This window comes from Succinivibrio dextrinosolvens (assembly GCF_900116345.1).
Taxonomy (GTDB): Bacteria; Pseudomonadota; Gammaproteobacteria; order Enterobacterales; family Succinivibrionaceae; genus Succinivibrio; species Succinivibrio dextrinosolvens_B.
The window spans coordinates 1-49,766 of sequence record NZ_FPAH01000018.1 but is presented as its reverse complement, the minus strand read 5'-3'; the positions used below and the strand labels follow the sequence as shown (position 1 = coordinate 49,766).

The window sequence follows — 49,766 nt, the reverse complement described above, 5'->3', positions numbered from 1 at the left end:
TTCTGGATAAACGCTACGGAGAGATTCTTCCTCTAAAAGATCTAATCAGAATTCCAATTGTCATAAGTTCAAAAGATAAAGCCATTGCTTCATGGCGAATTGTTTAGAATTTGTTTGTGCCTTGATATAAGAAAGTGTTAGAAGAAAATTTCTTCTCAGTATTCCTTCTGTTCTGATTGAGAGAAAATGCTAGAGGATCAGTACGCACCTGACTGTGCGGCAGCCTCTCTTTTCCACTTGGCAAAGAGTTTTTCATGATCGGTTTCGTAGTTGTTGCTGAAGGTCAGGTTCTCATACTCTTCACTGAAAATTCCCAGCTTATCCTGCTGACAATGATCGATGAACTCTGAAGCATCATCGATTTTACCTTCATGCTCAAGCTTTTCTATTCTATGGGCCAGTTCAGAAGTGTCATCCTGTCTGCAGTTCCAGTTATTTGGTTCTATCTGCGCTGTTTTATCGTGGCATCCGGTTAGAAAAAAAGTGTTAATAACTATCGCTGAAAGCAGAATACATCCTGAAAATTTCTTCATGAATACTCCCGTTTGTTTTCACCATTACTGAATTTTATTTTACAGGACAAAAATTATTTAACACTTATACTTCAAGAGGTTAAAGATTGGTTAAATGCTCACTCCTTTGGAAAAGAGTATTCTTTCTGAAGAGAAATTTTTACCAATTGAGAATTCTTTTTACTTTGCTCAATTTCATCATTTTGCTTTTGTGTTAAACTCCGGCTAACTGATGTTTAACGATAAAAAGCGATAATAATCCAATACATATGAATATTATTGAAAACAAAGAATTTGAAGGCGAAAGACCTCTTTTTTATCTTAGTGATCTTTCTCTTTCCAAGATTAAGGTTCTAAACGGTGAGTCTGCAATCAAAGAGTGTACCAATGTTACCTGTACTGATTCATCCTTTAGCGGAAAATATCCTTTCTGGCACGCCAATCATGCCCTGATTGAGAAATGTGTGTTTGAAACCGGCGGCAGAGCAGCCATCTGGTACTCTCATGATTTAACCATGAAGGATACTCTGGTAATTGCGCCTAAAATGTTCAGACGCTGCAGCGGTTTAAAGCTTGAGAATGTTGAGTTTACAGATGCTCTGGAAACCTTATGGGACTGTACTGACATCACTGCTTCTCATATCAAGGCGGTTCATGCTGATTACATTTTTATGAACAGCTCCAATATTGAGGTGGAGAATTTTGAGCTGCACGGTAACTATTCCTTCCAGAACTGTTCCAATGTAACAATCAGAAACAGTAATCTTGAGACTAAGGATGCCTTCTGGGAAGCTAAAAACGTAACCGTTGAAAACTGCAGTATTTCAGGTGAGTTTTTAGGCTGGCACTCAGAAAACCTGACTCTTATAAACTGTAAGATCAAGGGGACACAGCCTCTGTGCTACGCAAAGAATCTCAAGCTTATCAACTGCTCCTTTGATGAGGACTGTGATCTGGCCTTTGAGTATTCCTCAATTGATGCACAGATTAAAGGTCATGTTACCAGCATAAAGAATCCTCTCAGCGGAAAAATTATAGTCGAGTCAGTGGGAGAGATTATCAGAGATGCAAATGCCAAAGCTCCTAATGACTGTGTAATCGAGGTCGTGAATGGTTAAGTTTAACTTTGATGAGAAGGTAGACAGACGCGGTACCTTCTCCTACAAGTGGGATACTCTGTCTGATCCCGATCTGCTGCCTTTGTGGGTTGCAGATATGGATTTTAAAGTTGCTCCTCCTATCTATGAGGCTGTAAACCGATGTGCCGCTCATGGTGTATTTGGTTATGCAACCGAGAATGATGACTATTACAATGCCATCATCTCTTTTAACAAAAGACATTACGGAGTTGATCTTGAGCGCGACTGGATTATGCCGGTCCCAGGTATTGTTCCTGCTTTGACAGCCGTACTTCAGGCTTTGACACAGCCTGGGGATGAGGTCATCCTGCAGTCTCCTGCCTACAACTGTTTTTTCAGCTGTATCAGAAATTCCGGTCTGGTAGCCTCAGAGAACAGGCTGTTATATAGGGATGGAAAGTTCTCTATTGATTTTGATGATCTTGAAAAGAGGGCATCCTCAGAGAAGGCCAGAGTTCTTTTAGTCTGCAATCCTCACAATCCATCCGGAAGACTGTGGCATTCAGATGAGCTTAAGAGGCTCTCTGAGATTGCCAGAGCACATAATCTGATTGTTATTTCTGATGAAATTCACTGTGATATCAGACCAAAAGGCAGTATCTTTCATGCCTTCTCAACTGTTAATGAGGGGTACAACGATCATCTGATTACCCTTGGAGCTCCAAGCAAGACCTTTAATATTGCAGGTCTTAAGAGTGCTCATGTTATCTGTAGAAATAAAGATTATCAGTACAGAATCGACCGTCAGATCAATATCAATGAAATCTGTGATGTCAATGTATTCGGTGTTGCTGCAACCATAGCTGCCTATACAGAGTGTGATGACTGGCTTTTAGAGCTTAACGACTATATTCAGGAGAACTATCAGATTTTAAAAGCCTTCTTTACTGAGAATTATCCTGATATCAGAGTTGCCCCTCTTGAGAGTACCTATCTTGCCTGGGTGGACTGTTCCTCACTTGAGCTTAGTGGCGAAGAGATAAAGAACAAACTAATAGATGAAGGCAAACTTTATATAAATGACGGAGAGATGTATCACTCTCCTCAGGATAGCTTTATAAGAATCAATCTTGCCTGTACCAAGGATACTTTAAAAGAAGCTTTAAAGCGCTTTAAAAAGGTATTCTGCCAGAATTAAAGAATGGAGCCATTGAGCTCCATTTTTCTGGAAGGAAAGGCAATAGGTCGGAACCTTTCAGTATTCCTCGGTATAGGCTATATTGGCTTCCTTTTTCCACTTTGCAATCAGTTTTTCTTCAGCTGCCTTGAAATCCTCACTGTTACATAGTTTCTCGTAATCTTCACTGAAGATTCCAAGTTTATCCAGCTGACAACGATCAATAAAATCCGAAGCGTTATCTATTTTTCCTTCCTGTTCAAGTTTTTCAATTCTGTGAGACAGTGCAGAAGTGGTATCAGGACGGCAATTCCAATTGTTTGGAACGATCTTTGCCGTTTTATTGAAACAACCTGTTATAAATAAACAGTTAAAAGCTATAGCTGTGAGAAGTATACATGCAGAAGAAAACTTCATAAAAACTCCTGTAGTTTGGCCCCGCTTCCCATAGGGTATAATTTTTATTATTAAGAATTATTGTTAATTATTTTTTATATAGGCAAAATGTATTTTACACGTTTTTCAGATGGTTAACATTTTTTAATGTTTTTGAATTGAAAAAATTAGGCAAGCATCACGAAATGTGATTTGGTGCAAAAAAAACGGAGATCTAAGACCTCCGTTTTGCATACAATCAAACAAAAAATCTTTATCCGCGAATTGCTTTAACCTTTGCAAGAATATCCTGACAGGATGCGGTTATTCCCTTGTAATCCTCTGCCTTAACCTGCTTAGGATCAGGAACAAAGCTTCCGCCAACCGCAGCAACGTTCTTAAGACTTAGGTACTCTGATAGATTCTCAAGATTTACACCGCCTGTAGGAACAAACTTGATTGAGGCATAAGGACCAGCCAGCGCCTTAAGTGTCTTGGTGCCGCCGTAGGCGCCTGCAGGGAAGAACTTAACTACTTCAAGACCGAAGTCTAAAGCCGGCTCAAGATCAGATGGGGTTACAGTGCCAGGGCAGATTGCAAGATCATGCTTCAAACACCAGTCCACAACCTTTGGATTAAAGCCTGGTGTAATTACAAACTTTCCTCCGTTATCAAGAGTTGCCCAGGCCTGATCGACGTTGTGCACAGTACCGGAACCTACCAGCATATCAGGACACTCTTTAACCATATTTCTGATAGCCTCGGCAGCTGCAGCGGTTCTGAAGGTTACCTCTGCAATTGGAATTCCTCCGTCGCATAAGGCATGAGCTAAAGGTGCTGCCTGTTTAGCATCCTCAAGCACTACCAGAGGAACAATACCGACTGCTTCAATCTCGCTTAATACTTTGAATTTCATTTTTATCTCCTAAAAAACACAGCGCTTGTGTGATGCTATGAATTTCTCTAATTCCTCAGGGGTAGGCAGACCTTCATTATCTCCTCTGAAGGTGCACTGAATTGCGCCAATGGCACAGCCTCTCTCTACCGCCTTCTCAAGAGGAAGTCCTTCCATATGGGCAGAAAGTACTCCGGCTGCAAAACCGTCACCGGCACCGACTGTATCTACCACCTTATCAATGATGAAGCCTGCGACCTTTATATCGCCGTCACGGGTACTGCAGAAGGCTCCTTTCGGACCGCATTTGGTGATTACACAGGAGGCTCCGTTGTTAAGGTAGAACTCATTAATCTTTTTAGGATCACTGCTGCCGCAGAGAATGTCTCCTTCTCCTTCACCTGGCAGAACCATATCCACTTTTGAGGCGATGTCATTTAAGGTTCTGACCATAATCTCCTTTGATTTCCACAGCTGAGGTCTAAGATTAGGATCAAAGGAAATGTAGAGTCCGGCTTTGCGGCCAAGTTCAATGAGCTTGTAAACAGCCTTCAGAGTTGATTCTGAAACTGCAGCCATGATTCCTGTCAGATGCAGATTTGAGAATTTTGAGAAATCTACGCTTTCAACATCGCTCTCTGATAGTGTTGAGGCAGCTGAGCCTGAACGGAAATAGAAGATCTGAGGATCACCGTTGGATACTTTACCTTTTAGCATAAAGCCGGTACGTTCGGTATCTGAATATCTGACCTGAGAGTTATCAATACCGTTCTGTTTGATTGCATTCTCAATCAGCTTGCCGAAAGGATCATTGCCTAGTTTTGTAAGATAGGTGGCCTTATGGCCCAGGCGGGCAATTCCAGTTGCAACATTGAATTCAGCACCTGCAACATCCAGTGAATAATCCTTCACGGTTTCAAGTGCGCCTTCCTGCTTGGCAATCAGAAGGCCCATTGGTTCACCTGTCAGCAGTAAACCTTTTTCCATTATGTATGTTCTCCTGACTATGTTTGTAGTAATTAAAGTATGTTTTATCCTTCAGATTATACGCCCTGCAGAGAAGCGGGCGTATGATCATGATCTTAGGGTAGACAACTTTTACTAAGATTCTATGCTGTCTTATGTTAACTAGAGGGTTACTCCATCCTTCCAGATTAAAAGTTCATGGAAATCTCTCTTCTCTGAGACGGATTTCTGTCCTGAGGCAATGGCGATTATGTAATCCAAAAGCTCCAGCGCCAGCTCGTCAAAATCCTTTCCGTCCACAATTACACCTGCATTGAAATCAATCCAGTTGCCGCCTTTTTTATCATAAAGCGCATTGTTGGTGGAGATCTTGATGGTAGGTACTACGGTACTGAAAGGAGTTCCTCTTCCGGTGGAGAAAAGAATCATATTCACACCGCAGGCTGCCAGAGCTGAGCAGGAAACACCGTCATTACCAGGCGCGTTCAGAAGATTAAGTCCTGTGCCTCTTATGGTTTCAGCATATCTGATGGTGCCTTCAACCTGAGCCTTGCCGCCTTTCTGAACACAGCCTAGAGATTTGTCCTCTAAAGTGGTGATACCACCTGCCTTGTTACCTGGGGATGGGTTCTCTGAAACCGTCTCGCCATGAGCTTTAAAATAACCTTTAAAGTCATTGATAAGGTTTACTGTCTCATCGAAGATCTCCTCATTTTTGGCTCTGTTCATCAGAATCTGTTCAGCACCGAACATTTCTGGAACTTCGGTCATGACTGAGGTTCCGCCTGAACCTACTATGAGATCACTTACTCTTCCGATTAGAGGATTTGCGGTGATTCCGGAAAGACCGTCTGAACCGCCGCATTTAAGTCCGATTCTAAGCTTTGATAATGGTACCGTCTCTCTCTGGGCCTGATTAGCCTTGTTCAGAAGTGTATCAATAATTCCGTAGCCGGCTTCAAGTTCATCCTCAACATCCTGAGTATTTAAAAACATTAGTCTCTCATCAGAAAGATCAAGAAAGTTCTTGAATACTGACAGATTGTTGTTCTCACAGCCAAGCCCCAGAATCAGCACCGCACCGGCATTAGGGTGACGGGTGAGGGATGCTAGAAGCTTCTGAGTTGTTGTCTGATCCTCTCCCATCTGAGAGCAGCCGTAAGGGTGAGTTAAGGCATAGCAGCCGTCTATATGAGAATATGAGGACAGTTTCTCTCTGGCGTAGGCTTCAAGCTCTTTGGCAATATGATTTACACAAAATACGGTAGGGATAATCCAAACCTCATTTCTGATTCCAACCTGACCATCTGCTCTTACATAGCCTTCAAAGGTTCTATCTACCTTTTTCAGGGCTGCCTGAGGAGCCCTGTTATAGGTATAGGATTTTGTTCCTGAGAGATTGGTTTTTACATTTTCAGAATGTACATGCTGGCCTTTAGTGATTCTGCAGGTGGCATGTCCGATTGAATATCCGTACTTGATAATCTGATCGCCTTCGTTGAGATCATAAAGAGCAAACTTATGACCACGTGGAATGTCATCTGTTAAGGACACGTCTCCCAAAGTGGTTTTTACAGTCTGACCCTTTTTCAGATCTTCTAAGGCGACAGCGACAACATCCTCTTTAGGATTGATAACTACGCACTGCATTATCTGTCTCCTAACACTCTGCCATGGTTTCTTTTACGCCCTTGGCAACAACGCTGTGGGTAAGTTTGGCAATCTTTTTTACATCAAGGCTTACGGTAAGATCCTCGCCCCAGAGCTTAGTGTCAGAGAGAATTGTCTTAACGGTTTCAACTGCTGATTCTTCTGAATCCTTATAGAGACTCCAGGCCTGAGCCATAGTCTTTACTGCATACTCATCATCCTGGAACTCACCTGATTTGCCATCAGCCCTTGAAACCTTAACTGGTGAGGTGCCGTCAGAATTTCTGTATAGGGCAAAGAAGGCTGCCAGGGCAAAATAGAGTTTTACCGGATGGGTATTGTCAGCTCTTGCATCCAGAATTGAAGGAATAACACGAGCCTTAACCTTTGACGCGCAGTTCATCAGAATTGATGCTAACTGATGATGAAGGGAAGGATCCATGAATCTGTCCACAACAGCGTCAGCAAATTCTTTCAGCATGCCCTTATCAAGCTTAACAGCAGGGATGATTTCATCGTAGATTACAGAACGTGCAAATGGTCCTGTAACCTTATCGGTCATCATCTGATCAACGGTATCAAGACCTGCAAGGAAGGCTGCAGGTACATTTGAGGTATGAGCGCCGTTCAGAATTCTTACCTTGCGCAGACGGTAAGGAGTGATATCCGGTGCTACAACAACATTTAGGCCTGCCTGCTTTAATGGCAGTTTGCGGCTGATTTCATCAGAGCCTTCAATTGCCAGGAAGCAAAACTCCTCGCCGGTGGACATAAGGGCATCCTCATAGCCAAGCTCCTTTGCATAGCGTTCTGCATCTGCCTTTGGATAGCCTGATACCACACGATCTACAAGGGTATTGTAGAATACGCAGTCTTCACATACATAAGCTTTAAACTCATCGCCTAGGTGCCAGTCATCGGCATGTTTTAGAATTATTTCTTTTAATTTTGTTCCGTTGTTTTCAATAAGCTCACATGGGAGGATATTTAATCCTGCAACTGAACAGGCATTCTCTACGCCTCTGAAGGCTTTAAATCTTTCATAAAGCAGCTGGGTAAGTTTTCCTGGGAATGACAGCACGCACCCTTCTTCTGGTAATTCTTCTTTGGTATAAATCAGACCGGCTTCGGTAGTATTGGAGAAAATAAACTCAAGGGTAGGGAGTTTAAAATCTTCTTTCAGCTTTTCAAAGTCAGCCTTATCGTAAGGATTACGTGCTGCAGCTATGGAGTTTATGATTTCAAAGGTTTCTTTCAGTTTACCGTTGTCTAAACCATGAAGAATTGCGGTGAACAGGCAGTCCTGCTCTTTGAGTACCGGTACAGTTCTTCCCCTTGGTGTTGGCTGAACCGCAATTACTCTTCCGTTGAACAGGTTCTGCTTGTTCATACGATAAATCATCCAGTCGATAAAGCAGCGAATAAAATTACCTTCTCCAAACTGAATTGCTTTAACTGGAAGATCTGAATTGCATTCTGGTTTTAATGCAAGGTTTAGTTTTGTCATTTTCTGATATGTCCGTTTTGATTGAATTTTAAATGTTGTTAATTAGTAAAAGTGTCTGCAGCTGCTACACTGCAGACAGAGTTTCAGGAGTTTTAAGCTGTGAAATCTATTTCCACCTTCAGCATGTCAGCACCGTGGGCTGCAAAGTCTGCAAAGGCCTGAGGTGCATCGTCAAGCTTATAGGTATTGGTGATTGCCTTTTTAAGATCAACCTTTCCAGCCTTAACCAGATCGATTAGATTCAGGAAGTCCTTCTTAAGTGCATTACGAGAACCGTAGACATTAAGCTCTTTTTTCTGCAGCAGAGTGAAGTTGAAATCAAGGTTCTTCTTGCCTACACCGATAAGCACAACGTTGGCGCCAAAGGCTGCAACATCGATAGCATTCTGGAAGGTGGATGGCAGACCAACCGCCTCAATTGCCACATCAAATCCCTTGTTGTCGGTGATCTTCATGCATTTCTCTACGAAGTCATCTCCGTTGTTGATGATGCCGCCATCAAGATTGAAGCTCTTTACCGCGTAGTCAATCTTCTTCTGGGCCACATCGGCAATATAGACGGTTGCACCCTGAGATTTTGCGGCAACTGCAGCAAGGGCACCGATGGTACCTGCACCGATTACAAGAACCTTGTCGCCTTTCTTTACCTGACCACGGGTAACTGCTCCGTGGTAGCTGATGCAGAATGGTTCAATCGCAGCAAGCTCAGCAGGATCAAGTCCCTTACCGTCATAGATACGCTCAAAAGGCATGGTGATGTACTCTGAGAAAGCACCGTCTCTCTGGGCTCCTAAGGTCTCATTGTGCTCACAGCAGTTTAGAAGACCGCGTTCGCAGGAATAGCACTTGGTGCAGTTGAAGTAAGGATTGCAGGTAACAACCATGCCTTCCTTAAGTCCGTACTTTGAGGCATCTCCGTTGAGCTTTTCGATTCTGGCAGAGAACTCATGGCCTGGGATTCTAGGATAGGAGGCATAGGCGAAGGTGCCTCGGTAGGTACCGAGATCACTTCCGCAGATACCGCCGCGCAGTACCTTTAATAAAGCCTCTCCTTCTTTTGGTTCAGGCATAGGAGTTTCAATGATTTTTACCTCACCAGGCTTTGGAATAATAATGGTTTTCATAACAGATAATCCTTAAACATACTTAGTAAATCAGGTTAACCAGGGCGGTACTGAAGCTTGGAACGAAGGTTAAAAGCAGCAGACAGCCTAACAGTAGAATGTAGAATGGTATTGCCTCTTTAATGAAGCGACCCATTGGACACTTGGTAATCGAACAGGTAACAAACATCAGCGTTCCCATTGGAGGGGAGATGGCACCTAGAGCGAAGTTGAAGATAACCACCATTGCAAAGTGGATCTCATCGATACCGAAGTGCTTGGCCAAAGGAGCCAGCAGTGGTACCAGAATAATCATGGCGGCGTTGCCTTCGATGAACATGCCGATGATTAGAAGGAACAGGTTTACACACAGAAGGAAGATTACAGGATTATTAAGATGCTCAATGAAGAGTCCTGTAAAGTACTGTGGAACCTTCTCCTTGGTTAAAGCCCAGGCAAAGGCAGAGGCTGCAGCAATAATCAGCATGATGGCGGAGGAGGTCAGCACGGTCTCCTTCATACCGCGGATAACATCCTTTAAAGTCATTTCACGGTAGATGAAACCTAAAAACAGGGAGTAGACGATAGCTACAGAGCCGGCTTCAGTTGGAGTAAAGGCTCCGATACGGATACCGCCGATAATGATTACAGGCAGACACAGAGGCAGGAAGGCTCCGCGGAAGGTTTTCCAGACTCTTGAAGCTGAAGTGTCAACCTTTATGGTGCTTCTATAGCCGCGCTTGTAGGAGACAAGGGCTACAAGAATCATCAGGGTTATACAGAGAATTACACCAGGACCGATACCTGCGACGAAGAGCTTTCCGATTGAAACGTTGGCAATTGAGCCGTAGATAATCATTGCAATTCCAGGAGGAATCAGCGGAGTGATAATAGCTGAGGTTGCAACCAGAACAGAGCCGAAGGCCTTTGAAAAGCCTCTTTTCTCCATTTCTGGCACCAGCATTTTAGCTTCCATAGCAGCATCTGCAAGGTTTGAACCGGACAGACCTCCCATAAGAGTTGCCACCAGCACGGTAACATGACCGATACCGCCAATGATATTGCCTACAACCGCTTCACAGAAATCCACGATTCTCTTGGTTACACCGGTGTAGTTCATGAACACGCCGGCACATACGAAGAAAGGTATGGCTAAAAGCGGAATTGACTGAGAGCCTGCCAGAACACGCTGAGCCAGAATAACAGAGTTAATCTCAGTGTGAAGTGCAAAATAGGTGGCGGCTGCTCCAAGAATTGAAATAAAAACCGGAACCTTTAAAAACAGAAATACTAAAAGCAGAACTGAGGACAGACCGATAGAAAAATCCATGATTATTTCTCCTCCTCAGAATCGTCTGAGATGTGTTTCTCATCCTTGGAATCTTCCTTTTTCATAAAGAAGGTTGCATAGGTCAGAGATACCATCATCAGCACACAGCATACTGGTATAATACCGTTTATAAAATAGAAAGGTACATGCAGGATAGAGGTTGATTTACCTATCTTCATCATCAGTTTGATGATGTCACAGCCTAGGTATCCTAAATAACCCAGTACCACCATACAGATGACGTAATCCATTTTCTCAATGAACTTCTGGATTTTTTGAGGAAATAGACTGACCACCATTTCAACTGCCACGTGACTTCCGTGTCTGAAGGCAGCACCTGCACCCAGGAAGGTCATCCACAGAAAGCACCACAGCTGAACCTCTTCAGCCCAGATGATAGGCTTGCCTACAAAGTAGCGCATAATCACTCCGCCGAAGGTTACACAGACCAGAACGGTCAGAGCTATGGCTGCTAGGAGCAGATCTATATTAACGATGAAATTTGATTTTTTCATAATTATCTGAAATATAATGAATTTTTGATACAGGCAGGACCGCCTTACGACGGTCCTGCAAAAAGCTACTGCATAGCTTTCTTTACAGTGTCATATAGACCAGGAGTCCAGTCTTTGAAGTCTGGAAGAGAGTAGAACTTCTTTGAGGTATCAATTAAGGACTGCTTGAACTCAGGAGAAGGCTCAACCACAGTTACACCTTCAGCTTTGAATTTAGCAAGAATGTCTGCCTCTGAATCATCAACAATCTTGTTCTGATACATAGCAGCTTCATGGCAGGTTTCAACCAGAAGCTTCTGCTGCTCAGGAGTTAGAGAATTGTAGAAATCAGTACCTACAACGATGTTGGTGATGTTGAAGACGTGACCGTCTAAGAGCAGATATTTAGCAACCTCATGGAATTTGCCGTTGTATAGAACTGCTAGTGGGTTCTCAACACCGTCAATGGTTCCCTGCTGCAGAGAGGTGTAAACTTCACCTAAAGCCATTGGGGTAGGAGTTGCACCTAAAACCTCAAAGCCCTTAACCTGGATGTTGTTTGTTGGAACACGGATCTTCATGCCCTTGAAATCTTCAACCTTGTTAACTGGCTTGGTGGTCAGAGTATGACGTGCACCGTACTTCCAGTCGGTACCGATGATCTTGAGGTGAGCTTTCTCTTCTACAAGCTTTGCCTGATCCTGATACCACTGGCTGCTGTTTAGCTTGAAGGCCTCATCCCAGGTATTGAAAAGGAATGGTCCGAAAACGATACCCAGATCTTTTACACCGCGATCATAGAAGAAGGCGCCGTCGGTCAGAGTACATACAGGTTCGCCTGCAACCATCTGATCCATTACGTCATCCTTTGAGCCTAGCTGTGATGATGGGTAAAGCTCAATCTTGAACTTGCCGCCTGAGCGCTCCTCAATAATCTCTTTCCACTTCTGACAACCTAAATCGAAAGGCTCGCCAGGATTGTTTGCATATCCTACACGCAGTACAACGGTATCATCTGCCTGAGCTGCTGATGCACCGATAGTCATTACAGCAGCAAGACATGCTGCCAGGGTAGCTTTGGTTAGAATGTTTTTCATATCTTTGTTCCTTATGTTCACAAATTGTATTTTTGTTTCAACAAACATTTTGAGGTGTTGTTATGAACGAATACCAATATAGCAACGATTGTGCCAACTGAAGAAAATGCCGTAATGAAGGGAAATACAGTTTTGTATGTTTCAAAATCGAACAGAAATGACTAAACAGATGTTTTATGATGTTTAAAAATAAAACATCTGTTTTTGAAAAAGATCACAAAAGTTAAGATTAACGAGAAAAGTTAAGAAGTCTCATCAAGCTCTTTGATTTTTCTCCACAGCGTTGAACGGGAGATGCCGGCAAGCTTTGCTACCTCGGAGTTGGAATGGCGGGAGATCATGTATTTATAGTACTGTCGTTCAAGCTCCTTAAGAGTTAAATCATCCCTGAAGACAGCATCTTCGGTAGAATGTCTGGTATTTATAGCCATGCTGTTTCTGTAGAGGATCTTCTCAACATTCTGTTTTCTGATGTCACTGCCATAGAAGGATAAGGCCTCAGCCACATTACGAAGCTCTCTTACGTTACCAGGCCAGCTGTAGTTTAGGAGAATGTCACGAACCTCATTATCAACAAAGATGTCATCTACTTTCTTTTTGCAGAAGCCTGCGATAAAGGATTTAAACAGCAGGATAATATCATCGCCTCTCTCACGAAGAGGAGGAATGGATAGACTCAGTACATTCAGCCGATAGTAGAGATCGTATCTGAATTTACCTTCTTCGCATAAGGTCATGATTTCTTTATTTGAGGCGCAGATGATGCGGATATCCAGAGGAATGATCTTGTCATCACCGATACGCATGATTTCACGTTCCTGAATTACACGCAGGAACTGACTCTGAACCTCAAGCGGGATTTCAGTAATCTCATCTAAAAAGATAGTTCCTCCCTGTGCCATTTCAAAGAGTCCTTTTTTACCGTTGCGTCTTGCTCCGGTAAAAGCTCCTTCCACATAACCGAAGAGTTCTGAGGCTACCAGTCCCTGAGGCAGGGAGGCACAGTTTACAGATACAAAAGGCTTTTTGGCACGAGGGGAGTAGTTATGAATACTCTGGGCAAAACCTTCCTTGCCGGCACCGGTTTCACCGAAGATCATGATGGTGGAATCTGAATTGGCAAAGCTCTTGGCCAAAGATACCGTGTCCTCCATGGAAGGGCAGGAGTAGATTATGTCCTTGAAGTTATGACGGGCGTAAAGACCCTTTTCATAGGAGGAGAGTTTGATGGTTTTTACAGTCTCCTCAATGGCGGTACTATCCTGCAGGATCACCACCTTATCTTCAAGTGAATCGTGGGCCAGGGGAATTACTCGGATCAGGACCTTGTTCTGATTTAAAGAGATAACCCTGGCCTGCTCGGAGGTGGACTTAATCTCTGTTTCCAGCACTCTGTACCAGTTATCAAGAGGCTCCGGTCTCATGACTCTGCAGGCATAGCCGTTGTAGAGAATTGGCTTATTCTCGGCATCAAAGATGATTACACCTTCTTCGATGTTGTTTAAAAGCGACTCCAGACGGTCGATGGTCCTTTCCTGATTATCAAGATTTCTCTCAAGCTCCAGTGCCTGCAGAATACCTTTTTTTACTGAATAGAAATCAACTTCTACAGGGGAGATTTCTACTGCATGCTGTCTTGCGGTCTCAATGGCAACCACACAGCCGACAATACCGTCAGCACCGTTTCTGACACAGGTATTTACGGTGTTCATAATCTCTTCGGCATTTGAGCAGGGATGCAGTTCCACCTCTATACCGTTAATCGAGAATTCTGCCGGGGTAGGGCCGATAACATTGTCCTGACTGACCACTGCGATCTTTGTACAGCCTTTGGCTATAAGTTCATTTAGAGATTTCTGAATATCAAAGAAGGATGCGGTAAGATCAACTACGGTAAGTCCCTTGATACCCTTTAAATAATTGGCGGTACCGCCGCGGCTTATGACAATATGGCAGGAAGGGTATTTTCTGAGAGCTTCAATAGCATTGTAATCGTAGGCTTCAATTACAGGAATATTAAGTTTCAACTGTGAAATGGCACTCTGTGCCAGTGCCGTCATATGAGCGTTTGGGGCGATAAATACTATTGAATCTTTCATTAGTGGTTACTTTAATCTATCTTCTGACACAATCTGCACTCGGAGCCGACAAAGACGATGGCATAGCAGTCAAGAGGATGATTACCGACTTTTTCCTTGAGCACAGCACCTTCACGGTATCTTTCGATTTTCTCTCTAGCCTCAGCAAGTTTTGCGTCTACTGCTGCTTCGCTGTCATCCTTTTTATGCAGATATTTAAGTTCAAGCAGGAAATAGTGTCCGTTAGGATAGGTATTCTTAACGAATATATCGGCAAAGCCTTTTCCTGTATAAAACTCAGTGTAGGAAGTAAGTTTTCTATAAATGCTGTTGTTAATGATACTGTCACATATCAGCTGCAGTGACATCTCTGTGAATTTTCCCAAATACTGAGGATTAAGCTTGGTCTCTATCTGTTCTGTTATTATCTTTAAAAGAGGAGTTATATCAGCAGACTCTTCAAACATAGGCGATAAATCTTTGTAGGCATCTGCACTGTAGTCTATAGACATGCGGCAGTAGTCTAAAAACAGATTCTCATAGACTCTATTTGGAATAACAAAGCTGGTTATCCCCTTTTTCTGGGAAGTTTCTGTATCAATTGTCAGATAGCCTAAATGATAAAGCAGAGATATCATCTGAGCTTTATCAAAATAATTGGTACTGTTCAGATTCATCTTGTCAGGGAGTTCGGAGGCAATTGGTTTTTTATTAAACATTGCCTGAACTATTTCCTCTCTAACATTATCCTCACAGAGATTCAGCATTCCTCTCAGCTTGCCTGCATCATCATTTAGGGATATTTTATTCGGATAAGGAAGTTCCCTTTCTGAAATCACACTCTCAAGATAGGCAAGACAGAGATTGGAATTAAACATTTTATCCTTTGCTTTCTTCTCAAAAGCATAACCGTCAAAGTTTTCTTCCATAATCTGCATTATCTGCTCTTTGGTTATATCAGGAAACTTTGTAAAATCCAAAGTATCATTAATAACCTCTGAAAGCTCATCATGAGTAAAACCAATCATTTCATGAAAATCAGGTTTTAAGCTGATGTTAGTTGCGATATTAAAGCCAGAGGTTACTGAATCTAGAGAAACTGATGAAACACCGGTGATAAAGAATCTGTCGATTCCTCCTGTGCGATTGCCACGATAATAGGCTTTAAGCTGGGCATAAAACTGTTTTATAAGTCCTTCATGACCTTCAGCCGTTGAAGTTATATCCTTAAAAGCTTCTTTGTCTCTGGTCAGAATTTCATTGGCAAAGTGATCATATTCATCAATGATGACATAAAGATATTCACCAGCACCGACATTACCTGAAAATTTTGTCAGAAATTTAGTCAGAAGCTCAGTAGCATTTTTATACAGAGAAGGTTCAAGTTCTTCTCTTGCTAGGCTCTGCTCTGGATACTTATCAGTAAAGTTGGAAATGCTGGCAGCAACTGAGAATATGAAACTTCTGTTAACCTGTGCAGGGTCGGAGGAAACATTTGAAAAATCAAAATGAATGACATAGTAGGAACTGGCAAGAGGAGTTCTGTGATCATAAATCCAGGTGCCTTTGAAATTCTTTTCAAACTGATTTTTTTCAGAAATATCATAGTAGCTGTGAAGCATACTTGCAGTAAGGCTTTTGCCAAAGCGTCGAGGTCGCAGGAACACAGGGACCTTTGTTCCTGCGCTGTTCTCTAAATAATCAATAAATCTGGTTTTATCAACATAAATGGAGTTACTTTCTCTAATCTCAGATAAAGTGCTCATGCCCACTATGATCTTTTTCTTTGCCATTGCTGTTCCTTATACATTTCCAATTCAAATTATATAGGAACTTTACAGGATCAATAAACCTGATTATTTTCATTTTGCAAAGACAGGCCTTGAAAAACTAAATTTTACGCGTAGTTGAAAGATTTCTAAATTTACTAAACATTCAACATGCTTGAAAGACTTCATGCAATCTTTTTTCTGAATTTTTTTTATGTGAAGATACTCCCATTTGTTCTTTTTAATACTCTGTTTTTTAAAGGATTGTGTGGTATATGTGTAGGGTAAAAATAAGCTTGAAAAACGTGATATTTATCCCAGCTTTTATTAAAAGAAATGTGTCGCTAAAAGTAGGCGCAACATTTATGAATTTTTGTATTATACTTAAGTCAAAGGTTAAGAAAAGGAATCTGAATTTTACAAAAGCTCTGCTTCATATAAAAGATTTTCATTTAAGAGGTAACGATTATGTCAGTATCAGGAATTACAACTAACGGTATTAACTATATCAAGGGCACCGAGTTAGAAGGCATGTCAGTTCAGATGATGGCTGCTATAGTTATGCTTGAGGTTGGTGAAACCAAGAAGCATGAAGCTGAGATGAAAATTGGAGAGATGAAGGCTCAGAACGACAAGGCCAAAAAGCTTAATAAGCTTATAGATCGTATGAATCAAGAACTAGGTGCAATAACCAAAGATGAAACTAAAGATAAGAATGCGAGAGGTAAAATATTAAATAAATATTACAATGAAGCAAAGAAGCTTGGTGTTGATGTTTCAAACTGGGGTATAACAAGGTACAAGAAAAATGGTAAACCATGGTCGAAATGGCAAGGTAAGACCGCTGAACAGTGTCGTGCTATCACTTCTACAATTCAGCACATGGCAGAAAACTGCAATTCCGACAACCAGACTCAGATGGTTAAGTTGCAGGATTTCATGGGCCAGTATAACAGTTTTGTAAGCGGTGCAAGTGATATGATCAAGACAGCAAATCAGGTTCTTCAGGGACTTGCAAAGAGCTAAAGATTATATCTCTATGACAAAAGTATGTCTGTCAAGTAAGTTTGGCAGGCATAAAGAATATATCAAATAGCTCTTACAGTGAATTATGTTGAGAATTAAATCGAGATACGTTCAATTTTCAATCGGAGAGCCTATTTAGTTTTTTTACAAAAAGCTCTTAATTTGTATTTAACAAAAAAGTATATCTTTCTGATTATATTACCTTTGTTGTTAATTAGTATTTACAAAAAATATCTGTTTTGCATTAAATTAAACTCGGATCTTCTATTGATAATAAACGGATCAGAAATGTAATTCCCTACAAATTACTAAAGAATAACAAAAAACTTCCACGTTCTCGTTAGAAAAATAATCGCCTCTCCTTTCTGGTAAATTTTTTATTCTTTCATTCTTACAACTCTTCTTGAGATTTAAGTTTTACTCTCACGTCAATATCAATTTCATCTGCGGAACTTGTTATATTAGAAACTCCGTCCAAGAGCCCTTCTGGATATTCAGTGGCTGAGAATTGATAATAATGCTCTCGTCCACATTTTGGACAACAATTAACTAATTTATAGGTGACTGTAACAGCATCCCCTTGCTCTCTTTCCTCTCCTTCAACACCATTTTCTTCTAGATTATCTTCAGTAAAGGTTATTTTAGATTTGCAATTAGGGCAAACGATTGTCGGCATTTTAGTAATTTTAAACATTATGTTGTCTCCTGATTACTCGGTAACTATTTGATTATTAAAATTTACTATTGTTCATAGCTAAATATAGTTTAACTTTTTATATAATTCTGGGGGAAAACAAAAATTCTATGACTCGTCTTAAATTTTTATAGATAATCTTCAGATAACTTTCGACATACGTTTAATTCCGATCTGTACCTCATACTTAATTCCCCGATTCTCTTCTGATAAAATATTCCCGCCAGAAAAAATAATAAAATTTAAAATACATAAGGGGACTTCAGCCATGAAGGATTCTATAGTTTTTTTCGCTCCAAATTCGCGAATTGCCGCTCTTGCCTCAAATGCCATTTCCCAGATGAAGCTCTCTATTCCTGTAGAGCAGGCGATTGACTATGAGGCGGTTGAACTTCTGCACAAGTATCCTTCATGTAAGATTGCCATAAGCAGAAGCGGTACAGCTGATCTGCTTCGCGGGGTCAAAGGCATATCTGTAGTTGATATAACCGCTTCCTATTATGAAATCCAGAAAGGTATAAGTACTCTTGTTGATAAGAACTGCAAGAATATCAGTGTGATAAGTCAGCATAATTTTATTGGCTTAACTCAGGCTGAGTTCAATATTGGCGATGTAAAGGTAACACTTAATCCCTGCAAGAATACGGAAGATATAATTTCAACCGTTGAGCGTCGAGCTGCAAGCGGATCTGACGGAGTACTTGGATGTGTTCTGGCAATTGAAACTGCTAAATCTCATAATCTGACAGTTGAACCTTTAGAGTCAGATTTCTTTTCTGTAAAAAAAGTAATCCTGCAGGCACTGGAAATGCTCGAATACCTGAATATCAGTCAGAAGAATTTCGAGTGTATGGAATCGGTGCTGGATAACATTGATGAAGGTGTTATTTTCTTTGATTCTGATAATAAGCCCGCAATCTACAATGAATGTGCCTTTAAGCTGATGCGACCTGAGCCTAGGGAGCAGTGGTTTCACAAACTTGAAGAACATATGGTTAGGGCAAACAGTGTTCCAAGAGTAGTTAACCTCAATCAGAACAAAGTTCTGTTCCGTAATATTCCTCTGTCTGGAAATAAATTCATTTCAGGAAACCGTCCGAGCAGTAATGTTGTAATTATGCAGGACAGTACTGCAATTGAAGAGTCGGCAAAGAATATTAAGATTTCCACCTACGAAAAAGGTCTTTTTGCACGTCGTTCCTTTAAGGATATAAGATTTGAGTCCCTGGTAATGGAAGATGCAGTCGCTCTGGCTAAGCGATTTTCCAATTCAGATTCCACGGTTATGCTCTTTGGTGAGACCGGTGCAGGTAAAGAAGGTTTTGCCCAGAGTATTCATAATAATTCTCCCCGCTCTAAAAAGCCTTTTGTTTCTGTTAACTGTGCATCGCTTCCACAGGGACTGGTTGCCTCCGAACTGTTTGGTTATGCCGAAGGTGCTTTTACTGGTGCCCGCAGTTCAGGCAAGAAAGGTCTGTTTGAGATGGCTCAGGGAGGAACCATATTCCTCGATGAGATAACAGAAATTCCTCTTGAGGTTCAAAGTCAGTTCCTGCGTGTTATTCAGGAGCGAGAGGTTATGCGTATCGGTGATGACAGAATTATTCCTCTGGATATTCGCATTATCTGTGCCTCTAACAAAAAGATCCTGCCTTTGTGTGAAAAAGGTCTGTTCAGATATGATCTTTATTACAGACTTAATGTTCTGCAGCTGACAATTCCGCCTTTAAGGGAGCGCGGTAAAGATGTTCTGGTTCTATTCAGAGCCTTTATGGCAGAATTTCTTCATAAAAATGAAGAGGATATTGAATTTGACAACAGCATAAAATCAATTCTTTTAGGTTATTCATGGCCCGGAAATGTGCGTGAGCTTCGAAATTTTGCTGAGGCTTTATCTTTTTATGGAGAAGAAATAAAAAGTTCTAATGTCTTAAGTATTTTAAATCATGATAAAGAAGTTATTTCTTCCGATTCTGGAAATGAACAGCATTCTCTGAATTTTAAAGATAACATGCCTCTATCTGAGATCGAGAAAGAATATTATCGTTATATGCTCGAACGCCATTCTAATGCTGAAGTTGCAAAACTTGCCGGAATATCAAGGACATCTCTGTGGAGAAAACTTAAAGCATTAGGCTTAAGTGATTAACAATCATGGATGTATGTTACTTTTGTATAATTGTGATATATATCATATCAATAAGTTTCAATCTGAAACGTAATGTAACACATTATATTATTCAAAATGTTTCAGTTTTTAACGCTAAATAAAAATATAACTAAATATCAATTAGATAACTTTTTGGCATAATCGTTGCTTTTATATAGAGATAACAATTATTTATAAAAAATTTTTGAACTTAAACACATGTAAGTGAGTAGAGCAACAATGAATACAACAATCCACACAACATCAGAAGACTTCAAATCAAAAATCCCTCTATTCCTTTTCCGAATAAAGCTCAAACAGGCTAAAAAACTCCTGATGTATATGTATTCATTCTTCAGAATTTGATTTTCTGGATTTCATATACTCAATCACAAAGAATATCCGGCTTTATATTCTAAAAAATCTTTTTAAAGCCAATCTGGATCAGTCAATTAACTGAAATACATAAGACGTCTGTCTTTATGTTTCATTAAAGGGAATAGGAGAAAAAAATGTCTAAAGGGTTGCTGCTTGTGGGAGAGCCAATGGGGCTCCTAATTGCAAAGCAGGAAGGCGCACTGGAAACTGTAAAGGATTATTCAATGGCAGTTGCTGGCGCTGAATTCAATGTCGCAACCGGAATTTCAAGACTTGGACATAAGGTTTCCTACCTGACCAAGCTGGGAGATGATCCATTTGGAAAGCTTATTGAATCAACTCTGAGAAATAACGGCATTGGTTCTGGACTTGTAAGTTATTCATCCCAGTACCGTACCGGTTTCATGTTAAAGGGAAAGGTTTCAAAAGGGGACCCTCAGATTTTCTATTTTCGTGCAGGTTCTGCCGCATCTACTCTCTCAGAGCGCGATGTAGAAAAAATTGATTTTACAGAGTTCTCTCACATACACCTTACAGGTATTGCTCCTGCTCTTTCAGAGTCAACCCTGAAGGCTGTATACAAAATGATTGAACTTGGACGCAAGGCTGGTCTTTATATTTCCTTTGATCCAAATCTAAGACCTCAGCTATGGTCAAGTTCTGAGCAGATGGTTAAAACCTTGAATGATCTGGCCTCAAAAGCTGATCTGGTAATGCCTGGGGATGGTGAAGGAGAGATTTTATGCGGTTCTTCAGAGCCTGAGAAGATAGCATCTTTCTATCAGAATCTTGGAGCTAAAAGCGTAATTGTAAAGTGCGGACCTAAAGGTGCCTATTACGCTACCCCTGATAAGAGAGGTAAGGTTGCAGGTTTTATCATCGATAAGGTTGTGGATACTGTAGGTGCCGGCGATGGTTTTGCTGCCGGAGTTCTGTCAGGACTTATGGAAGGACTTTCCCTTGAAAATGCTGTTGAGCGCGGCTGTGCTATCGGTGCCATCCAGTGTACCTTCAGCGGAGATAATGAAGGTCTGCCAACACCTGAACAGCTTGAGGACTTTATGTCTTCCCACAAACGCAGAGATTTCTAGGAGATTATAGATGAAATTTAAAGTGTTAAGCGAGATTGAGACAGTAGGTATTGTGCCACTGGTGGTACTTGAGGATGCTGCTAAGGCTGCACCTTTAGCTAAGGCTTTATGTGATGGCGGAATTCCGGTTGCCGAGGTTACCTTCCGTACTGCTGCCGCAGCAAAGGCCATCAGAAATATGGCAGATACCTGTCCTGACATGCTGGTTGGTTCCGGTACTGTACACAATGTAGATCAGGCCTGGGCAACCCTGGATAACGGCGGTAAGTTTGTAATTACTCCAGGCTTTAATCCAAAGGTTGTTGACTGGTGCTTAAAGCACAATCTTGCAATCTGTCCTGGCACTGTTTCTCCATCTGATCTGGAGCAGGCTTTAGATTTCGGTCTTGAGGTGGTTAAGTTCTTCCCAGCAGCAGCCTATGGAGGAACCAAGACCTTAAAGGCACTGGCAGGTCCATATGCTGCAATCAAGTTTGTGCCTACCGGCGGAGTTAATTTAGATAACCTCTCAGAGTATCTGGCCCTTAAGAATGTAGCCGCTGTAGGCGGAAGTTTCGTTCCTGATCCTAAGCAGGTTAAGTCCGAAGATTATGCCGGTATCAGTGCAGCCTGCAGAGAGATCCTCAAGAAGGTTAAGGCTATAAGAGCCTAAGGTTTCTGGGAAGAGAATATATTTTCAAATCCCTATTCAAGCAACTTTTTATATTTATAACTTTTACTAAAAACAAACTAATCGTAAGGAGATTATTATGAGTATTAAGAAAATTCTTGGCACCGCTTTAGCTGTTGCTTCTATTTTAGGCTTTGCTGCATCAGCAGAGGCCAAGACCACTGTCCGTATTTCCCACACCCAGATTGAGTCACATCCAGATCATATCGGATTTGTCGCTTTCAAGAACTATGTTGAGAGCAAGGCTGGCGATAAGTACGACGTAAAAATTTTCCCTAACAGTTCACTAGGTGCTAATGAGAAGGTCTTAGAGCTGGTTAAAATGAACTCAGTTCAGTTCCTTTCCGTATCAACAGCAAATATTGAATCTTTCAACAAAAAATATGCAGTATTCTCTGTTCCTTTCCTCTTTACCTCAGAAGATACCTTTGAAAAGTTCGTTACCAACCCTGAAGTTTTGGCTGAATTAGGTTCAGATGCTCAGAAGGATGGTTTCAGACCATTAGGTGCATTTACTGCTGGTACTCGTAATTTCTACTCAAAGACTCCAATCAACACAGTTGCCGATCTGCAGGGCAAGAAGTTCCGCGTTCAGGCTGGTCCTACCAACGTTAAGATGATGGAAGCATTTGGTGCTGCAGCTACCCCAATGAGCTTCGGTGAGGTTTATTCAGCTCTGCAGCAGGGTGTTATTGACGGTGCAGAGAACAATGAGCTGGCTCTAACCGATCAGAAGCACGGTGAGGTATGTAAGTACTTCTCATATGATGGTCACCAGATGTGTCCTGATCTGATTGTTGCCTCAGAGAAGTTCCTTTCAAAGTTAAGTGCAGAGGATCGTCAGCTCTTCGAGGATGCTGCCAAGGAAGCTCAGAAGGTTGAGTTCGAGGCCTGGCACAAGAGAATTGCTGAGGCTAAGGAACAGGCTAAGAAGATGGGCGTAACCTTCATTGATGTTGATGCCAACGAATTCCGTGAGAAGGTTTTACCTCTACACCAGCAGCTTCTAGAAGAAAACCCTGCAATGAAGGCTATGTACGAGAAAGCTTCAGCTTTTAACGCAGAAAACAATAAATAACTCATAAAACGGAGCGATAAATGCAAAGCCTAAGACAAATTCTGGACAAAGTACTGATCTGCATATGCGTTGTTCTTTTTATCGAGATGACCATTGTTGGTACTTACCAGATTGTAACCCGTTACTTCTTTAATTCCCCAAGCACAATCTCTGAGGAAATAGTAACCTACAGTTTCACCTGGCTATCTATTCTGGGTGCAGCTAGTGTCTTCGGCAAGAGAGGTCATCTGAGCATGACTTTCTTCTCTGCCAAATTTACAGGCAGAAAAAAGGCCTATCTGGACATTTTTTCTGAACTTTGTGTAATGCTTACCGCAGTTTCGCTTCTGATCTATGGTGGTTACATCATGTCTACTGAGAACTTCTCCCAGGAAACCGCTTCACTGGGTATCAGTATGGGATTCATGTATGCAGTGCTCCCAATTGCGGGGGTAATTATCTGCCTATATGGCATCCTGAATCTTTCAGACATATTCAAGGCATTATCCTCTCCTGACATTGACAGCTATGGTGTCAGCGCTGAGTCATAATTTGATGATTTAACCACGATTCTTATGAACAGAGGGGAGGAACTCTCCCCTCAATTAAGGAAGACAGATATGACTGTTATTGTAAGTGTTCTTTTGGCTGTCTGCCTCATCGGTCTGCTGATCCTGGGAACTCCAATCTGCATTGCAATTGCAATTTCATCAATTGTTGCTGGTGGTGTAGCCCTCGACTTTGACATGATGCTGCAGACAGGTGCACAGCGTACCTTCACCGGTATTTCTGTATTTACTCTGATTGCTATTCCATTCTTTATTCTGGCTGGCGATATCATGAATCAGGGCGGAATTGCTCTGCGTCTTATGAACTTTGCACGTCTTCTGGTAGGCAGACTACCTGGCTGCTATGCCCATACCAATGCTATGGCCAACATGATGTTCGGTTCTATCTCCGGTTCTGGTGTAGCTGCTGCTTCTGCCATGGGCTCAATTGTTGGTCCTATTGCAGAGAAGGAAGGCTATGAGCGCGATTACATGGCAACTGTAAATATTGCCACAGCTCCTACCGGACTTCTGATTCCTCCTAGCAATGTTTTGATTACCTATGCTCTGGTCTCTGGCGGTACTTCTGTTGCAGCTTTATTTATTGCAGGTTATATCCCAGGAATTCTATGGGGCCTGGTCTGCATGATTCTTGCCGGTTTCCTGGCTCACAGCAGAGGCTACAAGAAGGATTCTCAGAAAATCACTCTTCCAATTGCCATGAAGATTACCTTTGATGCTCTGCCATCACTGTTACTGATTGTTCTTGTAATCGGCGGTATTGTTGCAGGTGCATTCACCGCAACTGAAGGTGCTATTGTTGCAGTTGTTTATTCACTGATTCTGTCCATGTGCTACCGCACCATCACTCTTAAGAAGCTGCTTAATATTTATGCAAATTCAGTACAGATGACAGGTATCATCATTCTTCTGATTGGTGTTTCCTCAATCATGTCATGGGTAATTTCTTTTGTTAGTATCCCTGAAGCTGTAGGCGAGCTTTTAAGAGGAATTTCAGAAAGCAAGATTGTGATTATGCTGATCATCAATATTGTGCTGCTGTTTGTCGGTACCTTCCTGGATACTACTCCTGCAGTTCTGATCTTTACACCAATCTTCCTGCCAATTGCAACATCATGCGGTATTTCACCAGTTGAGTTCGGTATCATCATTACCTTCAACCTATGCATTGGTCTGATTACGCCTCCTGTAGGCAATATCCTGTTTGTAGGTGTTAAGGTTGGCAAGACCTCAATTGAAAGGGTTATCAAGCCACTATTGCCATATTATGCGCTGATCTTCATGGTCCTGATGATGATCACATATCTGCCATTCCTATCAAGCTATCTTGCATACCTTGCAGGTTACCCGGAAGCTTTAGGTCCTGTTTCAAAAGATATGCTTGGACTGGCGCCGTAACGATCTGATTTCTTTTGTCTGATCCGCATCTATCTGCGGGTCAAGAACCGGTTTACATCAAATTTATTAAGTGAGATTTAAAAATGAAAAAGTTTTTAGATAAGGATTTTATGCTCGAAAACGACACTGCATGCAGACTTTATCATGAACATGCTGCAAAAATGCCTATCATTGATTATCACTGCCATATCAACCCTCAGCAGATTGCTGAAAACTACAAGTTCAGAAACATCACTGATGCCTGGCTATCAGGTGATCACTACAAATGGCGTGTGATGAGATCAAACGGTTATCCTGAGAGCCAGATTACAGGCTCTGAAAGCTCAGACTATGAGAAGTTTGAGGCCTTTGCTAAATCTCTTCCTCGGGCATTTGCCAACCCTATGTATCACTGGACTCATCTTGAGCTTCAGAGATATTTTGATATTACCAAGCCATTAAATGAACACTCCTGCAAGGAAATCTGGGAAAAGTGCAATGAAAAGCTTGCCTCAGATGACTTCAGAGTTCGTGACATTATCCGCAAGTCTAATGTTAAGTGTATCTGTACTACCGATGATCCTGGTGATTCTCTTGAGTGGCATAAGAAACTGGCTGCTGATAGTACCTCTCCTTGCAAGGTTTTACCTGCATGGCGCCCAGATAAGGCAATGAAGATTGAGAAGCCTGAATTTGCATCATACGTTGAGCATATTTCAAAGTTAACCGGCAGGAAGATTGATTCCTGCAAGGATTTCTTTGCTGCAATCGATGAGAGAATGAAGTTTTTCAATGACATGGGCTGTCGTGCTGCAGACCACGGTATTGATTATGCCTACTGCAAGGTTGTCTCTGACAGTGATCTGGAAAGAATTTATGAAAAAGGTCTTGCCAATGAGGCATTAACTGCAGAGGAGATTGAAGCTTATAAGTCAATGATTCTGCTTCATCTGGCTCAGGGCTATACCAAGTATGGCTGGGTAATGCAGATTCACTTTGGCGCAATTCGCGATCCAAACACAAAGATGTTTAAGCTTCTAGGCTCAGACACCGGTTTTGACTACATGGGCAACCGTCCTTGCGCAGAAGCTATCGGTCAGCTTATGAATGAGCTTAATGAGAGAAATGCTCTGCCTAAGACTATCTGGTATTCGTTAAATCCAGCCGATAACGGTCCTATTGCTACTGCCATTGGTGCTTTCCAGGGCCCAGAGGCAAAGGGCAAGATTCAGCAGGGTGCTGCATGGTGGTTCAATGATTCATATCAGGGAATGGTTGATCAGATGACCTCTTTTGCAAGTCTTTCCGTATTAGGTAATTTCCTTGGAATGCTTACTGATTCCCGTTCATTCCTGTCTTATACCAGACATGAATACTTCCGTCGCATTATGTGCAACTTTATCGGCACCTATGTGGAAAAGGGTATGTATCCTGAGGATATGAATTTCCTAGGTCAGATGGTTGAGGATATTTCCTTTAACAATACCAACCGTTATTTCGGTTTTAACGTCTGATTTTAAAACAAAAAGCTATTCCTCATTCAATATTAAATACAGAGGAATAGCTCTTTTTCAGCATTAGATTCATCAATTAGTTACTGGAGTCTGTCAATTATGATGCACATGTCATTTCGCTGGTATGGACCTGAACAGGATCCAATTTCACTAGAGAAGATTCGTCAGATCGGAGGAATGGAAGGCGTCATTACCGCACTTCATGAGATTCCTGCCGGTGAAGTATGGTCTGAAGAAAAGGTTTTAGAGCGTAAACTCTTTGTAGAGAAGGCTGGCTTAAAGCTGATGGGCATTGAGAGTATCAATGTTCATGAGGATATTAAATATGGAGCTAACACTCGTGACAAGTATATTGAAAACTATATCAAATCACTTGAGGCTGTTGGTAAATGCGGCATACATCTTGTCTGTTATAACTTTATGCCTGTTTTTGACTGGACTAGAACTGATCTGGCTCAGCCTCTGGAAGATGGCTCAACAGCTCTGGGCTATAACGGAAAAATCTGCGAAGGATTAAGTGCCGAGGAGATGTTTGATTACATTGTAAATAATTCCAATGGCTTTGAAATGCCTGGCTGGGAGCTGAACCGCAGAAGCGAGATTACAGCTGAAATCAAGAAGTTTGAGGGAATGACTGCAGATGAGCTGCGTGCAAACTTCAAGTATTTCCTGGATGCAATCATGCCAACCTGTGAGAAATACAATATTAAGATGGGCGTGCATCCTGACGATCCTGCCTATGACTTGTTCGGTCTGCCTCGTATCTGCAAGTGCGAGGAGGATCTGGTAAAGATTGCCAGAATGAACAGCTCTCCATACAACGGTTTTACTCTATGTACCGGTTCTTTGGGCAGTAATCCTGCCAATGACATCCCTAAGATTATCCGTAATAAGGAAATCAGCTCAAGAATTCACTTTGCTCATGTCCGCAATGTAAAACACACCGGTGATCATCAGTTCCACGAGAGTTCTCATGTATCACGTGAGGGATCACTTGATATGTATGAAATTATGAAGGCTCTGGTTGAAGTCGGCTTTAACGGCGTTGTACGTCCTGATCACGGCCGAGAGATCTGGGGCGAGAAGGCACGTCCTGGCTATGGCTTATATGACAGAGCTTTGGGCGCAACCTATCTGCAGGGACTTGAAGAGGCTATCCGTAAAGATAAGGGGATGAAATACCCTGACAACATCAATTCAACCGAACAGTCTCTAATCTGATAATAATTTTTCTGTATGCAGCTATGAAATATAGAACGGTTAATATAACGAATAAGGATTACTTTTTAATATGAAAGTTACACTAAAAGGAATAGAACAGGATAAGAGCGCTTTTGAAAAAGCTTCAATCGCACTTCCTGAGTATTCTGTTTTTGATGTTAAAAAGAAAGCTCTTGAACATCCAATCTGGCTTCACATGGGAGCAGGTAATATCTACCATGCTTTTATCGCGTCTGTTCAGCAGGAGCTTTTGAATAAGAATCTCACTGACAGGGGAATCGTTACCTTATCAACAAGAAGCGGTGAGACTCGAGAGAAGATTGAAGGTCCTCATGATAATCTGGTTCTCAGTGTAACTCTACTTCCTGATTCCTCAACTTCTATGCAGATTATTGCCTCAACTGTGGATGATCTTCTGTTAAATGGAGAAGATTCATCCGATGAGTTCCGCGCTAAAGAGATGTTCAGGGATAAGTCTCTGCAGCTTATGTCCTTCACCATCACCGAAAAAGGATATTCTCTGAAAGGAATTGACGGGGCCTTTACTTCTTTGGCCTTAGAAGATTTCAAAAATGGTCCGGCAAAGGCCAGACATGGAATGTCCATAACCTGTGCTCTGTTATATGAGCGTTATCTTGCAGGTCAGTATCCTATTTCACTTGTCTCCATGGATAACTGTTCAAACAATGGCACTATTCTTCAGCGCTCCGTTGTAACCATTGCTGAGAAATGGGTTGAAAACGGCTTCTGCGAAAAGGGATTTCTGGATTATCTGAAGAACGAATCTGTTGTGGCATTCCCTTGTTCCATGATTGATAAGATTACGCCAAGACCTGATCCTGAAATTGAAAAGATGCTGAAGGATTTAGGTGTTGAAGACATGGAGAGCATTAAAACCTCAAAGGGTACCTTTATTGCTCCATTTGTTAATGCTGAAAAACCTCAGTATCTGGTTATTGAAGACAGATTCCCTAACGGAAGACCCCCTCTGGAGAAGGCCGGGGTACTGTTCACCAATAAGAAAGGTGTTGAGCTTTGCGAACGCATGAAGGTTACAACCTGTCTGAATCCTCTGCACACTGCACTGGCTGTTTATGGCTGTGTGCTGGGATACAAAAAGATTGCAGATGAAATGAATGATAGAGAACTGGTTTCATTAGTAAAGAAACTAGGCTATGACGAAGGTCTTAAGGTTGTCGAAGATCCAAAGATTCTGAATCCTGAAGACTTCTTATCCGAAGTAATCGAACAGCGTCTTGTAAATCGAGCTCTGCCTGATACTCCTCAGCGCATTGCCACAGATACCTCTCAGAAGGTTCCTGTTCGTTTTGGTGAGACCCTGAAGAGTTATAAACGTCTTGGACTTGATACCTCAAAGCTTATTGCACTTCCTTTGGCCATAGCAGGCTGGCTTCGTTATCTTTTAGGTGTGGATGATGAAGGCAGGGAGTTTAATCTTTCAGATGATCCTCAGCTTGAAACTCTTAAGCATTATCTTGAAGGTATAACCCTGGGAACTTCCGCTGATATCAGTTCAAAGCTGCGACCAATTCTTTCTAATAATGTGCTTTTTGGAGTTGATCTCTATGCAGCTGGAGTAGGGGAGAGAATTGAGACTCTATTTAGTGAGGAGATATCCTCTATAGGAGCTGTTCGTAAGACCTTAAAGAAGTATCTGTCTTAGCTTTTCAGAATATAAAGATCCTTATGTTATCCTAACTTAGTGTAGCTCTCTTTCTTTTGGGAAAAGGAAAGAGAGATTTTTTTCACGAAATTGAGAGTATATTTTTCTCTTTGATTTAATGACTCTGAAGGAAATGACTTAGATATATGATTTTTTTTGATCAGAAACAAAAAAATCATTTTTTTTAAGAAGAATTTTTGCGTTTTTTGAGAGAAAACAGAGTTATTTTTAGAAAAAAATAAGATCATACTCAAAAAAAGGACATCAGATAAAAATAACAGTCCAGATAAAAAACAAACAAGGAGTGATCAATGCCAGCCTCTGAAAAGAATAGAGCCAGCGAAACTACGGAACATGTTTCAATAACCAAAAAGATTCCATTACGGGTAATATGGTTATGTGAGTTGGCTTTTTTAATTGTACTGTGGAAATTTGCTACAGATGCGGGATATTTTCTTCCTATTTTCATCATTACCGTGATGGGAATATTTCTGTACCAGTACAACAGAATCAAATAGCTTATCCAAAATTTTTGAATGTCAGAATTGCCTGTATAACGTATTATGCGCCAGTGTTTCGAAAAGCTACGTTACAGTTTTAAGTTGATTACCTGTGTAATATACTGATTATTAACGGTTTTTCTGGCAGAATCAGAGTCTCCAAAAAATAAGCAAAAACATATCAAAATTTATTTGATAATTACCCCTTTTTTGTTTAAAATATGCCATTGCCCCTCTAACCGAGGAACCGGTTTCCCACCCGTGTTACTTGGTGCAGACTAAGAAATTAGCCTGTTTGGAAAGAGAGCAGATAAGTATTTATCTGTAAGGTTTAAAAGGAAATTATTCCTTATAAAAAAGGGTTTTTTAATGAAAACTTTCGTTGCAACACCATCAACTATTAAGCGTGATTGGTTAGTTATTGATGCTGAGGGTCAGACTTTAGGTCGCCTAGCTTCTGAGATTGCTATTCGCCTACGCGGTAAGCACAAGCCAGAGTACACTCCATTCTTAGATACCGGTGATTATGTTATCGTAATCAACGCTTCTAAGGTTAAGGTTACTGGTAATAAGGCTACTGACAAGATGTATTATCACCACACTGGTTTCCCAGGTGGAATCAAGTCAGAGTCTTTCGAGAAGCTTTTAGCACGTAAGCCAGAAGATGTTATCGAGACTGCAGTTCGCGGTATGCTTCCAAAGGGACCACTAGGTCGTGCTATGTTCCGTAAGCTAAAGGTATATGCTGGTGAGTCACATAATCATGCTGCTCAACAGCCTCAGGTTATCAAGTTATAGGAGCACTAGCAAATGGCAGCAAATCAGTATTATGGTACCGGTCGTCGTAAGGACTCAACCGCACGTGTATTCCTAACTCAGGGTACCGGTAAGTTAGAGATCAACGGCAAGACTTTAGAGCAGTATTTCGGTCGTCCAACTTCTCGTATGGTTGTTTCACAGCCTCTAGAGCTATTAGAGTTAACTGACAAGGTTGATTTATACATCACTGTAAGAGGTGGTGGTATCACTGGTCAGGCTGGTGCAATCCGTCACGGTATTACTCGTGCTTTAATTCAGTACGACGAGTCATTCCGCCCTGCATTACGTAAGGCTGGCTTCGTAACTCGTGATGCACGTTCTGTTGAGCGTAAGAAGGTTGGTCTTCACAAGGCTCGTAAACGTCCACAGTACTCAAAGCGTTAATACGTTTTCGAAATTCAAAAACCTCTGCTTCGTCAGAGGTTTTTTTATAACTGTTCACTTTGTAGTAGTCAAGAAAAGTAGACATGAAAAAAACTTTTTATTGCATTTCTTTTTCAAAAGTGGATACGCCTTCTGAAGCTGTGTGTTTGCGCCTTTTCTGAACAAACTTTGGTTCCTCCGTCAGGATTCTTTTTTCAAAAGTGTTTTTGTACCTAGAAAGCGAAATCTTAACGGAATCCTCAGACACAAAAAAGGCCCATCCGTAGATGAGCCCTAGGAGAAGAGAACTCTGTTATACCTTCAGATCGCGTACCTGAAGAACAAGATTATGCAGTTCGTCAACGGACTTGGTAACATTCTCCTGTGCTTCCTGAACCTTAGCTGCCAGACTCTGAGCTGAAGCTGTAATATCCTGCATATTAGTAGAGATTTCAGCTGTAGCTGTAGTCTGCTGTTCTGCAGCGGTTGCAATCTGGGTAATCTGGCCGTTAACGTCAGATACCTGAGCGGATACATTGTTAAGCAGATCTGATACCGCACCAGTTCTTGTTGCCAATGTATTCATGTTTTCCAGTGATGCGATCATAGATTCATTAGCGGTATTGGCGTCATTCTGAATCTGACCGACCATCTTGATAATTTCCTGAGTAGAACTACCGGTACGTGATGCAAGAGAACGAACTTCATCTGCTACTACTGCGAATCCCTTACCGGCTTCACCTGCACGTGCAGCCTCAATTGCAGCATTAAGAGCAAGCAGGTTGGTCTGAGAAGCAATGTCCTCAATGGTCTGAACGATGGTACCAATCTTCTGGGACTGATCTACCAGAGCCTTTACATGCTCAGCATCAGCACGGCTTCTTTCAACCTGTTCATGGATTGCATTAATTGTTGATTCAACCTCGGATACACCCTGATTGGTGGTCTGATTCGAAGTATTTGCAGAAGCAGCAGCGCTTTCACAGTTCTTTGCAATATCACCGGTGGTTGACACCATCTCATCAGATGCTGCTGCCACGGTTAATGCTCTGTTCTGAGTACTTTGAGCACTTTCATTGATTTCTGCTGTAATGTTGTTGATAATATTCATGTTGTTTTCAACATCCTCAGCAGCCTGTTTGATGGTACCAACAAGTCCCTGCCACTTTGAACGCATTGACTCAAGTCTGCGCAGCAATACACCGAACTCATCAGAAGTGGTAGGTCTGAATTCATGTGTAAGGTCACCAGAAGCCATCACATCTGCACCCTGCATTGCAGTTTTCAGAGCCTTTGTAATTGAGCTTGAAAGAGCCAGTGCAATGATAATTGCAATACCGATAGCACAGCAGGCAGTAACCAGAATGATGATGATAGGGGTAGTACTTGCAATGGATTCAACAGAGTGCTTTGCAAGTTCAATCTGCTTGGTTGAAATCTTGTCAGCATTCTGAGTTACTCTGTCAAAGTTAGGAGCAAGGTACTGGTCGTAGATATCTCTAACTTTTTCTTCATCTTTTGCTTTTAATCCTGCAAGAAAATCTCCAGTAGAATGTTCAATATAAATCTTTGAACCTTCTTTCATATTGGCTGTAGCAGCAGGATCACTCTGGCCTTTAAGCACAGATGTAACATCTATAAGTCTTTGTGCCGCAGCTTTAATCTGCTCGTCATGAACAGCAGGATCGTAGGAATTTACATCCTTCTGCAGAGCAAAACTGATTGCATCTGCTGCAATCATGGCTTTACTTACATTATGGGTTCTCGCATGGCGAGTACCTAGAATATCATCAACCTCAACAATGACGTTGTTTGTAGCAAACAACTGTCTTAGAGATATAACCGAAATTAAGATTGTAAATACAATAATTATTGCAAAAGCCAGCAGCAGCTTGGCCTTTACACTTAATTTACTCAGCATATTCATATTGATTATCCTAACGTTAACTATCTTATAGGTCAAAGAAAAGCCTGATAAGATTCAATACCACTTCATAGATAATTATGTGTGATAATCAAAATAATTCCTTAAATTTCATATTATTTTTTGTGTTTTGTTACAAAAGTCATATAAAAAATGAGATTTGAGCCAAAATTTAGGTCAGATATTTTTGCTTAAAAATACTGTTTGTGACCTGCCTGCAAGTTTCTTTTTATACATTAACCCTTTATATACTAAACTTACTTTTTAGAAGCTCTAAATTTTGAATCAGAGGCGAGGGCATGATGTTATCTAGATTTATAAAATGTCTGGCTATATCTTTTTTACTGTGCTGTTTTTCTGTACAGGCAGAGGATTCCTTAAGAAAACTTAAGGTGTCGCTGCTGCTTGAGCATGAGGCTTTTCTGGTATGGTACGGAATTGAAAAAGGCTGGGATAAGGAATTAGGTCTTGATATTGATCTGAGTATTAAGAATGTCGCCGGAATTGATCTTTTAAATGACAAAAAGGTAAACAAAGGCGCATGGGAATTGGCAGGCGTTGGCTGTGTTCCTGCGGTTATTGGCAGCAAGGGGCTTGATATAACCTATATAGGTCTTGGTAATAATGAATCCACCTCCACAGAAATCATGGTAAGGCCTGACAGTGATATCTTAAAGGTAAAAGGCGCTAATCCTGATTATCCTGAGGTTTATGGCTCAAAGGAAACCATTAAGAACAAGACTATCTTTATTCGTAAACTGACCTCTGCTTCCTATATTCTCTCAAACTGGCTCGATCTGTTCGGTCTCTCCTATACGGATGTAAAGGTTGTAGACGGTAAGCTTTCTGATTTTGTTAATTACATGAATAAAGGTAACGGAGATGCCATGATTCTATGGGCTCCTCATACCTTTGAGGCTCAGGCTAACGGCTATAAGTCTGCTGCTTCTGCAGAACAGGTGGATGCCATGGTTCCGTTGTTCTTTATCGCCTGTTCTGAATTTGCCAACAAGAATCCTCAGACTCTGGCTAGATTCCTGGTTATGTACGATAAAGCTGTAAAGATTCAGAAGGAAGACCCTAAATCCCTGGTTGCAGCTTATAAGGCATTTCTGAAACTTTATTCCGGTATGGATTACTCTGATGAGTTCTGTCTTTACGATCTCAAATCTCACCCTGTATACTCCATTGATGAGCAGCTGAAACTTTTCAACAGTGAAAGAAACAATCTGAGTGCAGTTGAAAAGATGGAAAGACATCTTATCAGCAGAATTGAGATGATTACCATGCAGCCGGATATAGAGTATGAACCGGAGGAGTATAAACATAATCCATCAGATTTATTCCTGAAGATTGCCAAGAGGCTCTCAGAGGAGAAGAAATAGCAGATAGCGCAGATTGTCAGGCCTTGTGTCCTCCAATCTGCCTGTTTCTTTCAATGGCGGTCGCTCCCTGCTCAAAGTTGTTTCCTTTCAGAATAGCGTTTTTTCCGTATTTCTCTTTAATCATAATCATCGCCTTCTGGGCTTTGATTTCCTTTTCTTCCTTCTCTTTGTCTATTTTGGTCTCCTCCTGCTGTGGAGTAGGATCAATCATGGCAAAGAGGTCGGTCTGATAAGGTTCTGCCGGTTTGGAATTTAGCGCTTCAAGCTCTTTTGTATCCAAAAGCTCAATGGCACAGACCCTGAGTCTTCTCACATTGTAGAAGGGCACTGTGATCTTAGAGTAAAGCTCTAAAACCGCATGATTCACAACTGAGAAGGATACAGTAGGGAAGGGGAGGGATACTGTTCCATGGGCTGGCTTTGGTATAAGCCTTCCGTACTGATCGGTATAGAAGTTGTTGTTCTCCTGGGAGTTGGTACGGTTAGGATGGTTGTTCTTATCGTAGCCGACATCAATGACTATCTTTGAGCAGACCAGACCTTCCTTCATGAGATCAAGACAGAGCTGTTCTGTCATCTCCTGAATTACAACCTTACCTTCGGCATTGGTATAGGAACGGGGCAGCACCTGTCCCTGACTCATGCTCTTTCGTCTGCGGACGATTTTTTTGATATCTGGGATGGTCGCGGTTTCATAGCCCCAGGCGTGATCTATGAGAAATTCGGCTCTGACTCCAAATACCCTGAACAGCAGATCCTCATTCTCAAGAGAGCAGCGGGCAAGGTCCCCCATGGTATAGATCCCGATAGCCTTAAGTCTATTTTCAATTCCTGGTCCTATACTCCAGAAATCAGATAAAGGCTCATGATTCCACATGGTTAATCTGTAGGATTTCTCATTTAAAGATGCCATGCGGACACCGAATTCATTAGGAGTTGCTTTTTTGGCAACGACATCCATGGCAATCTTGGCAAGAAACATATTGGTACCGATGCCTGCGGTTGCGGTAAGTCCGGTCTGATTGTATACCTCTCTTAAGATCTTGATGCAGAGCTCCTCAGCTGAACAATGATAGGCATCAAGGTAGGTTGAGACCTCCATGAAGACTTCATCAATTGAATAGACATCAATATCATCGGGAGCTATAAAGCTGCAGTAGATATCATAGATAAGTGTAGAGTAATCCATGTAGCGCTGCATTCTTGGAGTGGCAATAATATAGTCCACCGCCAGCGCAGGATTAGCTTCAAGTTCGTCCTGGTATACGGATTTGCCTTCAAAGCGCTGCAGATTGTTTTCTGCTAGTCGTTGTCTGTTTACCTCATCGATTTTCTGAATCACCTCAAAAAGACGAGGTCTGCCCGGGACTCCTAAGGCCTTGAGGGAAGGGGAGACTGCAAGACAGATGGTACTTTTTGATCTTGAGGCATCTGCAACCACAAGATTAACAGAAATAGGATCAAGCTTTCTGTCTACGCATTCAACAGACGCATAGAATGACTTTAAGTCTATGGCTATATATATAGGTGTTTTTTTACTATTAATGTTATCCATACAACTTAAGCCTTTTAATCTATAGTTATCCTGACCACGTTTTCAAAGCTGATATCTTTTGCATCTGTGAAGCTGAAGATACGATTGGTTTCATCAATGCGTCTCAGATGTCCGGTTACATTCAGATACTCTCCACCGGCCTTATCTCTGTCCGGTACAAAGATCCTCATGGTAACCTTAGGCTTCTTTTCGATGACTGTTTTTAGTTTTGCTATCTTTTCGTTGATTTCCTGATACTGCAGAGAGTTCTCATCAAAATCAGGGGCATGATCAGTAACTCTGTCCACTTCATCAATGGCATCAGAGTAACCGGTGAGGGCATCAAAAGGCATGAACTGACTGGCCCGCTGTTCAGCAGTTGCTTTAACGTATTTGGATACAGGCCTTTTAAGATGGATGATGTCTCCATACTTTAAAAGTGTCTGTTCGATGTCAAAACCAGTCATAGTAAATCACGAAGTAAAAAGATTCTTAAAATTAATAACACTAATAATAATTATACATGAAGATTTAAAAAAAATATATGCGACTTTTCAAAATATTAAGAATAATTTGAGCACCTATGTCTATATAGATATAATGGAAGCAGGACATGATCAGAGGAGTATTTTTATATGCACAGATTATCCAGCTTAAAACCATTTTTATTTAATGCATATTACAGTTGGCTGCTTGATAACGATATAACTCCCCATCTTCTGATTGATGCCACTATTCCTAAGGTAAAGGTTCCAATGGATTATGTTAAAAACGGCAATATAATCCTTTCCTTATCTCCTACCGCTATTGGTGAATTCCAGACTCTTCCACGTGGTATTTCCTTTAAAGCCAGATTCAAAGGTGTTGCCGAGGATATCTTTGTTCCTTATATCGCCATGGAGCAGCTGATTGCTCTTGAAACCGGATCTGCACTTCCAATCGGAAAGGCTTTGGAGCAGCTTGATCTTTCTCCTGAACCTGAGGATGCAGATATCTACCCTGATGAGGGACTTGAGTCCGAAGGTCCTGACTTCGAACTTGATGAGGGGGAGGAGAGTTCAGAACCAAAAGAAGCTAAAACAGAAGAGCAAAAGAGTCAGACCTCAGAGGTAAAGAGCTCTACAGAGACCTCTAAGGAACCTGGCTTTAGCTTCGTGGATGAATAATAGTTGCGCATTATAGATACGGTTTGTGATGCCGTATCTGTCTATTTATATAACGCACTTTTCTTTTTTTTACTTCAGATTTTCCTGTCTTTTAGCCTTATTTATGCTGTTTATAAGCATAAATATTTATCAGTTGTTTTATGAGACTACATTGTAAATGTAGTGGAAAAATATCAAGAAAGTGTGATATGTATTCCAATTTTAAACAAAACAGGGTATATATTCAAAAGTAGTTGCATCTTTTGGAAAATTTTATTTTATACTTAAGTCAAAGGTTAAACGAAAAGAGTCTGATTCACGAATTAAAGGTCAGATTTCTTCAAAAGATTTTTATAACTAATGAGGTAACGATTATGTCAGTAGGTGCAATTTCAACTTCAAATGTAAATGCAATCAAGGGTACCGAGTTCGAGGGTATGTCCATCCAGATGATGGCAGCTATGGTGATGCTGGAGGTAGGTGCCACCAAGAAGAAAGAAGCAGAAATGAAAATCGGCGATATGAAGGCTCAGAACGATAAAGCAAAACAGCTGAATAATCTTCTGGACAGAATGAATGGCGAGCTTGGCAAGTACACCAAGGATGAGGATTCAGATAAGGCTGGCAGAGCTACAATTTTAGCTAAGTATATGAGTCAAGCAAAAGGCTTAGGTGTTGATATTTCTAATTGGGGTGGCTCTAAGTCTTCAGAGCAGGTGCGTGCTATAACTTCCGGCATTCAGCACATGGCAGAGAACTGCAACTCTGACAACCAGACTCAGATGGTTAAGCTGCAGGACTTCATGGGCCAGTACAACAGCTTCGTAAGCGGTGCAAGTGATCAGATTAAGAATGCAAATCAGATCCTGCAGGGCCTGGCAAAGAATTAGTAGAATTTGTCCTTATGTTTGTCGTAAAGGATACTATCCTAGGGTGGTATCCTTTTTGATTTTTCTGATAGTAAAAAAATAAGACTGTTTCTTGATATTTCGAATTTCAAAAAATCGAAAAGCTCAGTTCTATAACATGTGTCAAAGAGAAGAGCTGTATCTGAGAGAGCAACAATGAGCTTATTGATGGTAAGCCAAGAAAATCAGTTTAATTGTCACAGAGAATATTTCAAAGCAGTAACAATCATCAGATTCTTTTCTACTACATTATGATAATGTAGTTACAAAACAAGTAGAATTTGTGACATGTATTCCAAATTTAAACAAAACAGGATATATATTCAAAAGTAGTTACATCTTTTTGGAATTTTTGATTTATACTTAAGACAAAGGTTAAACGAAAAGAGTCTGATTCACGAATTAAAGGTCAGATTTCTTCAAAAGATTTTTACAACTAATGAGGTAACGATTATGTCAGTAGGTGCAATTTCAACTTCAAATGTAAATGCAATCAAGGGAACCGAGTTCGAGGGCATGTCCATCCAAATGATGGCAGCTATGGTGATGCTGGAGGTTGGTGCCACCAAGAAGAAAGAAGCTGAAATGAAGATTTCTGATATGAAGGGCCAAAATGACAAAGCAAAGAAACTTAACAATCTTGTAGATAGAATGAATGCTGATCTTGGTGGAGTTACCAAGGATGATGATGACAACAATAAAAAGAGAGCATCGATTTTAAAGAGCTACTACGAGGAGGCAAAATCTCTTGGTATTGACACTTCAAGTTGGGGCGCATCTGAGGTCAATTTGCCAGCTTCCTTCAGAGGAGCATCTTCAATGACACAGAAAGTTTTATTTATACCTAGTAAAACCGCAGAACAGGTACGAGCTATCACTTCTCAGATTCAGCACATGGCAGAGAACTGCAACTCTGACAACCAGACACAGATGGTTAAGCTGCAGGACTTCATGGGCCAGTACAACAGCTTCGTAAGCGGTGCAAGTGATCAGATTAAGAATGCAAATCAGATCCTGCAGGGACTGGCAAAGAACTAGTAACACAATTCTTTTATACAAAACAGGAAGGGATGCAATTTTGCATCCCTTCGTCTTGATGGAGTCCTTGAAGTGTCTCCAAAGATTTTCTGTCTTAGCTTATCTTACAGCGCCTAGCTCAACCCACATTGGAGTAGATTCAATCAGACCGTCATGTCCCAGGGAGATATCTCCTGACAGACCGTGTAAAACGTCGTTCTGATTTGAAGCAAGCTGCTGGATATTGAAGGCAAAGTTTACAGCGTCATAGGAGGCTGCAAAGATTCTCTGAACTTGAGAATTTGCCTTTGGCATTGTCTTCATGAAGCTCTCTTTTAAGGAGCTGTCGGTCAGTACCCATGGCATATCACCGAGGATTGCGCCCTTAAGTGCCAGCTCCTGTGAGGAGTTGTTAACACCCATGTAGCTCTTGTCGGTCAGATAAACAGCAACATTTGATGGAATTGCAGCCTTGATCTGAACTGCATCAATAACAGATGCACTTACGTAGGCTGAATCTGCTGAAGCAAATGGGCATTTAGCGATTTCTGAGGCAACATTAGCAGGATTGCTGTAGTTACATACTACTGCATTGCTGCTTACCTTGCCGAAGGTATTCATAAAGCTGTTGACTGAACGCTGGGAAGCCTTGTCAGTACTTAAACCGATTGCAACAGGGCTCTTATAGCCGTCAGCATAAATCTTTGAAGCTGCAATTGCGCCTTCATAGTTTGGACCTAAATCAAAGTACCACTGATTTACAGGACGGTTGCCCTCTGGTGAGTTCAGGGTAATTGATGGAATCTTAAGGCCGGCAGCATTCATGGCATTAACTTCAGGCTTCAGAATTGGTCCGATAACCAGCTTGGTGCCGTTTGATGAAATAGTAGCAACAATCTGAGAAATGTTGGTCTTGTTGGTATCGTAGAAGGTAACCTTAGCCTTTGAACCTCTGTCCTTTAATGCGGTAAGAATACCAAGTTTGGCAGGTTCTCCTACAGATGAAGCAAATCTTCCGGAAAGAGGCAGCAGTACGGCAATCTGATCGCCATCCTGAAGAGAGAACAGAGCCTGTGAATCTACTGCGACAGCCTTACCGCCCCTAGGAGTGACATCACGGGCATCCTGTCCGGTTACTACAGGTTCAGCTTTCTGAGGTGAGGATAACAGCAGCAGAGGATGATTTGGATACTTCTTGGCAAAGGTATCCATCATCTGATCCTTTAACTGGGTATTTGATGATTTATCAATGATTGCATACTCATAGAAACCTTTGTCGGTATCGTTCTTAACGTTGGTGTATGCTGAAGATAAGGTCTGATCATCAAGCTGCTTTAACAAATCAACAGATCTCAGCAGAACCTTTCTCTTATCGGAATCACGGGTTACATATCTCTCAAGAGCAGATTCGCTCTTGAATGCTGTAATCTGATACTTAGGATCGTGGGTCTTGCTGTAAAGATTGGTATTTACGTTGGTATTTAAAACCAGGAAGTATGAAATATCCTGCTTTGGCAGAGCCTTGTAGTTGATGGCGGATAGTTTCTGTTCTGCCTCATCAAACTGATTCTTCTTTGAGAGCAGCATTGCATCAACCATGGCTGCCTCATCCTTCTGGGTTGGAGTTGCAGCGCTTGCATACAGCTGGCTTACACTTGCTCCTGCCTGATCAAGCTTGTTCTCAACAATCTGTGATCTTGTATAAAGGATAAGAGCCTTGAAGCTTTCATCTGCAGATGCATCTTCAAATGCCTGTCTGTATTCCTGAGCGGTTAAATTTAGCGGACCAAATGCATTTACTGATTCGATTTTTTTTACAGAAGAACTTGTACATGCGCTTAAAGTTAAAGTTGCTGCTGTAAGTAAAGTGCATAAATATACATTTAAAGCTGATCTTTTAGCTTTCACGATGACTTCCTACTTTATATATGGATTCATGGTCACAACCTAAAGAACGTTATGAATATGGTACAACGTTCTTCCTGACCTATTGAGTCTAAAAAAGACTCGGTTTTGTAAGCCTTGCACTGGCCTCAATGTTCACTATTTTAACATACTGAGCATTATAGAAACTTAGATTTTAATTTTGTTTTTATTTTATGCGGATCTATTTTTTTTCTAACAGGTTAAAGGAATTCGTCCTATGCTAGATGTACGGTGTTTCAACTGTTAAGTATATTTGTCTGTAAGGATAGGTGAAGATATGTTCAAGCTAAGAGAGGTTACCGGTTTAATACTCTGTATTCTTGTTTCCTGCTGTCTTATATCAGGATGTACCTCAACTCCTGCTTCTCAGCACAAGACCATGACAGATCAGTGGATGCTTTTCAGTGACGATTCCTCTGATTTCGTGCTGTTAGCTGAAGCTGTTCCTGATGCAATTCTGGAAATCAGATATTATTCCACATATAACTTTGTTGGCGACAGAATCAAGGGTTATGAGCAGCCGGTTGCACTTTTAACCAAAGAAGCGGCTGCTGCGCTAAAGAATGTAAGTGATGAGCTTAAGACAAAGGGATATCGTCTGAAGATATTTGATGCCTACCGTCCTCAGATGGCAGTCTCCCACTTTATGTCCTGGGCTCTTGATCCCAATGATGTACGCATGAAGAAGTATTTTTATCCAAAGCTTGAGAAGAATACTCTGTTTCCTCAGGGCTACATTGCCGAGCATTCCGGACACAGTCGCGGCAGTACCGTTGATCTGACACTTTTTGATATGAATCTTGAGAAAGAAGTGGATATGGGAGGAACCTTTGATTACTTTGGGGAGCTCAGTCATCCGGACTACACTAAGATTACCAAGCAGCAGTTCAATAACCGCATGATTTTAAGAGATGTTATGTTAAAACATGGTTTCAAGCCACTGGTTGAGGAGTGGTGGCACTTTACCCTGAAGGATGAGCCTTATCCAAACACGTTTTTTACTTTCCCTGTAAGTTCTGACTCAATCAAGGTAAAATAGAGTTCAGATTGGAAAAGATTTAATTTGCAGAAAGCTTCTGATCTAAAAATCCGAAGCTTTTTCTTTTGGATAATAAAGATGGAAAGTGCCTTATATATTGTTCCTACTCCTATAGGAAATCTTGATGACATTACTCTAAGAGCAATTGAGGTTCTAAAGAGTGCAACCCTGATTGCTGCCGAGGATACCCGACATTCAAAGATCCTTTTGGATAAGCTTGGGATCAGCGGTAAAAAAATGATCAGCTGCCATGATCATAATGAAGGTGAGAGGGCAGAGCTTATTATAAAAGAGGTTAACGCCGGGGGAGTGGTAGCTTTAATCTCTGATGCCGGTTCTCCTCTTATCAATGATCCAGGCTACAGAGTAGTAACCATCTGTGCAGAACAGGGGGTAAAGGTTGTTCCTCTGCCTGGTCCTTGTGCTCTGATTACTGCTTTAGAGGCTTCTGCTCTTCCTACTGATAAGTTCATGTTCTGCGGTTTCTTCCCGGTAAAGGAAAAGGAGCTTACAACTGTTCTTGAGTCCTTGAGAAATGTTGACTATACCGCAGTGTTCTATGAGGCTCCAAGACGTATTGTTGATACCATGGAGCTTATGGCAAAGATTCTGCCTGAGCACGATGTATCCTTATGCCGAGAGATGACCAAGACCTTTGAGTCATTCTACAGACTTAAGGCTAAGGATGCACCTGAATTTCTAAAGGCTGATCCTGACAGAACCAAGGGAGAGTTTGTTGTTGCCATCGGAGCTGTAAAACAGGAATCCTCTGAGATTGATCCTAAGATTGCTGGTGCCATAGAGGAGCTGATTAAGACCTCTCCAGTTAAGACCGTAGCCAATGTTTTAGCTAATCTTACAGGAATAAAAAAGAACGACCTGTACAATCTGGCATTAGAACTTAAAGACAAGTCACACTAAAAGATATATAATATATATTGAGTCGACCAGACAATCGCTGCCACGCACGCGTGTTTAAGATCTTTATTCATACGGTCGTGGGGGAGGAAAGTCCGAGCTCCGAAGGACAAAGTGCCAGGTAACGCCTGGAGGGCGTGAGCCCATGACTAGTGCAACAGAGAACAGACCGCCATTTTTTATGGTAAGGGTGAAACGGCGAGGTAAGAGCTCACCGCTTTCATAGTAATATGAAAGGCATGGTAAACTCCACTTGGAGCAAGATCAAATAGGCTCTCTATAATCTGGTCCGGATTGAGAGCGGGTTGATTGCTTGAGCTAGAGAGCGATTTCTAGCCTAGAGGAATGATTGTCGCTGCTATGCAGAACAGAACTCGGCTTACAGGTCGACTCACTTTTCCAAATCCTGTAACCTATCCTTATCCATAATCCTGCACTTTTTTATAGCATCTCCAGCAATAGTAAGAACGCTGTCATGCCTTGTATATTCAGCCTTTTCTGATGAATTTCTCTTATTTGTACGTCAGACATTTCCATTATTAAGTTTAATTTTGTAAGCTAGATACAATTAAGCAGTATTAAGGTTAGTTGTATGACAGGCGTTTTAGAGCAGGAATCAGCTTCAAAGGATAATCAGGTAAAGTCTAGTCCATCGAGATATATGAGCTATGGAGGAGTAACTTCCAAAGTCATAATGGGGCTTTTGATTATCTGGACCATCTTCCAGGTTTATTTCACAACTTTTGGTGCTATCAGCGCGATAAATCTCAGAGCTTTTCACTGTCTGTTTCTGCTGCTTTTTACTTTCCTGCTTTTTCCTGTATCCAAAAAATCCTTAAAGCAAAGACGTTTTCCTTCGCTTCTGAATCTGCTGCTGATTGGCCTCAGTATTTTCTGCATACTCTATCTTGTAATCTATTTCCCTAGAGTGGCTCGAAGTGGCGGCAGACTTAATACGAACGATCTCTATGTTGCCGGCATTGGGATTGTTCTGGTTTTTGAAGCCTCAAGACGTGCCTGTGGCAATCTGGGAATTCTTGCAGCCATCTTTCTTGCCTACAACTGGTTTGGAGCCTATATCCCAGGAGCTCTGGGGCATAACGGCCTTACTTTAAAAAGAATTCTCTCAACTCAGTTCTGGGGTACTCAGGGAATATTCGGTATCGGTATTGGAGTAAGTGCCACCTATATCTTCCTATTTGTTCTCTTTGGCTCTTTCTTAAAGTACAGCGGCTTTTCAAAGTTTATCAATGATTTTTCACTGGCTCTGGTTGGTCAGACTCCAGGTGGTCCTGCAAAGGTTGCGGTTATGGCCTCAGCTGCCATGGGTATGATTAACGGCTCTGCCATTGCCAATGTGGCCACCACAGGAACCATTACCATTCCTCTGATGAAACAGACCGGCTACTCTAAAAACTTTGCCGGAGCTGTTGAAGCGGTTGCCTCAACCGGAGGTCAGTTCTGTCCTCCTATTATGGGAGCCGTAGGCTTTGTTATGGCTGAATTTCTGAATATAAGTTATGTATCAGTCATGATTGCAGCTGTTATCCCTGCTTTCCTTTATTATCTTGGCTTACTGTTTGCCGTTCATTTTGAGGCCAAGAAAAGAGGTCTGTCTGGCTTTTCAAAGGAGAATATCCCTAATGCTCTGACTGTAATTAAGGAGCAGGGACATCTATCCTTGCCTTTATTTATTCTGATTACTCTGATGTGCTGCGGTTATACTCCTCTGTATTCAGCAGTTATATCAATTGTGGCAACTGTTCTTTCAAGTTACCTGCGTGCTGATACCAGAATGAGCCTGGATAAGATTATTACTGCAGTGGTGGAAGGTGCCAGAGGCGCCATATCAGTAGGTGTCTGCTGTGTGATTATCGGTATTATCATCGGCACAGTCACCCTGACCAGCCTTGGTCTTAACATGGGCTATGTGATCTTATCAGTTGTGGATAACACCAATATCCTGCTCACCGGCTTTTTAACCATGCTGATGTCTGTGGTGCTGGGAATGGGCGTTCCTGGTGTTGCAGCCTACGTTATTGTGCAGGCCGTGGCTGTTCCTGTGCTGATAAAGGTTGGCATTGTGCCAATCTGTGCACATCTGTTCTGTCTTGTATATGCCTGTTTGTCAAATATTACTCCACCTGTAGCCATGAGCTGTTATGTAGCAGCAGGTATTTCCGGTGGAAATCAGCTTAAAACTGGTCTTCTGGCTGTAAGACTTGGACTTGTGGGATTTTTAATTCCATTCTTCTTTTTAACGAACCCTGAGCTTTTAATTGGAGTTGTTCCGGATGTGAAGATTTATGAATATATCTGGATTGCCTTTACAGCATCTGCAGGAACTGTGGCTCTTGCCGGAGGTCTTCAGAATTATCTTCTAAAGGAATGCAGTCTTCTACAAAGAGCTCTTCTGCTTATGACCTGTCCTCTGATGCTGTATCCTGGTTTAAGCTCTGATCTGATGGGGATTGCTTTCTTAATGATAGTGCTTGTGATGCAGAAGCTTAAGCTTAAAAAGGAAGTTACCGTAAGCTAGACGGTTAGCTCAATCAGTATACCGTCTGGACCCTTAATACAGCTTTCATAGTATCCATCGCCGGTGGTTCTCGGTCCGCTGACTGTTTCATAGCCATTGCTTCTAAGCCTGTCAGTAAGAGCGTCAACTTTTTCCTTCGAGTCTACAGAGAAGGCAAGATGAACAAAGCCTAATCTGTTGTTATCGCTATCCTCTGTATAACGGTCTGGCTTTGTCATGATCTCAAGACGGGCTCCAGCGGAGAAACTCAGAAAATAGGACATGAATCCGGTTTTCTGATTGTGGTATTTATCGGAAGCCTTTCCCGCAAAATATGTTTCAAAAAACTCTCTGGTTTTCTCAAGATCAGATACATATACTGCAGCGTGTTCTAGTCTCATAAATACTCCAGATGATAGGTTTCATAAAGGGTACAAGGTTAGTTAATTACTGGTTATCGTTTTCAATCATCTTCATTTTTTGTTTTTTCTTCGTCTCAAGGCCTTCATCGGTTACTACCTTTATTGCAATAAGTCCGACAATCAGTGCAGATATACCGATACCTACGAAGGTTGAAGGCAGAGAGTACATCTTTGATGTAAAGCCGATGACTACAGGTCCTAAAAGAATTCCTGAGTATCCTAAGGCGTTGATAAAGGCAATGGTGTCATGAACTGGAAAGTTCTTGATGGTACCGGCAAAAGAGACCAGCTGTGGCACGATGTTGGCAGCACCGAATCCAACGAGCAGGAAACCGATACAGGTTCCGTAGATATTAGGAACGATAACGGTGATGATCCAGCCTGTAGCAACCAGAAGAGAGCCTGCAACCACGGTTAACTTACGACCAAGATTAACCACGATTTTGTTTCCAACAAGTCTCATGATGGTCATAGAGATTGCAAAGAATGAGTAGATAAAGCCTGCGCTGCTGATATCAATTCCTCGCTCCTGATTGGCAAATACACCAGACCAGCTCATGACAGCGCCTTCAAGAGCGTACATGATAAAGCACATGCAGCCGATGATAATTACCAGAGCAGGAATTCTTCTGTGTTTCTTCTCTTCAGTCTCTGATTTTGCGCTTTCCTTATCCTCTTCATTCTTCCTGTTTTCATAGGCCTTAACATCGTTGATAAGGTGTCCGCAGTACATAAAGGTTATGAACATCATCAGAGCAAATACTGCAGATGTTCCAAAGAATAGGGATATACCCACAGAAAGCATGGCTGACATAAAGGCAGAGCCTGCAAGTGTTCCTACTGAATAACCGCCATGAAAGCCTGACATTAAAGGCTTTTTAAGTTCTGATTCTACAATAACAGCATTAACGTTGGAGGCTACATCCAGTCCTACGGTTAGAGCACCGAATATTAAAAGCAGGACAGCTGTGAGCGCTGCGTAAGGAGATATTGCCAGCATAATCAGAGTTAGGGCAAAGAATACAGCACTTATCTGCATTACTTTCTTGCAGCCAAATCTGCTGGTTAGTTTTGAGACAATCGGCAGAGCAATAAAGGCTCCGATTCCTGTACATAAAAGCAGCAGTCCCAGTTCGCCTTCATCCAGTGCGAAACGCTCCTTGATGTATGGGACCATAGGAGCCCATGATGATTCTAGAAAGCCCAGTACAATAAATGAGCTCAGGTTGGAAATCTTTAATCTTCTGTTTTCTTTTTTAGTCATATATACCTCTTTATGTAATATGACTATATCAGCAGTTTTAAATAGGAGATATGCTAAAATAGCCAAAAATATAGGACGAAATCACCAAAGTACAAAAATATCGGAATAGTGACAGATGGAAAACACTCAATCAAAGATCACCGACTGTATGTGTGCTACTGATGCATCCGGACTTGAGCTTGTAAAACACGGTACGAAAAATTTTCCGGTTGGCTTTTACTCAAAGGTACCAAATTCATCTGAAGTTCCTTGGCACTGGCATGATCATCTTGAGCTTGAGTATGTTGAGGCAGGGGAGGCCAGGATCACTATTGAGTCGATGGTATTTACCGTAAGAAAAGGTGAAGGATTCTTTGTAAACTCAGCAAGACTTCATGCGGTTTTTCCTGATAAAGACTATATCTCTCATACAGTGGTATTCCATCCATCGGTGATTTCTTCAAATCCGGAAAGCGATATCTACAGAAAATATCTTGAGCCTCTGATAAACGGAGACAGCTTTGCAGGACTTCATTTAACCGAGGCTATTCCTTTTCACAGACAGCTTCTTTCATATACCAGATCTGCTTTTGAAAGTTATATTAAAGGTGATTTCGGTTATGAGATAGATGTTACTAATTCGTTGTCTAAGGCTGTTCAGTGTCTTGCCTATCAGGTTATAAACACCTCTGAGAACAACTACTGTGTACCTGACAAATCCATCCTTCGAGTAAAGAAAATGCTGGCTTATCTTACACAGAATCTCTCTGAGAAAATTGAGATTGAGGATATTGCTAGGGTTGCCAGAATCAGTACGACAGAATGTCTTCGCTGTTTCAACAAAACCGTAGGAATGCCTCCGATTCAGTATCTAAAGAAGCTTAGAATTCAGAAAGCGGCACTGCTTTTAGGCTCATCAGATGACAAGATTATCGATATCGCTCTTGCCTGTGGTTTTTCAGATATGAGCTATTTTGCAAGAGCTTTTAAGGAATCACGTGGCATGAGTCCTAAAGAGTACCGAAATTCGGTGAGGTAGTTTTTTTTTACCCAACCTCTCTTAATTCCACGCAGATTTAGCTTTTTGTAAATTCCTCTTTGTTGTTCTATAAACAAAGTAGAGGCTGTTCTTTTATGTCATCCTTCAGATGTTGAATAAACCTGTTTCGCTGAAATAAAGCAAACAAAGAGGTGTCTGTATGAAAACTCTTGGTATTATTGGCGGCATGGGGCCTATGGCCACGGTCGATCTCATGCGAAAAATAATCCTGTCTACAGATGCTAAGAGTGATCAGGAGCATATTCATATGCTTGTAGATTGCAATACTAAGGTACCAGATAGAACTGCTGCAATTGAAGGAAGAGGAGAATCTCCTGTTAAGGAGATGTTGAAGTCAGCAAAACTTTTGGAGGAACAGGGGGCTGATGTCATAGTTATAGCCTGTAATACCGCTCATTATTTTCTTGATGAATTTAAAGATAAGGTTAATGTTCCAATCATCAATATGGTAGATGAGGCTGTGAAACACTGTGTGGAATTAGGCTATTCCGAGGTCGGATTACTATGTACTATTGGTACAAGAAATACAGGTCTTTATCAGAATGCCTGTGACAAATTCAATCTTAAACTGATAGTTCCTGATGATGAGGAGATCAAAGCCATTCAGGACATGATTTATTCAGGAGTTAAGGCTAATAATTTCAATTATGATACAACCAATGTCAAAACTGTCATTTCTAATATGAAAAATAGGGGAGCACAGGCCTTTATTCTTGGCTGTACGGAAACTCCAATTGCAGTTCAGATGTATCATCTTGAAGGTAATTTCATTGATTCCTCTCAGGTCCTTGCCCATAAAGCCATAGAGGCGGTCGGGGCGTCTTTAATTAATAAAAATAATTAAATAAGCTGATCCTAAGAGCCGGCAGATTAGATATTGAGCAATGTTTTCTTTTGTTCATATCGAATGATATTGATAGTGATGATTTCTTTATATTTTGGGGGTAGATGTCATTAATAGGCATATGAATATAGTAGTATAATTGCTATAGTATTCAATGTGCTTTAATTTACATTTGTATAGTAAGAATAAAGATGCCAAATCCAGAAAGACTTTCAACATCAAACAATAGATTTGAAGATTTACGTAGATCAAACCAGATTTATGTAGATCACACAGATTTACTGTATGAGATTGTTAGATTTAAAAGACCATCCTTTTTATCAAGACCTCGTCGTTTTGGAAAGTCTCTGCTGATTTCTACTCTGGAATCTTTGTTTTCTAATGGTACAGAGTATTTCAAAGGACTAAAAATTGAAAAGCTTTGGAATGAAAAAGAACAGGGAAGAACCTATAAGGTAATTCATCTGGATTTTTCAAGCATGGCTTATACATCACCAAAGGATTTCGATTTAAAAATCTATGAAATACTTTATAAGCTTGCCACCAAACTTGATGTTGATATGACAGATCCGAAGGCTGATTATAAGGCGGATACTCTGTTAAAAGATATCATATCGAGTGATTCCAGCAATTTTGTCCTCTTGATTGATGAATATGACTATCCGTTAACTCATTCTTTGGAAAACAAAGAATTATTTGAATCATACCGACAGTACCTGCAGGGATTATTTGGTGCCAT

44 protein-coding genes and 1 other RNA gene are annotated in these 49,766 nt (G+C 41.3%); 26 read left to right on the top strand and 19 right to left on the bottom strand.

The features are described 5' to 3' along the window. Nucleotides 1-197: 197 nt before the first annotated feature. Nucleotides 198-533 carry a hypothetical protein gene (locus BM308_RS07315; RefSeq protein WP_074944116.1) on the bottom strand — a complete coding sequence of 112 codons (336 nt, stop codon included), beginning with the start codon at nt 531-533 and terminating at the stop codon, nt 198-200. 248 nt (nt 534-781) lie between these two features. On the opposite strand from BM308_RS07315, the gene BM308_RS07310 reads away from it, so the two are divergent. Next, the gene (locus BM308_RS07310; RefSeq protein ID WP_074944114.1) at nt 782-1,630 is read left to right on the top strand and encodes a DUF3737 family protein; all 849 of its coding nucleotides are present in this window, start codon (nt 782-784) and stop codon (nt 1,628-1,630) included. Beyond that, entirely contained in the window at nt 1,623-2,789 is a 1,167-nt protein-coding gene (locus BM308_RS07305) for a MalY/PatB family protein (protein WP_074944113.1), read from the top strand. The genes BM308_RS07310 and BM308_RS07305 overlap by 8 nt, the downstream gene beginning before the upstream one ends. 57 nt (nt 2,790-2,846) lie before the next feature. On the opposite strand, the gene BM308_RS07300 is transcribed toward BM308_RS07305, so the two are convergent. The 11 genes from BM308_RS07300 to BM308_RS07250 all read right to left on the bottom strand — a co-directional run bounded on the left by BM308_RS07300 (nt 2,847) and on the right by BM308_RS07250 (nt 16,056). After that, a complete protein-coding gene (locus BM308_RS07300) occupies nt 2,847-3,185 on the bottom strand; it encodes a hypothetical protein (RefSeq protein WP_074944111.1) in 339 nt (112 codons plus the stop codon). Between the two features lie 232 nt (nt 3,186-3,417). Further along, nucleotides 3,418-4,059 (bottom strand): bifunctional 4-hydroxy-2-oxoglutarate aldolase/2-dehydro-3-deoxy-phosphogluconate aldolase, encoded by a 642-nt coding sequence (locus tag BM308_RS07295; protein WP_074944110.1) that lies wholly within the window; start codon nt 4,057-4,059, stop codon nt 3,418-3,420. Between the two features lie 9 nt (nt 4,060-4,068). After that, complete coding sequence (locus BM308_RS07290) at nt 4,069-5,025, bottom strand: sugar kinase (RefSeq protein ID WP_074944108.1); 957 nt, start codon at nt 5,023-5,025, stop codon at nt 4,069-4,071. 141 nt (nt 5,026-5,166) lie between these two features. Then, the gene (locus BM308_RS07285; RefSeq protein ID WP_074944107.1) at nt 5,167-6,654 is read right to left on the bottom strand and encodes a UxaA family hydrolase; all 1,488 of its coding nucleotides are present in this window, start codon (nt 6,652-6,654) and stop codon (nt 5,167-5,169) included. A gap of 10 nt (nt 6,655-6,664) precedes the next feature. Further along, on the bottom strand, nt 6,665-8,161 hold the full coding sequence (locus tag BM308_RS07280) for a tagaturonate reductase (protein WP_074944105.1): 1,497 nt from the start codon (nt 8,159-8,161) through the stop codon (nt 6,665-6,667). A gap of 92 nt (nt 8,162-8,253) precedes the next feature. After that, nucleotides 8,254-9,285, bottom strand: coding sequence for a zinc-binding alcohol dehydrogenase family protein (locus BM308_RS07275; protein WP_074944104.1), 1,032 nt, complete (start codon nt 9,283-9,285; stop codon nt 8,254-8,256). A gap of 22 nt (nt 9,286-9,307) precedes the next feature. Beyond that, nucleotides 9,308-10,594, bottom strand: coding sequence for a TRAP transporter large permease (locus BM308_RS07270; RefSeq protein ID WP_074944102.1), 1,287 nt, complete (start codon nt 10,592-10,594; stop codon nt 9,308-9,310). 2 nt (nt 10,595-10,596) lie between these two features. After that, on the bottom strand, nt 10,597-11,109 hold the full coding sequence (locus BM308_RS07265; protein ID WP_074944101.1) for a TRAP transporter small permease: 513 nt from the start codon (nt 11,107-11,109) through the stop codon (nt 10,597-10,599). A 65-nt stretch (nt 11,110-11,174) separates the two neighbouring features. Next, nucleotides 11,175-12,185, bottom strand: a complete 1,011-nt coding sequence (locus tag BM308_RS07260; RefSeq protein ID WP_074944099.1) for a C4-dicarboxylate TRAP transporter substrate-binding protein — start codon at nt 12,183-12,185, stop codon at nt 11,175-11,177. Between the two features lie 242 nt (nt 12,186-12,427). Beyond that, on the bottom strand, nt 12,428-14,284 hold the full coding sequence (locus BM308_RS07255) for a sigma 54-interacting transcriptional regulator (protein WP_074944098.1): 1,857 nt from the start codon (nt 14,282-14,284) through the stop codon (nt 12,428-12,430). An 11-nt stretch (nt 14,285-14,295) separates the two neighbouring features. Then, the gene (locus tag BM308_RS07250; protein ID WP_074944096.1) at nt 14,296-16,056 is read right to left on the bottom strand and encodes an AAA family ATPase; all 1,761 of its coding nucleotides are present in this window, start codon (nt 16,054-16,056) and stop codon (nt 14,296-14,298) included. Nucleotides 16,057-16,500: 444 nt separating this feature from the next. Between BM308_RS07250 and BM308_RS07240 the strand changes: the two genes are divergently transcribed. Further along, nucleotides 16,501-17,058 (top strand): hypothetical protein, encoded by a 558-nt coding sequence (locus BM308_RS07240; protein WP_074944093.1) that lies wholly within the window; start codon nt 16,501-16,503, stop codon nt 17,056-17,058. Nucleotides 17,059-17,449: 391 nt separating this feature from the next. On the opposite strand, the gene BM308_RS07235 is transcribed toward BM308_RS07240, so the two are convergent. Then, nucleotides 17,450-17,752, bottom strand: coding sequence for a hypothetical protein (locus BM308_RS07235; protein WP_074944092.1), 303 nt, complete (start codon nt 17,750-17,752; stop codon nt 17,450-17,452). Between the two features lie 268 nt (nt 17,753-18,020). On the opposite strand from BM308_RS07235, the gene BM308_RS07230 reads away from it, so the two are divergent. The 12 genes from BM308_RS07230 to rpsI all read left to right on the top strand — a co-directional run bounded on the left by BM308_RS07230 (nt 18,021) and on the right by rpsI (nt 31,165). Continuing rightward, nucleotides 18,021-19,901: a sigma 54-interacting transcriptional regulator gene (locus BM308_RS07230; protein WP_074944091.1), complete on the top strand. Its 1,881-nt coding sequence runs from the start codon at nt 18,021-18,023 to the stop codon at nt 19,899-19,901. 512 nt (nt 19,902-20,413) lie between these two features. Continuing rightward, a complete protein-coding gene (locus BM308_RS07225) occupies nt 20,414-21,370 on the top strand; it encodes a sugar kinase (RefSeq protein WP_074944089.1) in 957 nt (318 codons plus the stop codon). 10 nt (nt 21,371-21,380) lie between these two features. Beyond that, nucleotides 21,381-22,022 carry a bifunctional 4-hydroxy-2-oxoglutarate aldolase/2-dehydro-3-deoxy-phosphogluconate aldolase gene (eda, locus tag BM308_RS07220; protein WP_074944088.1) on the top strand — a complete coding sequence of 214 codons (642 nt, stop codon included), beginning with the start codon at nt 21,381-21,383 and terminating at the stop codon, nt 22,020-22,022. 97 nt (nt 22,023-22,119) lie between these two features. Continuing rightward, a complete protein-coding gene (locus BM308_RS07215) occupies nt 22,120-23,118 on the top strand; it encodes a TRAP transporter substrate-binding protein (protein WP_074944086.1) in 999 nt (332 codons plus the stop codon). A 20-nt stretch (nt 23,119-23,138) separates the two neighbouring features. Then, complete coding sequence (locus BM308_RS07210) at nt 23,139-23,648, top strand: TRAP transporter small permease (protein ID WP_074944085.1); 510 nt, start codon at nt 23,139-23,141, stop codon at nt 23,646-23,648. Nucleotides 23,649-23,717: 69 nt separating this feature from the next. Then, nucleotides 23,718-25,064 (top strand): TRAP transporter large permease, encoded by a 1,347-nt coding sequence (locus BM308_RS07205; RefSeq protein ID WP_074944083.1) that lies wholly within the window; start codon nt 23,718-23,720, stop codon nt 25,062-25,064. Between the two features lie 83 nt (nt 25,065-25,147). Then, a complete protein-coding gene (gene uxaC, locus BM308_RS07200) occupies nt 25,148-26,557 on the top strand; it encodes a glucuronate isomerase (protein ID WP_074944082.1) in 1,410 nt (469 codons plus the stop codon). Nucleotides 26,558-26,656: 99 nt separating this feature from the next. After that, entirely contained in the window at nt 26,657-27,778 is a 1,122-nt protein-coding gene (locus BM308_RS07195) for a mannonate dehydratase (protein ID WP_218152541.1), read from the top strand. Between the two features lie 70 nt (nt 27,779-27,848). Then, entirely contained in the window at nt 27,849-29,462 is a 1,614-nt protein-coding gene (locus tag BM308_RS07190) for a mannitol dehydrogenase family protein (RefSeq protein WP_074944080.1), read from the top strand. A 311-nt stretch (nt 29,463-29,773) separates the two neighbouring features. Continuing rightward, nucleotides 29,774-29,980, top strand: coding sequence for a hypothetical protein (locus BM308_RS07185; RefSeq protein WP_074944079.1), 207 nt, complete (start codon nt 29,774-29,776; stop codon nt 29,978-29,980). A gap of 351 nt (nt 29,981-30,331) precedes the next feature. Beyond that, nucleotides 30,332-30,760 (top strand): 50S ribosomal protein L13, encoded by a 429-nt coding sequence (gene rplM / locus BM308_RS07180; RefSeq protein WP_074944077.1) that lies wholly within the window; start codon nt 30,332-30,334, stop codon nt 30,758-30,760. Nucleotides 30,761-30,772: 12 nt separating this feature from the next. After that, nucleotides 30,773-31,165, top strand: a complete 393-nt coding sequence (rpsI, locus tag BM308_RS07175) for a 30S ribosomal protein S9 (protein WP_074944076.1) — start codon at nt 30,773-30,775, stop codon at nt 31,163-31,165. Between the two features lie 292 nt (nt 31,166-31,457). Here rpsI and BM308_RS07170 read toward each other — a convergent pair whose 3' ends face one another. Then, complete coding sequence (locus BM308_RS07170; protein WP_074944074.1) at nt 31,458-33,071, bottom strand: methyl-accepting chemotaxis protein; 1,614 nt, start codon at nt 33,069-33,071, stop codon at nt 31,458-31,460. A gap of 296 nt (nt 33,072-33,367) precedes the next feature. Here BM308_RS07170 and BM308_RS07165 point away from each other — a divergent pair, with 296 nt between their 5' ends. Next, nucleotides 33,368-34,453, top strand: a complete 1,086-nt coding sequence (locus BM308_RS07165) for an ABC transporter substrate-binding protein (RefSeq protein WP_074944073.1) — start codon at nt 33,368-33,370, stop codon at nt 34,451-34,453. Between the two features lie 16 nt (nt 34,454-34,469). Here the strand turns inward: BM308_RS07165 and BM308_RS07160 are convergent, their stop codons facing one another. Next, nucleotides 34,470-36,008, bottom strand: coding sequence for a Y-family DNA polymerase (locus BM308_RS07160; protein ID WP_074944071.1), 1,539 nt, complete (start codon nt 36,006-36,008; stop codon nt 34,470-34,472). A gap of 14 nt (nt 36,009-36,022) precedes the next feature. Further along, nucleotides 36,023-36,454, bottom strand: coding sequence for a YolD-like family protein (locus tag BM308_RS07155; RefSeq protein WP_074944070.1), 432 nt, complete (start codon nt 36,452-36,454; stop codon nt 36,023-36,025). A 168-nt stretch (nt 36,455-36,622) separates the two neighbouring features. Here BM308_RS07155 and BM308_RS07145 point away from each other — a divergent pair, with 168 nt between their 5' ends. The 3 genes from BM308_RS07145 (at nt 36,623) to BM308_RS07135 (ending at nt 39,078) form a co-directional block, all read left to right on the top strand. After that, a complete protein-coding gene (locus BM308_RS07145; protein ID WP_074944067.1) occupies nt 36,623-37,153 on the top strand; it encodes a stringent starvation protein B in 531 nt (176 codons plus the stop codon). Nucleotides 37,154-37,506: 353 nt separating this feature from the next. Then, complete coding sequence (locus tag BM308_RS07140; protein WP_074944065.1) at nt 37,507-38,022, top strand: hypothetical protein; 516 nt, start codon at nt 37,507-37,509, stop codon at nt 38,020-38,022. Nucleotides 38,023-38,493: 471 nt separating this feature from the next. Continuing rightward, on the top strand, nt 38,494-39,078 hold the full coding sequence (locus BM308_RS07135; RefSeq protein WP_074944063.1) for a hypothetical protein: 585 nt from the start codon (nt 38,494-38,496) through the stop codon (nt 39,076-39,078). A gap of 99 nt (nt 39,079-39,177) precedes the next feature. Here the strand turns inward: BM308_RS07135 and BM308_RS07130 are convergent, their stop codons facing one another. Further along, nucleotides 39,178-40,965, bottom strand: a complete 1,788-nt coding sequence (locus BM308_RS07130) for a penicillin-binding protein activator (protein WP_074944061.1) — start codon at nt 40,963-40,965, stop codon at nt 39,178-39,180. 295 nt (nt 40,966-41,260) lie between these two features. Between BM308_RS07130 and BM308_RS07125 the strand changes: the two genes are divergently transcribed. The 4 genes from BM308_RS07125 to BM308_RS07110 all read left to right on the top strand — a co-directional run bounded on the left by BM308_RS07125 (nt 41,261) and on the right by BM308_RS07110 (nt 45,479). Then, nucleotides 41,261-42,022: a M15 family metallopeptidase gene (locus BM308_RS07125; RefSeq protein ID WP_143098580.1), complete on the top strand. Its 762-nt coding sequence runs from the start codon at nt 41,261-41,263 to the stop codon at nt 42,020-42,022. Nucleotides 42,023-42,100: 78 nt separating this feature from the next. Further along, nucleotides 42,101-42,943 (top strand): 16S rRNA (cytidine(1402)-2'-O)-methyltransferase, encoded by an 843-nt coding sequence (rsmI, locus tag BM308_RS07120; RefSeq protein WP_074944060.1) that lies wholly within the window; start codon nt 42,101-42,103, stop codon nt 42,941-42,943. An 18-nt stretch (nt 42,944-42,961) separates the two neighbouring features. Then, nucleotides 42,962-43,338: RNase P RNA component class A (gene rnpB / locus BM308_RS07115), an RNA gene on the top strand. A 194-nt stretch (nt 43,339-43,532) separates the two neighbouring features. Next, entirely contained in the window at nt 43,533-45,479 is a 1,947-nt protein-coding gene (locus BM308_RS07110; RefSeq protein WP_074944058.1) for a TRAP transporter permease, read from the top strand. On the opposite strand, the gene BM308_RS07105 is transcribed toward BM308_RS07110, so the two are convergent. Next, the gene (locus BM308_RS07105; protein WP_074944056.1) at nt 45,476-45,859 is read right to left on the bottom strand and encodes a VOC family protein; all 384 of its coding nucleotides are present in this window, start codon (nt 45,857-45,859) and stop codon (nt 45,476-45,478) included. The genes BM308_RS07110 and BM308_RS07105 overlap by 4 nt on opposite strands. A 46-nt stretch (nt 45,860-45,905) precedes the next feature. After that, nucleotides 45,906-47,144 carry an MFS transporter gene (locus BM308_RS07100; protein ID WP_074944055.1) on the bottom strand — a complete coding sequence of 413 codons (1,239 nt, stop codon included), beginning with the start codon at nt 47,142-47,144 and terminating at the stop codon, nt 45,906-45,908. Nucleotides 47,145-47,259: 115 nt separating this feature from the next. Between BM308_RS07100 and BM308_RS07095 the strand changes: the two genes are divergently transcribed. The 3 genes from BM308_RS07095 to BM308_RS07085 all read left to right on the top strand — a co-directional run. Next, the gene (locus tag BM308_RS07095; RefSeq protein ID WP_074944053.1) at nt 47,260-48,162 is read left to right on the top strand and encodes a helix-turn-helix domain-containing protein; all 903 of its coding nucleotides are present in this window, start codon (nt 47,260-47,262) and stop codon (nt 48,160-48,162) included. 160 nt (nt 48,163-48,322) lie between these two features. Continuing rightward, entirely contained in the window at nt 48,323-49,027 is a 705-nt protein-coding gene (locus BM308_RS07090; protein ID WP_074944052.1) for a cysteate racemase, read from the top strand. A 191-nt stretch (nt 49,028-49,218) separates the two neighbouring features. Then, the coding region (locus BM308_RS07085) for an AAA family ATPase (RefSeq protein WP_177214429.1) at nt 49,219-49,766 on the top strand (548 nt) is incomplete at its 3' end.

Excerpts from the sequence above, each read along its gene's own strand:
- BM308_RS07315 (WP_074944116.1), bottom strand. The coding sequence starts at position 533 with ATGAAGAAATTTTCAGGATGTATTCTGCTTTCAGCGATAGTTATTAAC.
- BM308_RS07310 (WP_074944114.1), top strand. The coding sequence starts at position 782 with ATGAATATTATTGAAAACAAAGAATTTGAAGGCGAAAGACCTCTTTTT.
- BM308_RS07305 (WP_074944113.1), top strand. The coding sequence starts at position 1,623 with ATGGTTAAGTTTAACTTTGATGAGAAGGTAGACAGACGCGGTACCTTC.
- BM308_RS07300 (WP_074944111.1), bottom strand. The coding sequence starts at position 3,185 with ATGAAGTTTTCTTCTGCATGTATACTTCTCACAGCTATAGCTTTTAAC.
- BM308_RS07295 (WP_074944110.1), bottom strand. The coding sequence starts at position 4,059 with ATGAAATTCAAAGTATTAAGCGAGATTGAAGCAGTCGGTATTGTTCCT.
- BM308_RS07290 (WP_074944108.1), bottom strand. The coding sequence starts at position 5,025 with ATGGAAAAAGGTTTACTGCTGACAGGTGAACCAATGGGCCTTCTGATT.
- BM308_RS07285 (WP_074944107.1), bottom strand. The coding sequence starts at position 6,654 with ATGCAGTGCGTAGTTATCAATCCTAAAGAGGATGTTGTCGCTGTCGCC.
- BM308_RS07280 (WP_074944105.1), bottom strand. The coding sequence starts at position 8,161 with ATGACAAAACTAAACCTTGCATTAAAACCAGAATGCAATTCAGATCTT.
- BM308_RS07275 (WP_074944104.1), bottom strand. The coding sequence starts at position 9,285 with ATGAAAACCATTATTATTCCAAAGCCTGGTGAGGTAAAAATCATTGAA.
- BM308_RS07270 (WP_074944102.1), bottom strand. The coding sequence starts at position 10,594 with ATGGATTTTTCTATCGGTCTGTCCTCAGTTCTGCTTTTAGTATTTCTG.
- BM308_RS07265 (WP_074944101.1), bottom strand. The coding sequence starts at position 11,109 with ATGAAAAAATCAAATTTCATCGTTAATATAGATCTGCTCCTAGCAGCC.
- BM308_RS07260 (WP_074944099.1), bottom strand. The coding sequence starts at position 12,185 with ATGAAAAACATTCTAACCAAAGCTACCCTGGCAGCATGTCTTGCTGCT.
- BM308_RS07255 (WP_074944098.1), bottom strand. The coding sequence starts at position 14,284 with ATGAAAGATTCAATAGTATTTATCGCCCCAAACGCTCATATGACGGCA.
- BM308_RS07250 (WP_074944096.1), bottom strand. The coding sequence starts at position 16,056 with ATGGCAAAGAAAAAGATCATAGTGGGCATGAGCACTTTATCTGAGATT.
- BM308_RS07240 (WP_074944093.1), top strand. The coding sequence starts at position 16,501 with ATGTCAGTATCAGGAATTACAACTAACGGTATTAACTATATCAAGGGC.
- BM308_RS07235 (WP_074944092.1), bottom strand. The coding sequence starts at position 17,752 with ATGTTTAAAATTACTAAAATGCCGACAATCGTTTGCCCTAATTGCAAA.
- BM308_RS07230 (WP_074944091.1), top strand. The coding sequence starts at position 18,021 with ATGAAGGATTCTATAGTTTTTTTCGCTCCAAATTCGCGAATTGCCGCT.
- BM308_RS07225 (WP_074944089.1), top strand. The coding sequence starts at position 20,414 with ATGTCTAAAGGGTTGCTGCTTGTGGGAGAGCCAATGGGGCTCCTAATT.
- eda (WP_074944088.1), top strand. The coding sequence starts at position 21,381 with ATGAAATTTAAAGTGTTAAGCGAGATTGAGACAGTAGGTATTGTGCCA.
- BM308_RS07215 (WP_074944086.1), top strand. The coding sequence starts at position 22,120 with ATGAGTATTAAGAAAATTCTTGGCACCGCTTTAGCTGTTGCTTCTATT.
- BM308_RS07210 (WP_074944085.1), top strand. The coding sequence starts at position 23,139 with ATGCAAAGCCTAAGACAAATTCTGGACAAAGTACTGATCTGCATATGC.
- BM308_RS07205 (WP_074944083.1), top strand. The coding sequence starts at position 23,718 with ATGACTGTTATTGTAAGTGTTCTTTTGGCTGTCTGCCTCATCGGTCTG.
- uxaC (WP_074944082.1), top strand. The coding sequence starts at position 25,148 with ATGAAAAAGTTTTTAGATAAGGATTTTATGCTCGAAAACGACACTGCA.
- BM308_RS07195 (WP_218152541.1), top strand. The coding sequence starts at position 26,657 with ATGATGCACATGTCATTTCGCTGGTATGGACCTGAACAGGATCCAATT.
- BM308_RS07190 (WP_074944080.1), top strand. The coding sequence starts at position 27,849 with ATGAAAGTTACACTAAAAGGAATAGAACAGGATAAGAGCGCTTTTGAA.
- BM308_RS07185 (WP_074944079.1), top strand. The coding sequence starts at position 29,774 with ATGCCAGCCTCTGAAAAGAATAGAGCCAGCGAAACTACGGAACATGTT.
- rplM (WP_074944077.1), top strand. The coding sequence starts at position 30,332 with ATGAAAACTTTCGTTGCAACACCATCAACTATTAAGCGTGATTGGTTA.
- rpsI (WP_074944076.1), top strand. The coding sequence starts at position 30,773 with ATGGCAGCAAATCAGTATTATGGTACCGGTCGTCGTAAGGACTCAACC.
- BM308_RS07170 (WP_074944074.1), bottom strand. The coding sequence starts at position 33,071 with ATGAATATGCTGAGTAAATTAAGTGTAAAGGCCAAGCTGCTGCTGGCT.
- BM308_RS07165 (WP_074944073.1), top strand. The coding sequence starts at position 33,368 with ATGATGTTATCTAGATTTATAAAATGTCTGGCTATATCTTTTTTACTG.
- BM308_RS07160 (WP_074944071.1), bottom strand. The coding sequence starts at position 36,008 with ATGGATAACATTAATAGTAAAAAAACACCTATATATATAGCCATAGAC.
- BM308_RS07155 (WP_074944070.1), bottom strand. The coding sequence starts at position 36,454 with ATGACTGGTTTTGACATCGAACAGACACTTTTAAAGTATGGAGACATC.
- BM308_RS07145 (WP_074944067.1), top strand. The coding sequence starts at position 36,623 with ATGCACAGATTATCCAGCTTAAAACCATTTTTATTTAATGCATATTAC.
- BM308_RS07140 (WP_074944065.1), top strand. The coding sequence starts at position 37,507 with ATGTCAGTAGGTGCAATTTCAACTTCAAATGTAAATGCAATCAAGGGT.
- BM308_RS07135 (WP_074944063.1), top strand. The coding sequence starts at position 38,494 with ATGTCAGTAGGTGCAATTTCAACTTCAAATGTAAATGCAATCAAGGGA.
- BM308_RS07125 (WP_143098580.1), top strand. The coding sequence starts at position 41,261 with ATGTTCAAGCTAAGAGAGGTTACCGGTTTAATACTCTGTATTCTTGTT.
- rsmI (WP_074944060.1), top strand. The coding sequence starts at position 42,101 with ATGGAAAGTGCCTTATATATTGTTCCTACTCCTATAGGAAATCTTGAT.
- BM308_RS07110 (WP_074944058.1), top strand. The coding sequence starts at position 43,533 with ATGACAGGCGTTTTAGAGCAGGAATCAGCTTCAAAGGATAATCAGGTA.
- BM308_RS07105 (WP_074944056.1), bottom strand. The coding sequence starts at position 45,859 with ATGAGACTAGAACACGCTGCAGTATATGTATCTGATCTTGAGAAAACC.
- BM308_RS07100 (WP_074944055.1), bottom strand. The coding sequence starts at position 47,144 with ATGACTAAAAAAGAAAACAGAAGATTAAAGATTTCCAACCTGAGCTCA.
- BM308_RS07095 (WP_074944053.1), top strand. The coding sequence starts at position 47,260 with ATGGAAAACACTCAATCAAAGATCACCGACTGTATGTGTGCTACTGAT.
- BM308_RS07090 (WP_074944052.1), top strand. The coding sequence starts at position 48,323 with ATGAAAACTCTTGGTATTATTGGCGGCATGGGGCCTATGGCCACGGTC.